The organism is Pseudomaricurvus albidus (genome assembly GCF_018863235.1).
Taxonomy (GTDB): Bacteria; Pseudomonadota; Gammaproteobacteria; order Pseudomonadales; family Cellvibrionaceae; genus Pseudomaricurvus; species Pseudomaricurvus albidus.
In genome coordinates, this window is record NZ_JAHKRS010000001.1 from 288356 (window position 1) to 346026 (window position 57671).

Sequence of the window (57671 nt, forward strand, 5' to 3'; positions counted from 1 at the left end):
CCACACTGTCCTTTGCGGGGGCGCCTCGCACCCTCTTCCTCATAGCCGGCATCACAACTCTAAGCCGCTGAGGTTTGGCTGTCTGACTTCGTTGTCGTCTTTTTTGCCCGAGTGGTGGTTTTCTTCTCCTGCAGCTGACTGGACAGTTCGGTAATCGAATCCGCCATATCCTTCATCAGCATGGTCATTTGATCCATATCCTTACGGCTGGGAACACCAATAAAGTGCAGGGATTTATTAACGCCTTTATCGATGATTTGCTCAACGTCTTCTATTTTCTCCTGAGCCTTGGACTTGATGTCCTCACCTGCAGAAGTAATCTTGGTTTTGCGAACATCGAACTTCTTGGTGATTTTGGTTTTCGCTTTCAGCTCAACCTTCTCACCTTTGGCAGCCATTTTTTTGCCGAATTCGGAGACATTCTCTTCCAGAGTCAGCGCCGAACCCAGCGCGGTATACCACGCATACTTGTAAAAATTACCAACACGGGAAATAACTTTCCCAGCGTTAGCCTTGCCTGTAGTCAAAAGTCCCATCGGAATTTTTTCAGTCAACTCGGAATCCATGTTTTTTTGTGCAGTCATAATTAACCTCATAAATTTGCAGAAGCCCACAATGAGCAGTAACCAGAACGATCTTTAGAGAAAGTGGAAGCGGCAGTCCATGCCCAACAACTCCAGAACAACAGCGGTCGACAATGCGTCCAAATTCATTAGGTACACGTCAAAAGTATGTTCATACCGGAGCACTGTCAATGAACATACGGTGAAAAAATGATTAAAATTTTAAGGCTCAAAAAACTGCATTACAGGTGTGCAACAAAGGTGTCACGATGCTGCAACATGGCGCACAAAAGAGTAATTAATGCGCCATTATTTTTGCGGGCTAAAATAATTGTAACAACCTCTTGATAAATGATTAGCCACTGACATACTGATCCCCTAGGGCAAAAGGCGACAAGGAATCTTGGGTTTGGAAATAGAAGAATGCTTTGTTGAAGTCATGGGACTTCAAATCCATGTAGCCAGGAAGCCAGATTCCAGCGAACGCCCGCTGTTATTGTTTAACGGCATCGGAGCAAACCTGGAAATTTTGATTCCGCTTATGCAAGCATTGAAAGGCATTGAATGCATTACTTTTGATATGCCCGGTATCGGCTTGTCTGAAGTACCAGCTCTGCCGATGCGCTTTAAAGGGCTGGCCAAAATGTCCGCTCAGATTCTGGATCACTTTGGTTATGGTCAGGCGGACGCACTCGGTGTTTCCTGGGGTGGAGCCATGGCTCAGGAATTTGCTCACCGCTTTCCCAAGCGCTGCCAGAATTTGATTCTTGCAGCCACCAGCGCAGGGGCAATTATGGTTCCGGGTAAACCCTCAGTTTTCATGAAACTGACAAACCCGAAACGCTATTTTGACAAAAACTATCTCAAGGATATTGCCCAGCATATTTACGGCGGAGAACTGCGCAAAGACCCGGAACTGATGAACGAGTACACTGATCGCGTTCGCCCTCCCAAGTCCAGCCAGGGCTACTTGTATCAACTCTATGCCGGTGCCTACTGGACCAGCATTCACTGGCTTCACAAATTACCCCAGCAAACGCTGATTTTGGCCGGTACCGATGACCCTTTGGTTCCGGTAGTTAACGCCCGGATTCTGCACAGCAGAATTCCAAACAGCCAGCTGATTGAAATTGATTGCGGCCACTTGTTACTGATGACAAAAATGGCGGAAGTGGCACCAATGATCACTGACTTTTTGACATACTCTGACCCAGCCGTCCAGCTGTCCGTCGTACATTGAACTGCATAATTCCGATACTCGCTTTAACCGCGCCTCCCGGTTCGAACAGGGTATACGGCATAAACTGAAGAGCAGAAATTAAAGAGGACTTATGGCAATGCTGCTACCCACGATTTTATTCCTCGCTTTTACCTTGTGGGCTCTGTACCACTGGCAATCGCTACCTGTTCTCCTTAAGAACGAAACCGAAGAAGAGCACTGGCCGCTGAGCATCCACCACACTGCCACCCCGATACGGATGGTGATTATTACCCTGCTGTATACCGCCTTTGCCTTTTGCCTTCTGTTCACGGTGACCCGCTTTTTAGGTATGTTTTTGAGCCCGACACTCGCCCCCTGGGTGGCTCTGGTCATTTTGCTGGCAGCACACTTTACTCCCTACCTTTCGCAATTGAGCGGTTACGTTCGCTACTTCTTCCAGCGGCATTTGTTTTTCCCGGCACTGCCCAGTCATCAGGAAGACTCCATCATTCGCACCCTGATGGCACAAGCCCCGAAAAACAAAGATCTCGCCGATGAAATTGTGTATTTACACGGATTGCTCAGGAAAGAGTTCAAAGGCACCGTACAGGTCATCAATCTGGTGGGTTTGAAAAACGAAGGCAGACTGGTCAAGTTTGAATTCAAGAAGATGCAGCATCAGGGATTGCTGGAGAACAAAAACCCTACCGAAGACGAACAGCAACAGATGCGTTTTCACCTCTATTCCTGCTACCGGTTGCTAACCCGCATGACGTTGGCGCGCTATTGGGCCGGTCGCGATCGACGCAAAGCGTTTCGTCGACTGGGCTATACCATCAATACCGGCGATGGCGAGCTGTACGCCAAGTGTCGTCGGGTGAAGCATTCCTTCACCCATCACCTGTTACATCGTGATCACGGGGTCAAGGCCAAACAACGCTGATCACTGACGTGGGGCTTTACAGCCCCATAGCCTGTTTCACAACCGCATTTTTCAGCATGGGCAGACTATTAAGCTGACGCATGCCTTCATTGCGAAGCCAGCGCACCTGCAAATGATCGGCACCAAAGAGTCGCTTAAACCCTTCCATCACCCCCATCATGCCAAGGTTGTGTGACTTGCGCGCACGTTGATAACGCTTGAGGATGGAAGTGTCGTGCAACGGCAATTCCCGCTGACACGCCCGCAGAATTTCATCGCGCATCGCACAGACATCCAGAAACCCCAGATTGACGCCCTGTCCCGCCAGCGGATGGACAGTGTGTGCCGCATCGCCCAGCAAGGCGATGTTGTCCTGGATGTAATCCACCGCGTGACGCTGACGCAGGGGAAAGGTAAAACGCTTGGCGACCTCAGTCACCCTGCCCAGGCGATGCTCGAACGCACGGCCCAGTTCGCGCATAAAGTCGTCATCGCTTAAAGCCATTAAATCGGATCCCAGCTCACTTTTTACCGACCAGACAATGGAGCTGTAGTGGGTATCCAGACAAGTTGCTGTTTCCGTTTGCAACGGCAGGAAAGCCAGCGGGCCGGACGGCAAAAAACGCTGCCAGGCGGTAAACTGGTGGGGCTCTTCGGTACGCACCGTAGTGACGATGGCATCGTGGCCATAACTCCACTCGCGGGTTGCCATGTTGGCCAGCTCCCGCACTTTGGAATTGGCGCCATCAGCGGCCAACAGCAGGGAGGCGGTTAGCTTGTTGGTGGGTAACTGGTCGCTGTCTTCCAGTAAAATCTGAATCTGACCCGCAGCTTCAGGTCTCAGTATGTGCTTGACCCGGGCCGGGCGCAGAAGCGTGATCTGTGGATAGGCCTCCAGACGCTGCAACAGGGCCTTCGTAATCACGCTGTTCTCGACAATATGCCCCAGACAGGGCTGCTGCACTTCACGACAATCAAAGTGGATATTGCCGGTACCTTCCGCATCCCACACTTCCATATCGGTGTAAGGGCAGGCGCGGTGTTGCTGGATCAATGGCCAGGCACCGACACTGTCCAGTAACTCCTGAGACGCGTGAGTCAGCGCCACCACCCTGGGGTCAAATTCAACCCCCTGATACGTCCGGGGCTCACCGCCCGCCTCCACCACAGCAATACGCAGCGACTCGCCTTTCTTGTCCGCAGCCAGTGCGCAGGCCATGGCACTGCCCACCAGACCCGCACCCACAATCACCACATCGTAGTGCTGTGCCAGCCCCACACCGGGAACGTCCGGGTTTTTCCCCTGCATTGTTTCATCAGTCATACGCGTGCTCGTCACGTTCGTGCCGTTTTGATTACAGCACCACCTGTCGGTTGGCCTTGCCCATTGTCTGCAGGGTCAGCCATTGCTTGGCGGGCGGCAGACACTCCAATCCCACAAATCCCAGACCGCGCAGCGCAGCCTGTGGTAATTTACTGCTGGTAAACAGTTTCGTCAGTTGATCGCTGAAATGAATGGTCGCCTGCTGATCCAGCGCTTGTTGAGACCAATAGGCCTGCAGCAGCGACAAGCTGCCCAGTGGCCGATCCCCGGCCTGCGCCAATGTCGCCGCCAGTGCCGCGCAATCGCGAACCGCCAGATTGAACCCCTGTCCCGCTACCGGGTGCAGGAAGTGCGCCGCATTACCCATCACCACCACCGACGAGCGAATCTGCTCTTTTGCGATTGAAAGCGTCAGCGGATAACTGTCGCGCTTGCCGACACTGATCAACGGCCCCAGGCGAAAACCAAAACGCTGCTGCAAGCGGCTGAGAAATTCTTCATCCGACAGGGCCAGTACCGCCTCGGCCTGATCACTGGGTTGCGTCCACACCAGAGCACAGCTGCGCCCCTGTACCGAGCCCCCCAAAGGCAGCATCGCCATGGGGCCCTCATCGGTAAAGCGCTCGTAGGCAATCCCCTGATGGGGTTGCTCCAGACCAATATTGGCAATGATGGCGGTCTGGCGGTAATCCTGTTCATCCACATCAATACCGAGGCTGGCTCGCAAACGGGACTGGGCGCCATCGGCAATCACCGCCAGCTGGGCGGGGACATCAGACACACGGCCCTCAGCCTCGACCTGCAACAGAGCCCCGCCGGCGACCGGTGTCAGCTGCTTCACCTGCGCAGGGGACACCAGCGTGACATTACCCTGAGCGCGCAAATGACTGATCAGTACCCGACCGATCCAGGCATTGGGCACCACATAGCCCAGAGCGTCCACGCCCACCTTGTGCCGGTCAATGACCGCGCCACCGATGTGCCCCTTGTCAGAGACATGCACCTGCTCAATGGGCGTGGCGTGTTGCGACAACTGCTCCCAGACTCCGACCTGTGACAACAGGGCGACACTGCCATGAGCAATCGCCGTGGAGCGGTCGTCATAACTGGGCTGGTAGACCGGCGCATCGTCCGCGGGAAGAGGGAAAGCCTCAATCAGAGTGATCGACCAGCGGGGATTGGCGCAGGCAAAGAGCGCCGCCAGTGCTGCACCCACCATACCGCCGCCAATAATAGCGATATCTGTCTCCGGACTATCCGGCACCGCTTGCTCGTGTTGTTGACTCATCGGCTGGCTGCCATCAAGGCCTCAATCTCGTCTACGGTTTTCGGCGCGTTGCCCGTCAAAATTTCGCAGCCGTCTTTGGTAATCAATACATCATCCTCAATGCGAATGCCGATCCCCCGCCATTTGGCGTCGACGCCGGCATTATCGGGGGCCACATAAATACCGGGCTCAACAGTCATGCACATGCCGGGTTCAAGCACTCGCCATTCGCCCCCCACGCGATAATCCCCCACATCGTGGACATCGATACCCAACCAGTGGGCCACGCGGTGCATGTAGAATTCTTTATAGGCTTCATCTTCAATGAGCTTGTCCACATCGCCCAGCAGCAACCCCAACTCAACCAACCCCTCGGTAATGACCCGCACGGAAGCTTCGTGGGGGGCATTCCAGTGATTGCCCGGCTTGATCTCGGCAATGGTGGCTTCCTGGGCTTTCAGGGTCAGCTCATACAGCGCCTTCTGTTCCTTGCTGAACTTGCCGTTCACCGGGAAGGTACGGGTGATGTCTGCGGCGTAGTACTCGTACTCGCAACCGGCATCAATCAGCACCAGATCGCCATCCTTCAGCTGGTCGCAATTGTCCACGTAGTGAAGAATGCAGCCGTTATCGCCGCCACCCACAATGGTGTTATAGGCGGGAAAGCGCGCGCCGTTCATGGCGAATTCGTGCTGAATCTCGGCCTCCAGCTGATATTCGTACATCCCGGGCTTGCAGGATCTCATTGCCCGCGCGTGGGCATTGCCGGAAATCTCACCGGCGCGCTTCATCACCCGCACTTCCGCGGCGCTCTTGTAGAGACGCATGTCGTGCAGGAAGTGATCCAGATCCAGAAACTCGCCCGGCGGGATTGCTCCGGTGCGAACCTGAGCGCGAATGGCGTTGACCCACACCATCACCTGATGATCAAAGTCCGCATCCTTGCCCATAGCGTAGTAAACCCGCTCGCGGCCCTCAATCAACCCCGGCAAGATGTCGTCAATATCATCGATCGGAAAGGCATCGTCGGCACCAAATCGCTCGCAGGCACCTTCCGGCCCGGCGCGGTAACCGTTCCAGGTTTCCTTTTCACGATCCCGTTCGCGGCAAAAGAGAACAAATTCACCATGGTCACGCCCCGGTATCAGTACCAGTACGGACTCGGGCTCGACAAAGCCGGTCAGGTAATAAAAGTCGCTGTCCTGACGGAAGTTGTATTCCGTATCCCTGGAGCGGACCTTTTCCGGGGCCGCCGGCAAAATGGCAATACTGTTGGGCTCCATCATCGCCATCAGCTGCTTGCGACGACGAGCAAATTCTTGTCTGCTAATGCTCATACAACTCCATATCAAACCATGCCTGTAGAAACGCTTCTGCCGCAGCGGCTTCGCCGCCGGAAGCTGCTGCCAGTATCAACAAAGGAAATCAGATCGACATGCATTCACCGGAAACCGGACGTCATCGGCGAAGCACGATGCCCCCACAATGCGACCCGGGTTATGAATGTTTCGCGGCTCGTCAGTGCAAGACCGGCTGCTCGTCCTTTTTCTGACCAAAGTCGGCAAACAGGGTCAGCACCGCCATACGCACATACTCGACGATTTCTGCAAAGTCCGCCTCGGCATCTTCTTCATCGGCGCCTTCGCCAATGCTGACAATGGCCGCCAGATCCCGCAGGGCCTCTGCCGCATCCGGAGAGAAGGTCGTGTCGGCCGCCAGACCGGCACTGCCAAACCCCGACAGAAACCCGTGACACCACTCACCCAGTGCCGCGGTGCGACGCTCCAGTTCGGCAGTGTCATCCGGCAGCATCACTTCAAAACCGTAATTACTGTCTTCCATTTGCCCCAGAGTCGTGTGGTAAAGACGGGCAATGGCCGCCTGCCCCCGCCCCTCGACATCGCCAACGACCCCCTCCTCCTCATTGGTAATCACATCGAGGAAAGTCAGGGCCTCTTCAGCCCACTCTTCGGTGCTCAGGCGCAGGCCACCACTCAATTTGCCACACAACATGCCGTGCAGCTCGGATGGGCTGTTTAACGCACCCAGTGGCACCAGCAGGTGGTTCAGTTCTTCAAAGGAAATTAACGCTTCGGTATTACTCATAATGTATCCATAGGTTCACTGGAGAGAATCCTATCACGAAAGCGGCAACAGTCCGAAAACAAGATGCTCTGCAATCGACACTCACCACACCCCTGGTTTCCGGTCTTTCAGGGGTTAGATTGAGCCGCTCCAAAAGCCGTTTGGCGCATTAATTTCTCTATATATAACAGTGCGATAGAACACATTTCGCAGTGCATTTCTAGAAACCTGACTCTGCCTTATTGACCCCTCACGGGTGGCACAATATAGTAGTTTGCGTTATTGAAAGGCGCAGCGAGTAGGCTGGCACGGTATCGGGGCTATTTTTCCCGCTGTTTATTCCGGTCACGCTGGCGCCAATACATGAAGAAGTCATTCGAAACAGTCGCTCTACCACTGACCACAGGCTCACACCAGCATGACAGACCAACTGCTTCTTGCACTTGAAGACAAACTCGACCAATTGATTCAGTTGTGTGGGCGCCTGAACGAAGAAAATGATCAGCTTCGGCAGGAGGTCAACAGCTTCAAGGTGCGGGAATCCGAATGGCAGGTAGAGCGCGCCAGGCTGGTAGAGAAAAATGAACTGGCGCGAAGCCGGGTAGAAGCCATGATTTCACGCCTGAAAAGTCTCGAGGAACAAGCCTGAGGGCGCCGACTTTTTAACATCAACTATCGTCAAGACTGTTTACTGCAGACCGTTTTCAAAGACGGCCGCCAAGGATCAAAGCTATGAGCAGCGAAACTGTTTTCGTCAAGATTCTCGATAAAGAGTATCAAGTAGCCTGCCCAGCCGGGGAAAAAGAAGCCCTGCTGCAAGCTGCTCACAATCTGGATGAACGCATGCGTGAAATCCGCTCCAGCGGCTCGGTGATCGGGCTCGAGCGTATCGCTGTCATGGCCGCCCTCAACCTCAGCCACGAACTGCTGGAGACCAGCGGCCATACCGGTGGCCCGGCGATTAACAATGACATTCTTGAACGTCTCTCATCCAAAGTCGACCAGGCTCTGAGCAAGCTGTAACCCGGTTGATCACTGTCCCATACGCCTAAATCCGGCAAACTTCAATATTTAGACTGTATCGCTTCTGCGCTATAATGGCTCCACCCTGAAGTGTTGGCCAGTTGACGAGTCCTCGAGCCGATAATCTATACCCCGGGGGTAACTCGCCAATGCCAGTGTGCATGTCCGCTTGACGGAAAGCCTGAGGCATTGCAGGGACCTCCACCTTGAACCTTACGGTTCAAGGCCAAGTCGACAGCCGCACATTCGGGGCTTTATTTCTGGCTGCACGCTGAGCACTATGGAAAACCGTCAATCCGGTCGCAACACACTTCGCAAAACGCTCCGCGCCCGTCGCCGTTCGCTCTCTCCCCTACAGCAGTCAAAAGCTGCCAACCGCTTGCTGCAACAACTCAAGCGACAACCACTCTTCTTACGCAGCCAGCGCATTGCCTTTTATTTGCCCAGCGATGGCGAAATCGATCCTCGCCCTTTGATTCAGGAAGCCTGGCGACGAGGCAAACAGTGCTATCTGCCGGTACTGGCACCGGGAAAGGAAAACCGCCTCTGGTTTGTTCGCCACACCCCCACGACCCCGCTGATCAAAAATCGTTTTGGCATTCCCGAACCCCGCGCCCTGTTTCGACAACGCTTTGTCGCCCGACAACTGGATGTGGTGTTTTTGCCACTGGTGGGGTTTGATCGCCAGGGAGGCCGCATGGGAATGGGCGGTGGCTTTTACGATCGCAGTTTTGCCTTCAAGCGTAATACTTCATCGCACAAACCCTATCTTGTAGGGCTTGCGCATCAGTGTCAGCAGGTCGAGCAATTACAGTTGGCCCACTGGGACATTCCCCTGTGCGCGGTCGCCACAGATCAGGAAATAATTGTTGCCAACCAGAGCCGGTTGGGGCGAGATTTTTATGGTTTAATCGGCTAACGCTGTCACTGTTTCACTGAGCCGCCGGATAAATTGGTTATACTCGGGGTTCATGAGAACGGCATAAAGAATAACGAGACAATGACTGTCCACCCTGGCGACTTTCCTGGCAACGACATGAACCCAAACCACCCGAACACTGACACTCTCCATCGTCGCACTGGCGGCTTTACCCTGATTGAAATGCTGGTGGTGGTGGCGATTATCGCCATTCTGGCGGTGATCGCGATACCCTCCAAAGGCTATCGACACATTCAGGTACAGGTGGTCGAGACCCTCGATCTGGCGGAGCCGGTCACAACAAAGATCACCGAGTATTACGCCCTCAATGGCAGTTTTCCGGAAAATAACGCAGCGCTTGGTTTGCCTGAACCAGACAAGTACAAAGGCAATTACCTGAGTGCCTTGAAAATTGAGAAGGGTGCAATTCAATTAACTCTGGGGCAGAAAAGCCCGGAGATGCTGCAGGGAAAAACACTGACCCTGCAGCCGGTTTACGTGAAAAACTCGCCTCAGGTGCCCGCATCCTGGATTTGTGGCTATGATCCGGCGCCCTCCGGGATGAGTGCTGCCGGCGATAACCGAACGGACATTGCGTTCAAATATCTGCCACTGCGCTGCCGTCAATAACGTCCTCTCAGCTACCGAGTGGACTGAATATTGCGGGAAGCATGGCTGAGTTCGCGCTCAACACTGCGCATGTCGGACAAGTACTCCCCGGCACATGTGCGCCATTCTTTTCGCTGATGCTTGAGAGCCGGATCGCTGGGATCATAGATTGGCTCAGCCCCACAACTGTTCTGCAGGGCTCGCTGTAGATTACTGTGCACCTGCTGTAAGCGTTTTACTTCCGCCGCATTATTGGCCGCCAGCGTTTTCATGTTGCTTTGTTGTTCCGCCGCCCAGTCCATCGCGCAACGCAACTCCCTGAGCGATTTCAGGTTGGCATCCTTGCGCTTTTGGAATTCCAGATTGCGCTGATTTCGATAACTGGAATTGCTGCTGTAATAGCGGTTGCGATTCTGTTCGAACTGACGCAGGTTGTCGTGCTCGACCTGAGTTTCAAGACGCTCAAGATTCTTTTGCCAATATTTTTGCTGACGGGCCACCTCCTGCAGAAAACGGGCTTGCCCGTTGCTGCCCACGCGCGCCACCGGCAGACTGATGTCGCCGCAATACTGGGTATTGCCAATGGTTGTGACGGGAGTTTTCACGTCACCGCCGGCTTCCACCTTGACGCTCTTAACTTCATGGTTTTCGGTTTTTTCAGCCGGGGGGAACTGACTGAACGTGATGTTGCCATCAGCATCCACCACTTTATAGAGCTTGGCGGCCAATGCGGGTGTTGCTGCACACAAGCTGAGTATGACCGAGACCAGTCCTGTGGATGCCCAGCGACACCATAAGCGGGTATTCATTGCCTAATCCTTTTGTCCTCTTTTTATCTTCTACCTGCCGGCTGTACTTACTGAAGCGCATCTCTCGAGTACAATACTTTTTATGATTGCAGGCATTCCTTTAGCGTTGGCAGAGTTTACCGCAATATATCCGGCCGGCCTATTCAGGCGCCCGATCAGATAATTCAAAGACACCAATCACCGGAAAATGATCGGACACATCCAGTGTATCCTGCTGACGGACATAGGCATGACGCAGCCGCCACTGATCGCTGTAAAACAGATAATCCAGTGTTCGATCCGGACCGGTTACCGAGGGATCGTTGGGGAAGTGGGTGTATCCCTTTTCGGGATTCGGGCTCGTCAGTACCTCAATCGAAGGAATCTGGCGAAAGCGATCCGATACCGCGGCCAGGGCAGTCTGCTCATCAAATCCCTGACCATGCGCTTTTGTTAGCAGCTCCCATTGACGATTGCCATCATCCGGCAGCAGGTTTAAATCTCCCCCCAACACCCAGGGAATCTGCTGACGCTCAAGAGCATCAATCACCGACAAGGTAGTTTCAACCTGTTGCTGCATCAGACCGGAGCCTTCACCCCAGGCATCAAAATGCGTATTCAAAAAAGCGATTGGCTCGCCTGACTCGGTCGCCATCCAGGACTCTAACACCGCACGCTGAAAGTAAAACCGGGTGGTCAACGGGTCGTGATCCATCAATGGCAGCTGGTGGCGTCGCGCCTGGGTCATGGGATAGCGGGACAGCGTCACCAGCTTCATGCTCACAGCCCCCAGCACATTGGGGTGCAACACCAGTCCCGCCTGCCAGTAATGGGCACTCACCTGACAGGGATAGGCCTGCGCTCCCAAGCGTTGCTGAAGCGCGGCGACCTGGTCAACAAAATACGTTCTGCTGTCGTGTTCATCGTTGATTTCCTGCAACATCACCACATCCGGATTTTCATCAGCGATGAGCTCAGCCACACGATCCAGGGTAATCTCCGTATCCGCTTTGCCGGGCTTGCTGTCGGGACCACCCTCGACATCGTAGAAGAACACATAGTTCTTACCCGCCATATACTGCACATTGAAACTCATCACTTTCAGAGCACGGGGATCCGATGTCTTGCCATCAAGGGCATCACCAGACCGTAGCTCTCCGTCAATGGGCAGGGCATCTGACTCACGCAAGGGTGACACCCTGGCGGCACTGACATCAGGCCAGGGCGCGACCGGATGATCACAGGACGGCGTGACATCCACCACCGGTGGATACCAGACAACCGTTTGCCAGGCCCAGCCGATCACCAACACTGCGCCAAGCGCCAACACCCCCATGGCGTAAGCCAGATATTTCATGGTCGTTACTTTTTTAAGGACGGATTATGTCAAAGCGCGGCAAGGATGGTTTCTGCACTGCTCTTATCGATGCTGCCGGCATCCACATTCAGCAGTTCAACGACACCGTCATTGACGATCATGGCATAGCGCTGGCTGCGCACTGCACCCAAGCCAAAATCACTGGCATCCATGGTCAGTCCCAGTGCGGTTGCCAGATCGCCATTGCCATCAGCCAGCATGGTGATGTGCTCGGCGTTTTGATCCTTGCCCCAGGCGGCCATCACAAAGGCATCGTTGACCGAAGTACAAATCACTTCGTCGACACCTTTGGCTTTAATTTCATCCACTTTAACCACGTAACCTGGCAGGTGAGTCATCGAACAACCCGGGGTAAACGCACCCGGCACGGCCATCATGACCACTTTTTTACCGCTGAACAGCTCGTCAGTGGTTACTTTTTCCGGACCTTTTTCGCCCATAACCTGCAAGGTTACGGATGGGATTTTGTCACCGACTTGAATTGTCATTGCGTCTCTACTCCTGAAAACCAATTTAACAAAGGCTAGAGTCTGCGCCATCCAGAAGCCCAGCACAAGCTCACAGAGAACCTTATCACGGGCATAAGCTGTGAAGACGCACACAACGAGAGAAAGTCACTGCAAGTCCGTAAGCGGTTGCTTATACTGCACGCTGCACGCAGTCTCACAAAAGATGACTGCGTCTCGACTACTTGCCCCTCTTACCGTTAAGGACTTCCGATGCGCACGGGTATTTTTCTTGTGATGACCACCACCGCGTTTGGCGCGCTCGCAGAAACTCAACAGGAATGCCGAATGATCAAGAAGGACACAGCCCGTCTGGCATGTTACGACCAGCTTTTTGGCGAGCCTGAAGCGGTGATAAAAGAGTCAGCCGCAACACAATCTACGGCCTATGGCACAGCAGAAACGGGGTCCGCTGTTCAGGAAGTTTCGGATATTGAGGTCCGGCTAAAAAGCGAAGATCAGCTGGCCGATAATCGCTTTGTCATTCTGCCTCATCGCCAGACTTATATTCTGCCTTACACTTACCTTGATGACCCCAACGGCGAACCTTACCGCGGTAACACGGTATTGGCAGAGGAGTCAGTGGACAATGAGGAAATCAAATTCCAGATCAGCCTCAAGGTGCCCATCGCCAGAGATTTTCTGGTCGACCAGAGCACCCTGTGGATGGGTTATACACAGGTGTCACTCTGGCAGGCCTATAACGGTGAAGCGTCGGCGCCTTTCCGGGAAACCAATTACGAACCGGAAATCTACTGGTCGTTTCCCACTGGGCTGAACGCATTCGGTATCGCCATGGAAGAGGCCTCCATCGGTTTTGTGCACCAGTCCAACGGTCGCGGTGAACCCCTGTCACGCAGCTGGAACCGCATCTTTGCCAACTTTGTTTTCGCCAAAGATCAGTGGGGCTTCGCCGTTAAACCCTGGTACCGGATCAAAGAAGACGAAAAAGACGACGACAATCCCGACATTGAATCCTATCTGGGCTACGCTGATTTTATCGCCACCTACAAGTGGGACGATGAATATGTGCTCTCGGCACTGGTGCGCAATAATTTCCGCAGTTCCGATAACCACACCTCCACCACGCTCAGCCTGAGTTTTCCCCTGCCGGGTCGCTTGAATGGCTACATTGAATATGTGGACGGCTACGGTGAAACCCTGATCGACTACGACCACCGCAATCAGCGCATTGGCATTGGCTTTATTCTCAACGACTGGTTTTAACTCTATTTATGGAATCCGCCTCCCCACAACGACAAGCGCTGATTGATCAGCTGCAACTGGAACCCCATGTGGAGGGCGGGTATTTCCGACGCACCTACCAATCCGACAACCGTCCGTCTCTGGACACCGAATACGGCTCCCGCCTGCGTCTGACCTCAATTTACTATCTGCTGACCGATGATTCGCCCATCGGTCACTGGCACCTGAACCGCTCTGATATTTTGCACTTCTTCCACCTCGGGCGCCCCATCACCTACTACCTGCTCGATGCCTCCGGCAACCTGAGCACACAGGTGATGGGCCCCGACCCGAGCCTTGGCCATCAACTGCAACTGCTGGTCCCCGGCGGCACCTGGAAAGCTTCGTGCCTGACCTCGAGTGAAGACAAGGCCGAGGCCGATTACGGACTGATCAGCGAAGCGGTGTGTCCCGGGTTTGAGTTTGACGACATGACGCTTGGTACCGAGACACAACTGCTGCAACGCTTTCCCCAACACGCCGAGATGATCCGGCGTTTCACCCAATAGTCCTGCGCACCGCAAGGCGAGCACCAGAAGACACTTGGCAAGAGCGCCACACCGGCTATATACTGTTTTTATATACAGTAATTACACAGTATCCGCTATTTGAGGCTGGCCATGAATCTTGCTGAACTTGCCCCCGCTGTTATTCACTCACAAATCACACTGCCTCTGTACCTGCACAGCAGCAGCGCCGGATTTGAAAGCCCGGTTGAAGACGACGAGCCCGGCCTGGATCTTAATGAACACCTGATCCGCCGCCCTGCCAGTACCTTCTATGCCCGCGCAAAAGGCGATGCCATGCGCGATAAGGGAATCTTCGACGGGGACCTGCTGATCGTTGACCGCAGTCTGCATCCCGGCCAGGGTGATCTGGTGGCCGTGGCTCTCGATGGAGACCTGCTGTGCCGCGAACTGGATTTACGCAACAGCCAACTGCTGGCTGCCGATGAGGAGTCGCCCGCACTGTCACTGTCCGACAGTGCCGATTTGCGGATTGAAGGCGTGGTGGTGAGTGCGATTAAAGAGTTCCGGTAAGGCCCGATTACACCATCACCGCCGGTTCCAGTAACTTCAGCGTACCTTCATTGGCATCCATCCTGACCAAACCGCCCACGGGCCAGGTCTGGTTGTGACGGATATGGCCAATCTGGGCGCCCATATAGCAAGGGATACCCAGCGGCTTCACGTACTGTTCGACAATATTGGCGAGGGTGAAGGAGCCCACCATGATCTCGCGATCTTTGCTGCCTTTGGGCTTCCTGAAATACCCGAAAATCAGACCGGAGATTCTGTCGAGTGTACCGTTGAGCTTTAACGTCGACAGGTAACGATCTATGCGGTAAACCGACTCGTTGACGTCTTCAAAGAACAGGATTTTGCCGTCCACATCCGGCAAATAATCGGTACCGGACAGCGACAACCAAACGCTCATATTGCCACCCACCAGCCGCCCCTCAGCGACCCCCGCATTGATGGTGCGGATTTGGTTATCTCCGGTCACAACCAGCGGTCCACTGCGGTCTTCATTCACGAACTTCACATTTTGACCCTGAAAAATCAGGCGGTTGATGTAGTCAAAACGGTAGGGATTCCAGTGGGTAAACCCCACAGGGCCATGGAAGGTCACCAGGCCGGCTTTGTGATAAAAAGCATTCAGCAACGTCGTGATGTCACTAAAGCCCATGAAGATTTTGGGATTCTCTTTGATCAGATCGAAGTCCAGATACGGCAGCGTGCGGTTACTGCCCCAACCGCCGCGCAAGGCAAAAATGGCTTTCACTTCGGGGTCGGCAAAGGCTTCATTGATGTCTTTCGCGCGATTCTGATCGGTTCCGGCCAGGTAACCGTTTTGATCCAGAATGTGCTTGCCCAGCTTGACCTTTAGTCCACCGGCTTCGAGGGATTCTCTCGCCATATCCACCAGACTGCGTTCAAAAATAGCGGTGGCCGGAGAGACACAACAAATGGTATCGCCTCGCTTCAGCGCGGGAGGATAATTGATCATTTCCGAGGTATCGGGTAGCTGTACCGGTCTCGCTTCCGCCTCTTGCGGAGGATCGACAGCTTCAGGTTCTGCGGCGGGTTCCAGCGTCTGAAAAGTACTGATCGGACCAGGGTTACTGGTGCACCCCGCGACAGAAATCCCTGTCAGCAGTCCCAATTTGACCAGATCTCTGCGTTTCACTGTTCCTCCTCAGCGTAAGAACTTCTTGTCACCTACGATAAAGAGTAGCCCAGAATCTGCCAATTGGTACGCCGGCGCGCGCACTCCAGAGGAGAAGACATGGCGCGTGTTTCCAGCATGCGGGCAACCAACCCGAAGACCTGAAATTCACTCTGGACATTCCCCCAGCAGGAAGGTCTATAAAGACCCTGTGAACACACTCATCGACTATCTCATACTGTTTCAGAGGCATGAAAAGATGGACCATCACTTTCTTCATTTCAGCAAGCGTATAGCCCCTTTTGTTGAGACCGAGCTGCAACAGGCCCAGATCAAAATGGACAATGGCGCCTCTCACGAGGCTTTTAAACACCTGGAGAACGCTCATGTTCTTGGACAGGCATCCACCTACTGGCACGTAAAAACCCATTACCGGATGTTGCTGTGGGGATGGAAAGAAAAGAAGGCGGGCGAAGTCTGGGGGCAGCTGATCAGAATAGCGGGAGCCGCCAGCAAAACAGCTTTAGGACTGATCCCGACGGGCAATACCGGAGGGGCAAATGTCAGCCCCTTTAAACCCATGCCCATTGACGCGCCCCTGGCGGCAATCATCAGGGACGCAAAGCGTTAACGTTTTACATCGACGTTTAAAGCTGAGGACACTCCGGTTTCAGCATGGCTTTGATTTCCAGAAACTCATGCACACCGGCGGCCGAAAATTCCCGCCCGTTACCGGACTGCTTGTAGCCGCCAAAGGGAGCATGGTAATTGAAGACCGCGCCATTCATCAGGCACTGTCCGGCGCGGATACGGCGGGCAATCTTGACCGCCCCCTCTTCACTGCCGGCATACACCGCTGACGCCAAACCATAAGGCGTATCATTGGCGATCTCTACCGCCTCGTCAATGTCCTGATAGGGAATCATGCACAGCACCGGCCCGAAGATTTCCTCGCGGGCAATCCGCATTTGATTGTTGACGTTGGCAAAGATGGTCGGCTCAACGTAGTAACCCGTAGAATGAGCGTCTGAGGTCTTTCCGCCACACACTAGGGTGGCACCTTCAGCGATACCGATCTGAATATAATCCAGCACTTTTTGTTGCTGAGCCTGAGAGGAGATGGGCCCCAGAAATGCCTCCTCGTGCATCCCTACCGTCATGCCCCCGGCAATCTCCTTGGCGATGGCAACCGCTTCATCGTACCGTGACGCCGGCACCAGCATGCGCGTCAGTGCGACACAGGTCTGCCCGCTGTTGAGCATGACATCTTCCACACCGTATTGGACTGCAGCCTGCAGATCGGCATCGTCGGTGATAATCAGTGGCGACTTGCCACCCAGCTCCTGAGTCACGCGTTTCACCGTAGATGCAGCAGCTTTGGCCACTTCAATGCCGGCTCGGGTCGAACCGGTAAACGACACAACATCCACCTCGGGATGGGTACACAGCGCTTCACCCACATCAATTCCGGTTCCCGGTACCAGATTAAACACACCGGCGGGAATTCCGGCGTCGTGAAGAATTTCTGCCATGATAAAATCCTGCAGCGGTGTTTGCTCCGCAGGCTTGACCACCATGGTACAACCGGCCGCCAAAGCGGCGCCCACCTTGCCGACAAACTGATGCAGCGGGTAGTTCCAGGGATTGATAAACGCACAGACACCTGCGGATTCGCGAACCACCAGAGCACCTTCAACGGTTTCGATTTCCTCAGTCAAGGATGTGTGTTCTGCAAACAAGCGCATGGCTTCAATGGGGCCATCCACCTGCAACCAACCGGCAATGTGTTCCGGACAGCCCATGGTGACAGAGATCGCTGCGGTTAAATCCTGCTTTCTCGCTTCCATGCCATCGGCAATCGCCAACAGCAGTCGCTTGCGCTCCGCGGCCGAAGTTTGCGACCACTGGGCAAACGCCTTACGTGCAGCATTTACCGCACGATCTACATCTTCAGCATTCGCCAGAGGCACTTCAGCAGCCAGGGCTTCTGTTGCAGGATTGATCACGGTCAGTGTCTGGTTCGAGCTCGCATTCAACCACTGGCCCTCAAGATACAGTTGCGTGTAAGTCATCATGAATTCTTCCTCGTTATGTCGCTACTGTCGTTGATCAGACAAGCGTTAAGTTGATCGGTCAGTGCCTGTGCATCCAGCGGTGTCCAGCTGATCAACACCAGTTGCGTCGAGCGCTCATGCTCGCTGTTTTCAATGTGATCCGGAACGGGACTCACCTCGAGTCGACTGCCCACCAACTGAATTTGGCACCAGGATTTAGGCATGCCATGAAGTTTTAAAATCCCCTTGGCGCGATACACACAAGTGGGCAGTGCTTTGAACCACTGGCGAACATCGGGCAAGGACAGCTCACCGTCAGTTTGCCAACTGAAGGTGAAAAACTGATCGCTGTGATCCCGGTGTTGCTGACAGGTCTTTTCGGTGGCCGCTACCTCCGGATCTTCACCCAAAGACACGGCTGAAGAAAAGCCATCCGCACAGGGCTCCATCAAGAGGGAGCGGGGTACATTGGCAAAGGCGGTTTCATACACTCGCGCACCCGGAAACAACCAATCGCGGTGCAACCGGGCAATTTGGGCGTTGCTCACCAAATCCACCTTATTCAGCACAATCACATCGGCCACAGACACCTGATTCATGGCCAGATGCTTCATTTCAGAGGTCAGTTCGGAAAAGTTTGCCGCATCCATCAGGGACACCACGGTTTCCACTCGCAGCTGATCACGAAACTGGGGGTACTTTAACGTACTGATCACCTTACCCGGTTCGGAGACGCCACTGGTTTCAATCAGGATCACATCGGGCGCTGCCGGGGTGTCCGTCAACAAGCGCTGTAATTGCTGAATCAAATCACTTTCAATGGTGCAGCAGATACAACCGTTACTGAGATCGATACGATTCTGTTCCGCACTGCTGACCAACTGGCTATCGATATTAATACTGCCGAAATCGTTAACCATCACCGCCATTCGTTGACCCTGCGGATTATTCAGCAAACGATTGAGCAACGTGGTTTTTCCCGAGCCGAGAAATCCCGCAACCACCACTACCGGAACCCGTGCATCTCTCAGATCGTGCTGCAGTGAGCCGTTCATCTCAATGCATCACCGGCATTTTGCTTCGAATAAAAATCCGGTGGGCAATCTGACCAGTGCGGGCTCAATATATCAGCCAACTCCGCTTCGCGATCCCACATCAGGCGTCCCTCCAAAAAGGTCAGATCCACCTGAGTGTTGTGAATATTGCCACGGGCCTCGACCTCAAACACATTGCGATCCAGCACAATCACGTCTGCGGACTTACCCACTTCCAGACTGCCCGCCTGTTCCTCCAGCCCCATGCTGACGGCACCATTGAGCGTCATCACCCGAATGGCTTCCTCAACCGACAGCGGCTCACCGTGAAAAGTGTCTTCGTTTTCAAACCACGGATTTTGACGGGTAATCATGGCCTCAAAACCCACCCACGGATTGATGTTTGATACTGGCCAGTCCGTTCCCATAACGGCAATGCCACCGTGATCCAGAACACCTTTAAAGTTGTACATGCGATCAAATCGCTCGCGCCCCATGACTTCTCGCGCACGGGCATAGGGTTCTGGCAACCACCCTACCGGAGAGAATTCGGCGATGACATTGAGTTCGGCAAAACGCGGCAGGTTTTCATCCAGCAACACGGTGGAGTGAGCGCACTGGTGTTTCACACTGATGCCATCGCGATAACCATTGCGACGACGTGCTTCGGCTACGGCATCCAGGAAAATATCGGAAGCCCCGTCACCGACACAGTGGGCAATCACCCGAATACCGCGCCGATCCAGATCCACCACCATGTCGGTGATGTGCTCCGGGGTCATGTTGAGAGCGCCACGCCATTGAGATTCACCCGGCCAGGGCGTCGACAGGTAGGAGGAGCGCGAACCGTGGGTACCATCGAAGTGGAACTTCACGGCATTGGCGTTCAGCCTTGCACTGCGATAATAATGACGCTCACCAGCCAGTAACTGCCAACGGCGTTTCACCGGAAAAATATCATCCTGCCAGCTGATCGCAGCTTCGACACGCATTGTCATGTCACCGGCATCATCGATGGTCTTCAACGCATTCAGACGATGCTCACAGACATGGACATATTTACTGCCCACCACTCCGCAACTGGTTTGATAGTGAATAGCCTCTCGGTAGGCACGCTGTAACGCATGAGCAGGGACTGGCGGCATGGCCGCGTGTATCAGTGCATAAGCACCATCCACCAGAATGCCGGTCGGTTCTCCGGTGAGGCTGTCCCTTTCGATATAACCATTACCCGGATCCGGTGTGTCTGCAGAAATACCGGCGAGTTCCAGAGCCTTGCTGTTCACCAGAATGCAGCCCCATGAGCGATCATGGATCGCCACCGGGCGATCAGGCACAAGACGGTCGAGCCAGTGTCGGTCCGGTTCAATACCTGCACGTTTAAAGTGGAAGTGAACAAAGTACTGTCCAAAAATCCACTCTTTATCAGGGTGAGTTTCGGCGTAGTCCAGCACCGCGTCAGCAATCTGTTGCGGCGTCGGATCTTCGATGCCAACGTCCAGATAACCTGCGTAAGACGGTGCCAATGCCAGATCCGGATGGGTGTGCATGTCGTACAAACCCGGCATTGCAAAACGGCTTTTCAGATCCACTTGCCGAGTCTGACTGTCCACATAAACGTCCATATCCGCATTAGAACCCAACGCCAGAATGCGGCCGTCTTTTATCGCCAGCGCTTCCACCCAGGGCTGTTTCGGATTGACGGTATAACAACGGCCATTGCGCAGAATCACATCCGCTTTGTCGCTGTTCGACAAATTCTGCCCAATATGACTGGAACGGTAATTCATCGCAATCTGTGACATAGCAGTGCCTGAATATCAGCCGGAAAAATGACCTTCGTCACGCAATTCAGCGATGGTGTTTTCAATCGCCTGTCGTAACGTGCTGACCACAAAATCCACTTCACTTTTATCCATCGTCAGCGGAGGTGACATGACATTCAGGTGCACAATCGCACGGGTGATCAACCCCAGCTCATCGGCGTGATTGGAAATGCGTTTGCCGATATCCAGTTCTTCCGGGAACAGAGCCTTGGTCTTCTTGTCTGCAACGTATTCCACGCAGACCATAAATTTACGGCCGCGAACCTGCCCCACAATAGGCAGATCTTCCAGGGTTTTTAATTGCTGCTCAAAGTACGGACCAACGTCTTTGACATTCTCAAGCAGTTTCTCGCGTTCCAGAATCTCGATATTTTTCAACGCCGCCGCACAGGCAACCGGATGGCCTGAATAGGTAAATCCGTGAGCAAAACAACGACCGGAATTTTCTGCATTCAATACATCCCAGATCTCATCACTGAATAACAGGGCACCCAGCGGCTGATAACCGGAGGTCAGACCTTTGGCCGACGTAATCATGTCGGGGACAATACCGAACTCATCTTCCGACGCGAACCAATGCCCCAGTCGACCAAAAGCGGTTACCACTTCATCGGAAACATAAAGGATGTCGTTGGCCTTACAGATGTCGTACATGCGTTTCAGGTAGCCATCCGGAGCGACAATCACACCACCGGCACCCATAATCGGTTCGGCAAAAAACGCAGCAACCTTATCGGCACCGCCCAGCTCTTCGATCTTGTCTTCAAATTCACGGATTAACGTATCGACAAATTCCGATTCACTCATGCCCTCGCCCGCACAGCGGTAATAGTTAGGGTATGAAAGGTGATGGATGGTATCACTGATAAAATCAAACTCCGGCGGATGATCACCAGGTTTACCACCAATCGACATCGCCGCGTAAGTGGTTCCGTGATAGGAATTGATACGGGAGATGATGTGCTTTTTGTCGTGTTTGCCGCGGCAGTTTTGATAGTAATGGATCATCCGAAATGCAGTATCCACCGCCGTCGAGCCACCACAGGTGAAGAACACGTGATTCAGTGGTCCAGGAGCCAGCTCAGCAAGCTTTGCCGCCAGTTCAGCGGCCGGGACATTGGTCAGGTCGACAAAAGGACTGGCGTAAGACATGGTGTACGCCTGCTCGGCAATGGCTTCTGCCATTTCTTTGCGCCCCAAACCAATGTTGTTACACCACAGACCACCCACCGCATCAAAATACTTGCGGCCTTCACTGTCAAAAATATAGCTGCCCTCGCCTTTGACGATGGGCATGGCACCTTCATCACGAAAGACATCGAAAACCTGCCAGGGATGTAAGTGGTGGGCCTTGTCTTTGGCAATGATCGCTTTTGTATCGTATTGAGTAGTGTCTAAGTCGCTCATACTAACCATCCTGTAAACGGCTTTGGGTTGGGTACGTTATGGCACTAGACTAAGTGGACAGCGAATTTGTCACCATACCCTTTGGGGGGTAGTTGGTGTTTTTGAAGAACGATAAAAGTTAAGAAGGTAATTGGAAGGTGCGAAAATCAATCCGCCGGCGGAGAGAAATACGCGCTTAACGGATCCACGCCCGGTGCACGTCCCGCCATAGAAATAGAAGACAAAAACAGCGAAAACAACTCCGACTGCGAGGAAATATCCAGTTTGTTGTACAGGTTACGGCGGTGTACCTTGATGGTTTCCATGGAAATTTTCAGTTTGGCCGCCATGGATTTTGACGAGTGTCCATGCAATAACAATCTCGCAACTTCGCACTCACGATCCGTCAGTAACGAGCTGCCAAAGTTGCGCAGAGCTTCTGTCAGCTGCTTGTGCAGCGAGACTTGCTGCTGAGGCTTATTCGATAAGACGCCCTGCCATTGCTGCTCCAAAACAGCCAGCAACCACGGGGTCAATTGACGCAGGTTCTCGACCTCCGGCTCCTGAAAATGCTCTATCCGGGCTAATGACAAGTGCAAATAACCGGCGTTTTTAATGGCCAGCAGGAATCCGACTTCGTCAGTCAGATTCGAGTAACGGTAGTAAAGCCGAAAGTACTCACTGGAGTGAAAATCATCCGCAGCCACTTCACCCAGGCGATACAGCCCTGAGGGGATAAACTCCTGGGCAGCCTCATAGAACGGATCCAACAGATAAGCACCGCCGATGTAATTATCCAGATCACCCTTTTTTTCCGGCTCAACGTTGCGCTGGGTAATGTCCGACAACAGAATCGGCAGGGAATCCGACGGAAATCCCACTGCCGCGAAGCTGTCCACAGGGGTCACCAGTGTGATCACCTCCAGCAAAGCCTGAGAAAAAGCATCCGTATGCAAGGCGCGAGTGGCCTGAGCCATGGCCGCAATCAAGGGCGGGTTAAGCACCAACGCATCAGAGCTGGACATCAATTATCACCTCAATCAAACAGGGCTCAGGCGCACACCGGAGCGCTTATGAATCACGGAAATTATCATACAGCCTGGAAGGCGGCCTGGCACACCGAATCCCCTGATTTCAGAATAGCAGAAGCCTGCACTCGATCGCACCATATAAGTGCGCCTTATAACACCATAGGGTTATGGCTGCTGGCGGGGCTTATCTTTAGCCTTAGCTTGGGCCTGAAAGTTACGTCTGTGCATGGCAAGGCCACAATACCATAACAAGAGACGCAGGTGTCCTGATGACCAGCAGTTCCGAACAAGCCCTACCCCTGACTTCCGCCCCGACCCGAACCCAGCCTGGCAGCTTTGACACCCCGGCAGCAATTATTGCGGCCATTGTAATCAGCTTTGTCGGCAATGCGGTGGTTCTGGGAATGCCCATGTTGGTCGGCGCTCTGGCTGATAATCTCGACTTCAATGAACAACAGGTAGGATGGCTGGCATCGGCAGATCTGGGAGGCATGTTTCTGGCCTCGATACTGACCTCCATGGCCATTACCCGCGTCAACCGACGTATGCTGGCCATTGCCGGCATCCTGATCGCACTGGTCGCCAATCTGCTGTCTTCACAATTTCACGATTTTAATACGCTCTTGTACACTCGCGTGATTGCCGGTATCGGCGGCGGGATTTGTTACTCTTTGGGCGTTGGCTGCCTTGCCGGCACACACCATACTGCACGCAACTTCAGTATTCTGATGTTCGCCCTGGTTGCCATTAATGCCATTGAGCTTTACAGCTTCCCCATTCTTTCCGACACCTGGGGCGTGAACGGTATTTACTACGCCTTCAGTGGTGCCTTTGTCTTGTGTTTTCTTGCAGTTCCACATCTGCCAGAATTTGCCGCTGAAGCCACTGCTGTCACCGAAACCAAAGACGGCCACACACTGGTGCTGCCAGGTTATCTGCCGAAACTGTGCCTGCTGGCGGTTTCCAGCTTTTACATTACCATTGGTTCGTTTTGGGCTTACATTGAACGCGCAGGCGTTGACGCCGGTTTATCGGACAGCTTTATTACCAACACCCTGACCATCGGAACACTCTTCACCCTGCTGGGTTGTTTTGTTGCCACCTGGCTCAGCAACCGTGCGGGACAATCCAAACCTTTACTGGCCGCGCTGATCACCATGTCTGGCGCCATGATCCTGCTGTCCTTTGGTATCAATCCCATTATCTTTATCCTCGGCAATTTCATGTTCAATGTGATGTGGTTATTCACCGACATTTATCAGCTGGGAACAATCAGTAATGTGGATCACAGTGGACGTTATGCCGCATTAATTCCCGGCGCTCAGGGTTTGGCTCAAACCGTGGCACCGGCCGCAGCCGGATTCCTGCTGTCGCAGAATCTCGGTTATGGTTCAGTAATGCTGTTAGGCGCAGGGGGGTCTTTGGGAGCCCTGTTGATTTACGCCTTTGTTTATCGAAAACTTCGCCAACTGGCACCTGAACTGGCTGACGCCAGCTGACACTAAAATTTCTCTGGAAACTCAAACGAGATACACCTTCACGAAAGCTTAGCCACTCGAATTTCTACACCTGGAGTGGCTTTGCGTAAAGACTGTCACTGCGTCAAATCAACAAACAATGTTCTTGTATAAATAATAAAAACGCTATTAACGCAATCCTGTAAAATCCTTAATGTTCTATCAATTTTTAACTCCCGCCCCTCTTCCCACGAACACAATCTGACTATTGTTTTTTTTCAAAAACAGAAAATGTCACCCACTTCATTTACAACTTTTTATTTCAGTGAACACAGTAACATTTATAACAAAAACAACGACAATCTCTGTGTTAAAACGTAGCGAATACGATCGCGACTGCTACGCTTTGGGGGAAAAGATTAAGGTCTTTTCACTGAGCAAGTAACTTTTCGTAGTTTCTCATAATTGATGATTAAACCTTCCTCGTTGAAAACAAAAATGTCTAACCGGGGAGAAATCAAGTAAGGAGTCAACATGAAAACGTTCACTAAACACCTTTTAGCCATCAGCGTTCTGGCAACCACTTTACCGGCGGCAACTTTTGCCCAGGACAGCATTGGTCCCAGCAGTGGAGATCGGGAATTCACACTTTCAGGAACCGGCACCAGCGACAAGGATTTCGATAACAGCAGTATGGGCCTTTCCGCCGATCTGGGCTGGTACACATCCTCGCACATGGTTTGGGGCATACGACAAAGTGTGAACTATGCCGACATTGAAGGTCAGGACGCTGACGATGATTTCTGGAATGGCAGCACACGAGGTTATTTTGACTACCACTTCCTGAGTGGCGCCGCGAGACCTTTTATCGGTGCCAGTCTGGGTGCGATTTACGGTGACGGTGTAGAGGACGGCGGCTTCGCTGGACTGGAGTTCGGGCTGAAATATTACGTACTGGAAAGCACCTTTATTTTAGGTCGGGCTGAGTATCAGTTCTTTTTTGACGACGGAGATGAAGCGGAAGACAATTTCGATGATGGCGCTTTTGCCTATGTCATTGGTATCGGCTATCACTTCTGATTGTTTACCGGTTATTGATGACATAAAAAAACCGGACACATTTCTGTGTCCGGTCAAACGAGAGGTAGAACAATTCGAAACGGTTACAGATTTACATGAAGTTATAACGGAAGGTCACACCGTAACTGGCCGGTTGCTGACGATAAACAACACGTCCGGCAAAACCACTGAACGCATAGGTTTCTGCATCATTATTCTCGAGGTTTTTACCCCAAAGAGTGACGTTCCATTTGCCTGCGGCATCCTCCAGTGATAGCTGTGCATCAAGACTGCTGACAGGTCCATAACCGGTATTCGGGTCACCCAGAGCGGCGAACTGATCATCAACCCAACTGGCACTGGTTTGTGCTCTGGCAATCAGGTTATCGCCCAGAGACCATTCGTAAGCAATCATGCCGTTGTAACTCCATTCCGGAGATTGCGCCAACACCTGCCCCGCACCAATGGTGTTGGCGATATGATCAACCGTATTTGGCGAGTTGGGATCATCGGAAATACCACGCATGTCCGCAGTGGTTGGTGCCTTGGTGACTTTACTGTTCAGATACGCCACACCCAGCCTCAGTTCCAGACCTTCTGCTGGCAACCAGTGAACATCCAGCTCACCGCCTTCGGTTTGGGATTCAGGAATTCCGATCATGGTGGTGTCGTACACATCCAGCCCCAGGAAGGTACTGAAATCATCTTCGAGATAGGTAATCAGCGACTGACGATTTTTGTAATCGAGCATAAACAAGGCGCCGTTAATTTGCAGACTGCTGTCCAGCAAAGTCGCCTTGAAGCCTAACTCGTAACTGGTCACTTCTTCGGGATCCACATAAGACCAGGCCACTCCGGGATCCGGATCCAGTACTGGCGCACCGTAGTAAAGACCGCTCTTGTAACTGGTCGCCACATTGCCGTAGAACAACCAGTTATCCAGCGGCATCCAATCCAGTCCGATCTTGCCAGTCACATCGTTTTCTTTGTGAGTCTCGTCAAAATCGATCAACACATCGTAAAACGAATTGTCGGCATCGGTATTAACGTCAGTGCCTTCAAAAGAGCGCTTGTCTTCAGAGTAGCGCATACCCACGGTCAGGTTCAGCGTATCGCTCAATTCGGTTTCGGTGTGCAGATAAACACCGTAGGAATCGGTGGTCTGCTTATAATCTGCCACCAACAGATCTGTCCCTACATCACCAAAGTTTTCGTAAGCCACAAACGAGTCATCAAAAATTCCCAGGGCATCCACAACTTCGTGGGAATAGTTAACACCGACGATCCAGCTGAACGGTCCGCTGGTGTTTCCGGTAAAGCGAAACTCCTGAGACATTTGTTCGATTTCATTGTCCTGGAAAAAATCGGTAATACGCTCACTGGTACCGCCGTAGTTATCCACCACAACCTGATCGTAGCTGTCCCAGGCGGTAATCGACGTGAGGGTAAAATATTCAAAGTCTGAGGTCAGATTCAGAGAAAGGCCTTGCCCTTCTTCATCACGACTGACGTCCAGATTCCCCACAGTCACTTTTGACGGATCTTGCGGGCTGTTCAGTTCCGGGTATCCCCACAACTCGTGTTGTTCGGCATCCGGCGACAGAGGCACGGACTTGTCACGGGTGTAATAAGCTTTGACCAACGCGGTGGTGCTGTCACCGAGATCAAAGTCCAGCATACCGCGAATCGCTTGACTGTCGGCTTTGCCGTATTCCTTGCCGGTATTCACATCTTTTTGCCAGCCTTCACCCTGATCCACATAATTCATGGCCAGACGACCACGCACACGATCGCTGAGCGCCCCGCTGACGGCACCGGTCATTTCCACGGTATCCCAGCGACTGTAATCGGCTTCGACATAAGCCTCGAACTCGTCGGTGGGCTTGTTGCTAATAAAGTTGATCGCACCGCCGGTGGTATTTTTTCCGTATAAGGTGCCCTGTGGGCCCTTGAGCACCTCCACCCTTTCGATATCAAATAACTGGCCACTCAACAAAGCCGGAGCACTGGCAAACACCTCGTCGGTGTAAATGCCCACCCCGCTATTGTTATTGGGACTGAAATCATCGAGACCAATACCGCGGATGGCAAAGATCGGCGTACCACCGGAGGTCGCATTGGCTGTTGCCAGTCCCGGCGTCTGGGCGCCCAGATCCACGGCGCTTTCCATCTTCAACTTCTTGAGATCGTCCCCGCCAAAGGCACTGGCCGAAATGCCAATATCATTGACGCTCTGGGCGCGTTTCTGTGCGGTAACAACCACTTCTTCAATTTGCGCAGCCTGAGCTGCGGTTGATACCAGTGTGGTTGCAGCGGCACTGGCAGCAATGGCACTGGCGAGCAGTCTTTGTTTATTACGGCTATTTCTCATGGGGTCGGTCTCCTGGGAGTTGGTGATCTCTCTTTTTATGTTCTGCTGTTCACACAGCTCAGCAGCTCGCTGAACGCTGCTATAAATTTTTATATGACTGCAGGGTATGCCCCTGAACCAACAGGATTAATAACCTCTTAGGGGTATTCAGCGGCCAGCTACCCCAACAGTGGTAGATCACCCCTGAGAAAGAGCCGCTCCACGACTCCCGACGCCTCATTATGCGGCGTTAATCAGGGCGGCCTGATTCGATCGCGCACCAAAACAGGGCGATCGTTAAGAAAGTATATGGCTCCACCTACCCGCCAAAGAACGTCGATGTAACCCCGACACACAACCAATCTATATCAAAATTTTTTGATATAGATGAGCTCCCCTGCTAGACTGCTTCGCATGTCTCAATTGTTATCCAGCGTAAATATCGCTGAAAGCCCCGTAACCAGTGACCTGGCAGCCACCCTGAAGGCCGCCGGCGACCCTTTGCGACTGGAGATTTTGCGGCTGCTGGCACGCGATTCATTCGGGGTAATGGAACTGAGCCGCATTTTTGTGATTAAGCAATCGGGCATGAGCCACCATCTGAAAGTGCTGGCAAACGCCGGACTGGTGGCCACACGACGGGAAGGCAACTCGATCTTCTACCGCCGGGCTCTGCCAGGGGCTGAGTCTCCTTTCCGTCAGTTGCTGGACAGCCTGTTTCACACGCTGGACCAAAACCCGCTGGCGGATGAATTCCATGAGCAGCTCAAGATCATCCAGCAGGAACGGGCTGCCGCCTCGCAGGCTTTTTTTACGGATAACGCGGCCAAGTTCCGGGCGCAGCAGGATTTGATTGCCAGCCACGAAGTCTATGCAGAGGCTGTCACCGAAATGCTGGCCAACACCCCTCTGCCGCAGCGCCACACGGCACTGGAAGTGGGCCCCGGCGAAGGGGAGTTTTTGTCCGTACTGGCATCGCGCTTTGCGCAGGTAATTGCGCTGGACAACTCGGAATCGATGCTGGAGAAGGCCCGAGGTTTTGCCGCGGATCAGCAACTCGCCAATGTCGAGTTTATTCACGGGGACACTGAGAAAGCGGTACGGCAAACATTGAACGCCGATTGTGTGGTCATGAATATGGTGCTTCATCACGTACCGTCACCGGCACACCTGTTTGACGACATCAGCCAACTGCTTAACCCGCAGGGCTGCTTACTGGTCGCCGACCTGTGCCACCACGACCAGCAATGGGCGCGGGACGCCTGCGGTGACGTTTGGCTGGGCTTTGAACCCGATGATTTTTCCCGCTGGGCGCAACACGCCGGGCTGAAAGAAGGGCAAAGCCAGTATATGGCCTTGCGCAACGGTTTTCAGATTCAGGTGCGGCAGTTTTTCAAGCCCTGAATTGTTTAACGAGTTATTGGTAATTCGAAATTTAATAAGCCTTGAGCTTTAGATACTGGCAGCCTTAACACAAAGGCGACCATATTAATGAAAGGAGCATGTCATTCATGTCTGAGTATTCCGTATTTACTTCTGAGTCTGTATCGGAAGGCCATCCCGATAAAATGGCAGACCAAATTTCCGATGCCGTTCTGGATGCCATTATTGCCCGGGACAAATACGCTCGCGTTGCTGTAGAGACTCTGGTCAAAACCGGCATGGCCATTGTCGCCGGCGAGCTGACCACCTCCTGCTACGTTGACCTCGAAGACATCATCCGCGATGTCATTACCGGCATTGGCTACAACAGCTCCGATGTCGGTTACGATGGCGCCACCTGTGCCGTGTTGAACGCCATCGGCAAACAGTCTGTGGACATCAACCAAGGTGTTGATCGCGCCCGTCCGGAAGATCAGGGTGCCGGTGACCAGGGCCTGATGTTTGGCTACGCCACCAACGAAACCGAATCACTGATGCCTGCACCGGTGTACTACTCGCACCGTCTGGTAGAGCGTCAGGCTCAGCTGCGCAAAGAAGGTGTTCTGCCCTGGCTGCGCCCCGATGCGAAAAGCCAGGTCACCATGCGCTACGAAGACGGCAAGCCTGTTGCCATCGACGCCGTAGTCCTGTCGACTCAGCACAACCCTGAAATCAGCCAGGAAGACATTCGCACTGCGGTGATGGAAAACATCATCCAGCACGTTCTGCCTGCCGAACTGCTGCACGCTGACACCCAGTACCACATCAATCCCACCGGCAACTTTGTGATTGGTGGCCCGGTGGGTGACGCGGGTTTAACCGGCCGCAAGATCATTGTCGATACCTACGGCGGTATGGCTCGTCACGGGGGCGGCGCCTTCTCCGGCAAAGATCCCTCCAAAGTGGATCGCTCTGCCGCTTACGCCGGTCGCTACGTGGCGAAAAACGTCGTCGCTGCCGGTCTGGCCGATCGCTGCGAAGTGCAGGTGTCCTACGCCATTGGTGTGGCTGAACCAACGTCCATTTCCATCAATACCTTTGGCACGGGCAAGGTCAGCGATGGCGAACTGATTGCAGCCATCCGCAAGACGTTCGACCTGCGTCCTTACGCCATTACCACCATGCTCGATCTGCTGCACCCCATGTATCAGCTGACGGCAGCCTACGGTCACTTTGGACGCGAGCCGTTTGAGCACACCTACACCTGGACAGAAAACGGTGAGGAGAAATCCGAAACCTTCACCGCCTTTACCTGGGAAAAAACCGACAAGGTTGATGAGCTGAAAGCTGCACTGGCATAAGCCCGAATTACCTGACCCCGAATTGACACACGCCAGCCATGGCTGGCAGAAGAGGATTGATCATGACCACATTTACCGACTACAAAGTAGCAGCCGCCACCGAAACCGAGTTTCAACAACTCGCCGCCTGGGGCCGTAAAGAAATCGACATTGCCGAAGGCGAAATGCCAGCACTGATGGCCCTGCGTCGCAAGTACAAGGAAGCACAGCCTCTGGCCGGTGCCAAAATCATGGGCTGTATTCACATGACCATTCAGACCGCCGTGCTGATCGAAACCCTGGTGGATCTGGGTGCCGAGGTACGCTGGTCATCCTGTAACATCTTCTCCACTCAGGATCACGCTGCCGCGGCCATCGCTGCTGCCGGTATCCCTGTGTTTGCCTGGAAAGGTGAAACCGAGGAAGAGTTCCTGTGGTGTATCGAGCAAACCATTCTGGCCGAGAAAGACGGCAGCGACGTTTGGGATGCCAACATGATTCTCGACGACGGCGGCGACCTGACCGAAATGGTTCACAGCAAATACCCTGCCCTGCTGGAGCGTATTCACGGTATCTCCGAAGAGACCACCACCGGTGTTCACCGTCTGCTGGAAATGCTGGAAAAAGGTGAACTGAAAGTACCGGCAATCAACGTGAACGATGCGGTGACCAAATCCAAAAACGACAACAAATACGGCTGTCGTCATTCCCTGAACGATGCCATCAAGCGCGGTACCGACCACCTGATGGCCGGTAAAAAAGCGCTGGTCATCGGCTACGGTGATGTGGGTAAAGGTTCCGCCGCTTCCCTGCGTCAGGAAGGCATGATTGTAAAAGTGACCGAGATCGATCCTATCTGTGCCATGCAGGCTTGTATGGATGGTTTCGAAGTGGTTTCGGCCTACAACAACGGCATCAACACCGGTGAAGTGGCTGACATCAACACAGCCGTCCTGAGCACCACCGATCTGGTTGTGACCACCACTGGCAACATCAATGTGTGCGATGCCGCCATGCTGCAAACACTGAAAAGCGGTGCAGTGGTCTGTAACATCGGCCACTTTGATAATGAAATCGATACGGCATTCTTGCGTGAAAATTACGAGTGGGATGAAGTGAAACCTCAGGTTCACAAAATCTACCGCGACAAAAGCAGCAACGATCACCTGATCCTGTTGTCTGAAGGCCGTCTGGTTAACCTGGGTAACGCCACCGGTCACCCATCACGCATCATGGATGGCTCGTTTGCCAACCAGGTTCTGGCACAGATCTACCTGTACGAGCGCAAGTTTGCCAACCTGATGGAAGAAGAAAAATCCGCCGAAGTGTACGTAAAAGTACTGCCGAAGAAACTGGACGAAGAAGTGGCCAAAGACATGGTGGAAGGTTTTGGCGGTGTTATCACCCGCATGACCGAGACCCAGGCCAACTACATTCATGTCAATGTCGACGGTCCGTTTAAACCAGAAAGCTACAAGTACTGATCGGCACCCCCGACAGACTATTGCCAGACGTTTGCCATCGGCTAAGCGTCTGGCAACACACTGAGTAAAGATCATGAGCAACAACGAAAATCTGCGTCTCAGCTTTGAGTTCTTCCCGCCCAAGAGCGACGAAGGCCGCACCAAACTGCTGAAAGTACGCGACGAATTAAATACCCTCAATCCGGAATTCTTTTCCGTAACCTACGGTGCCGGCGGCTCCACCCGCGACAACACCAAGGGCATCATCAAGACCTTTAAACAGGATGGTATTTCGGTCGCCCCTCACCTGTCTTTTGGTGGCGATGACGAAACCACCATGAAAGCCCTGTTACAGGAATACAAAGACGCCGGCGTCGACCGTATCGTCGCGCTGCGCGGCGACATGCCTTCCGGCATGGGCGGTGCGTTTCAGATGGTGTATGCCAATCAGCTGGTGGCGTTTATTCGCGAACACTTCGGCGATGCCTTCCAGCTGGAAGTGGCGGCCTATCCGGAAATTCACCCGGAAGCCACCAGCTACGACGACGACATCCGCTACCTGAAGGGTAAGTTTGACGCCGGTGCTGACAGCGCTTTGACCCAGTACTTCTACAGCCCCGATGCCTACTTTTACTTTATGGATCAGTGCGACAAGGCCGGAATCAGCAACCCGATTTACCCGGGTATCATGCCGATCCTGAACTACAAAAACCTGATTCGCTTCAGTGATGGCTGCGGTGCCGATATTCCCCGCTGGTTGCGCAAACGCCTGGAAAGTTTTGGTGACGACACCGCCAGTGTGCAGGCATTCGGTCTGGATCTGGTGACTGAGTTGTGTGAAACCCTGCTGGAAAACGGCGCACCGGGTCTGCACTTCTACACCATGAACCAGGTGGAACCGACGGCAGCGATTGTGAAAAACCTCGGGCTGGACAGTTAAGTCCTCCCGGTTTCAGGTTCAGGTTCTATGCGCATTCCCCGTATTTTTACAGAACAGTCTCTGCAAGCCGGCAGCGATATCGAGCTGGATGAAAACGCCTCCCGACATGTGGGCAAGGTGTTGCGCATGCAGGCCGGGCGCGAGCTGATACTGTTTGATGGCCGCGGCGGTGAATACACCGCCACCATCACGGACGTGGGCAAAAAAGTGGTTCGCGTCGCGATCAGTGAATTTCATGACGTCGAGCGCGAATCACCGCTGGCCATCCACCTGGGTATCGGCATTTCCCGTGGCGAGCGCATGGACTGGGTTTTGCAAAAAGCCACCGAGCTCGGTGTTACCAGGATCACCCCGCTGTTCACCGAACGCACCGAAGTCAAGCTGACCGGGCCGCGGCTGGAAAAGAAACGGCAACACTGGCAACAGATCCTGGTGTCCGCCTGCGAACAATGCCAGCGCAACACCCTGCCCCAGCTGCAGACTGCACAGCGCTTCGATGACTGGTTACCCGATGTGACCGAGACATCCCGCTTTGTGCTTCACCACCGCACTGACGTCTCACTGTCGGCCACCGAGAAACCCGCGTCCGTTGCTCTGGTGATCGGCCCGGAAGGCGGACTGTCGGACGTGGAAATCCAGCGAGCCCAGCAACACCAGTTCCAGCCTCTGGCGCTCGGCCCCCGGGTCTTCCGTACTGAAACCGCGCCCATCGCCGCCATCAGTGTGCTGCAATACCTCTGGGGCGACCTTAGCTAAAGCCTCTGCTGTCCTTCTCTGTTGTCCTTTTCAGCCAGCAATACGCCCCTTTTTACCAGTGTCCTGCTCAGTGCAGGCTGCTAGGATAACGGCAGTCAATCCTGACAGATTCGCCACCCGAGGTAGAAGTTTCCCATGTCTGTGATGCAAAGGTATCAACACAAGGATTTAGTCGGCCTGCGGGTCGGACGGGTCAACCTGGGCATCAACACCTCGTTTATCGTCTACCGTCTGGGGGATACTGTTATCGACACAGGTCCCACCAACCAGTGGAAATACGTTAAACCTTTTATTGAATCCAGCCCCTTTGAGCAACTGTTGCTGACTCACCACCATGAAGATCACAGCGGCAATGCCGGAGCCATCCACCGCTTGACCGGCATCCAGCCAAAAGCGCCGACACTGACCATCGACATTCTGAAACGCGGTTTCAAGATTCCCCCCATGCAGAAGTTCATCTGGGGACGCTGTGGTCTGGCCGATGCGCAGCCTTTACCGGAAGACATCACCATCGGCGGCGAACAGACCCAGGCGTTGTTCACCCCCGGGCACGCCAAAGACATGACCTGTTATCTGATGAAAGAACGAGGATGGTTATTCAGCGCAGATCTGTACATTGCCAATCGTTTGAAACTGCTGCGCAGTGATGAACACCTGCCGACGCTGCTCGACAGCATCCGCTTTACCCTGTCGCACGATTTCGACACCCTGCTGTGCCCGCATCGCGGTGTGGTCGAGAATGGTCACAGCAAGTTACGGGAAAAGTACGACTACCTGATGAACCTTGCAGAGCAGGCTCAGGGATTGAATTCACAGGGTGTGGAATTAAAAGAGATTACCAACCGGCTGTTAGGCAAGGAGGGAGCCATTGGCATTCTCAGTCGCTACAACTTCAGCAAGCGCAATCTGATTGCCTCGTGCCTCGAAGTTGAATTCGACCAACGGTTGCAAAAGGCCTAGCTCGCCACTCCGTTGTGCCAGTCCAGATACACCTGTTCCAGTGCGCTGATGTCCGGGATCAACAGCTCTTCGCCACTAAGCGTCACATGCATCCGCTCAAAGGTTCGGCAGCTACGGCCCTCAAGCATACTGATATCGTCTTCCACGACACGCACCAACTTGGGAATCCCCTGAGTGGGAACCGCGATAAATGGCAAGTCAGGACTCACCCCGGTATTGTTAAAGACCGCAATTCGACTTTTGCTTTGCAGTTCGGGCAGTGTTTCACCGCAGAGAATTTCAAAGGACAACAGCGGTACTTTGACATCCCTCCAGCTGAAGAACCCGAGTAACCAGTCCGGAGCATCGCTGATTGCTTCCGGAGCGTCATAGGAAACCATCTCGGCAACCGAGACCGTTGGCGCCAGCAACGTGCGCCCCGCCATGGGAATCAGCAGGCTGGGCACAACATCCGGTGCAAACTGTTCAATGGTCTTTAATGCGCTCTCCATGATCCGTTACCTGTCATTTTTGCTTGAATAGTTTAGTCGGCGACTGCATAAACTGAGTTAACTGCGACGCCAGCTCTGTCGGTGTCCCGGTGATTGAAACCACGTCAGTTCCGATCACGGATTCCGGCATGGAGGCCACCGTGCAACTTGCCGGTTGCTGCGCCCAGACCTGCCCACCCTGCTGATGAATTAACCGGGCACCGGCGGCACCATCCTCCCCCATGCCGGTAAAGACAATGGCGTTACAGCGCGAGCCAAAACACCGCGCCATATTGGCGAGAACCTGATCAATGGCTGGGCTGTAAATCCCCGGCCAGGGTTCAGATCTGACTGTCACCGTGCCATTACTGAGGAAATCGACCCACCGGGAGCCAGCAACTACTGCAGTTGATCCTGCATAGAGTACATCCCCATCGGCGACACAATAAGCCTGGTAATGGCAGTACCGATTGATCATATCCACCAGCGATTGTTCATATCCACTGTCGATATGCTGGACGTAAACAAAACCTACATCCAGATTGGCTGGCAACGCCTGAAAAAATTCTCTGACGGCTTCCGGGCCACCCGTCGAAGCCGCCAACACCCAAAACGTTTTGGCCACGCCCGCAGGGTGCTGCTCGAGGTTGATGGAACCGTTCAGTTGTTGCAGTTTTTTTAACACTCTGCGACGCCAGGCATCGTAAGCACTGCTACCCGGTTGAGAATCCCCACCATCGTCTATAATGACCGGCAGAGGCAACTGTTCCAGCCAGTCGTCAATGGCAGGCCAGCTGGGGCTTTCCAGAGGCAGAATCACCAGCCAGGCGTCCACCTCACTGATCTTTTGACGACTCATGTCGGCAACAAAGTTTCCTGCCAACAGGCTCACGGCCACCTTGTGCCCGCTCTCACCGACCAGTTGACGCAGCACGTTTTGCTGCGCAGCTGTATCGACAACCAATCCTAACCGCAGCGCTTTGATTGTCACCGACAACACCTCTGCCTGACCAAGGGCTGATACACCTCAGGCGGCTTACTCTTCGAGAGGCGCGTCTGCGCTCTCATTGGCAGTCTCGCTGTCATCGATCTCGCCGGTCACCGCCAGAATATTCCGCAGCAGATTATCTTCCTGATACGGCTTACCCAGATAGCGATTTACCCCCAGTGAAAACGCTCTTTCACGGTGTTTATCACCGGTACGGGAGGTAATCATAATAATTGGGATATGTTTCAGACGGCTGCTGGAGCGAACGTTTTTCGCCACCTCAAAACCGTCCATGCGCGGCATTTCAATATCCAGCAACATCACATCAGGCACATGATCCTGCAACAGCAACAGGGCATCAGCACCGTCTTTGGCGGTGATGACTTCATAGCCTTCACGCTCCAGGAAGCGGCTGGTTACCTTGCGTACCGTCACCGAGTCATCCACAACCATGACGGTTTTGACGCTCTCTTCTGCCACGTCTTCAGTCTGTGACATCAGCACGCTGGTGTCGTGCAGCAAGGCGGCATCCTGACGGATCATTGCGTGCGGATCCAGAATCACTACCACGCTACCATCCCCCATAACGGTTGCGCCCGATACACCCAACACACCGGCAAATTGAGGCCCCAAACTCTTAACCACAACCTCCCGACTGCCCATCAGCATGTCCACCTGCATGGCGACAGCGTGCTGTGCAGTACGCACCAGCACTACCGGCAGGGGCATCGCCTGACCTTCCAGCTTCGGACGGGCGTCACTGTTCAGCAGATTGCCCAGGTAATTCACTTTATACTCTTCACCCGCGTACTCAAAACGGGCTTCGGAATCCTGATAATAATGTTCCAGCTCAAACGGGCTGACACGCACAATACCTTCAATGGTGTTGAGCGGAATCGCGTAGCGGTCATCGCCAATCCGCACCATCAATGCGCGGTTGACCGATACGGTAAACGGCAGCCGAATCGTAAACTCGGTACCTTCTCCCGCACGGGAATTGATCGACATGGCACCGCCCAACTGCTTGATCTCGGAGTGCACCACATCCATGCCCACGCCACGACCTGAAATCTGGGTCACCGATTCCGCGGTACTGAAGCCGGCGTGCAGAATAAATTGCATGATTTCACGATCACTGAGCTTGGCTTCTTCGCTCATGAGGCCACGTTCGATGGCTTTCTCACGAACGCGCTTGAGGTTGATACCGCGACCGTCATCAATCAGACGCAAAATGACATCGCCACCTTCACGCCCCACCGTCAGTACAATACGACCGGCTTCCGATTTGCCCGCAGCAGTACGTTCACGGGAAGTCTCGATACCGTGATCTACTGCGTTGCGAAGCATATGTTCCAGCGGCGCGACCATGCGCTCCAGAACCGTTCTGTCCAATTCACCTTCGACGTTATCAAGCTCGAAATTGACCCGCTTGTCCAACTCGCTGGAGACCTGACGCACGATTCGGCGCAGACGTGGTACCAGACGGGAGAAAGGCACCATGCGTGAACGCATCAGTCCTTCCTGCAAATCGGTGTTAATGCGGGACTGTTGCAACAACAGGGTTTCGGTATCCCGTGTCTTGTCCGACAGGGTGGACTTCAAGTCCATCAAGTCCGACGCCGACTCAATCAATGAGCGGGACAACTGCTGTAACTGGGAATAGCGGTCCATTTCCAGAGGATCGAAGTCGTCCTGTTCAGCCATCTGCTCCTGACGGAACAAAATCTGGGCTTCTGTTTCGATATCCAGACGACGCAGTTGCTCTTGCAGACGGGCAATGGTTGCGTCCATCTCATCGATGGCAAAGCCCAGTTCACTGATCTGCTCTTCCATCCGGCCGCGACTGATTGAAGTCTCACCCGCCAGGTTAACCAGCTCTTCAAGCAAGTCAGCGGAAACCTTCACCACTTCCTGAGGGGCACTGCGCTTGGTCTGCATCGGTGCGGATACGGCACCTTTGCCACTGGCTTCCGGCCGGGAAGGCGGCAGATTAAAGGATTCACCACTGACCACCGGGACATTATCTTTTGGCGTAAACGGCAGCACCGGCGCCAGGTTTTTCTCGGCGGTATCAGGTTCGCCCTGAACCGGCTCCTGCGGCACATTTTCGACCGGGCTTTCTACTGAGGATTCCCCAGTTTCCGGATCCGACTCATGCTCCACAAAAGAGGGCGGCGTCTCATCGGCTTGAGTAGCCGGCTCAATGGCAGGAGCCAGATCCGCATTCAAAGCAGTGGACAAGTTGCCCTCACCGGCCATGCCCGCCTTAACCGCTTCAACACCTTTGAGCAGTTGATCCTGATAGGCGTTCATGCGGACAAAGAAGTCCTGAGACACGTCCGCGTTATCCGACAGGTTGATCACGTCGGTTTCAAAATCGTGAGCCACGTTACCCAGAGCCGTCATGCCTGACAGTCGTGCACCGCCTTTGAGGGTGTGCAGCGCCCGCTTCAACTCTTCTGAACAATCGGTTCTGGACCAGTCTTCCGACCAGTCGTGAATCGCCTGTTCAATGTCTTCAATCAACTCATCGGCTTCTTCCAAAAAGATTTCGATGATTTCAGGATCGATGTCTTCGTCCAGTTCTTCTTCGGACAGATCCATTTCGCCAGTGATTACTGCTGGAGTCTCCTCAACAGGCTCATCGCTGACCACACCGGGTTGATCCACTTCGAAAGTGATGTCCAGTTCAGGTGTCGCTTCAAGGGTATCCGAAGTCTCTGGCGCCTCTTCGAGAGTGATGTTTTCGGAGGCGATATCGTTTTCGGCAACAACATCTTCGGTGACTAACTCACCAACAGCTTCAATAAAGCCTTCCGCAACATCGGAATCCAGCTCAGAGACATCACTGACGTCAATCACTTCAATGGCATCGGCCAGATCCGGATTGCTATCTGGCTCTGGAGTCTGTTCAGCTTCAGCAGGTGATTCAGTGTTATCGATCAGGTTTTGGCTTGTATCGCCAAAATCGATATTTTCTTCAACCTGCAACAAAGTCGGTTCAGGCTCAAACACTGCCTCGTCTGCCGATAACTTCGCCTGCAAGCCTGTCAGCTCCTGATCGAGAGCTTCATCGGTTTCCTGAAGGTTTTGTCCTGCGGCCACGGCATCCACCATATCCAGCAGGTTTTCATGAGCGCGCAGTAATGTTTCGAAATCACTGTCGTCCAGACCACTCAGATTGCCATCTGCGGCCTGATAAACCGCTGCCAGCTGACGACTCACCTGCGACATGGGTAACAGACGTGCGTGCTCTGCACCTTTGGCCAGGGTATTCAGCTCGGCAGTCAGTAAATCGTATTTTTCCGGAGTTTCCGGAGCCTGTCGCCACTGTGCAATCAAGACATCGGCATCCAGCAGAAGGTTCATCTCTTCCGCCATAAAGATCGACAGCAACTTGGGATCGATGACTTTTTCTTCGCGCTGTTCCTGCTGGCGAATCAATGGTGCGACAAACAGATCCCTTAACTCGGCGACCCGTGCCAGGAACTGATTCAGCTTGGCAATGCTGGCGACGCCACCCTCACGGATCTGATTCAGCGCTTCATGGGTATAGGTGACACCATCCTGAATCAGCTGCAGGATGTCATCGTCAATATTCACCTGATAGGTGCGCAACTCCTTGGCAAAACGCTCCAGCGGTGTAGCCAGTTCGGCGATGTCATGAACATCGGCCATATGCGCACTGCCTTTCAGTGTGTGCAGGGCTCGCTGCATGCCTTCGCTCGGCGGCGTGAACAGGGGAGCCGACGCGCGCATTTCTTCAATAAACTGCTCTACCACCTGCAGGTGGGCGATGGCTTCAGTGCCGAAAATCTCCCACAGGATTGCATTGTTTTCACCACTGTCATCGTCGTCAATATCAGCGTTGTCCCGGGAAGAACCCCCAGACTCTCCAGCGGCGAAGTCAGTTACCGGTGATTCAGAAGAGATCTCGGCATCGGATGCTGAACTCTCACCACTTAGCAGGGCTTCCGGTTGCTCGCCGCGGCCAATGGCTTCTGCCCAGGCGGCCAGCTGTTCCGCACGAACCGGATGAGGATTAGGCTGCTTTTGTTCAAAGGCCTGAACAAAGTCAGGCAAGACTGCACGCACCCGGGTAATCAATTCCACCTGCACGGCATGAGGAGCGACAGTGCCATCGAGAACACGGTTCAACATATTTTCGATGGACCAGGCCAGTTCACCCAGGTCATTGGCTCCGACCATACGACCACTGCCCTTCAGGGTATGGAACGCTCGGCGGAATTCCGTCAGTGACGCGGTATCGTTAAAGTCTGCAGCCCATTGCGGGAAAAATTCATCGATGGCTTCGAGTACTTCACCGGCTTCTTCAACAAAGATTTCCAGAATTTCTTCATCGACTTCGTCTTCATCCTCGTCTTCCGTGGACGGCTCCGCGTCAGCCTCGTCAGCGACGCGAGAGGCTTCCCCGACTGTTGCCGATTCAGCGGCCTCATCGGTTAAGGTCAACTCTTCTGAAGTACCGGAATCAACCTCAGCTTCGGAGTCCACCTGAGCGGATTCCGTTAACAACGGCACCTCCGCCGTGTGGTCTTCATCCTCGGCAAGCTCGATGGTTAAAGACGGATCTTCCGCAGATTCTTCATTTGCCGAAAGCTGTTGATTCGCTGAAGGCTCGTTATCGGCTGAAGGCTCGTTATCGGCTGAAGGCTCATCAACGGCTGAAGGCTCATCATCAAGGAGCGGTGCGTTATCGCTGGCCGCCTCTTCAGCGGGCAAGGTATCCACCGAGACCCGTTCAACGTCGGTAAACTTTTCCAATACCGTGGCGGCATCCACCGGTTGCTTTGGTGCAGCGGGAGATTTCGGTGCGACACCTGCAATACCGTACCCGAGAGAGTCGATACTCTCTTCAGCCAGGGTCAGCAGCACATCATCGTCATCATCTCGATCGCCGCTCAGGCGCTCAAGGAAATATTCAACACTGGCAATGGCATCTGCCAGTGTATCCAGTGAGCTCCACTCCGGAGAGGCGTCGCTGCCCAGCAGTTCGGTTTCAATATACCGACTGCAGCCCTGTAAAATGGCAGCCGGACGGGACAGAGGAATCATCGCCAGACCACCGCGAATTTCTTCCAGCTGTTGGGGCACACCATTTAGATGAGAGCGATCCCACTGGGAGGCAATGTATTCAATGATCGAGTCTTTGGCATGCTCCAGTCCATTTCGCGCTTCACGCAGCACAGTTTCCTGCGCCTGGCTGATATGAATCTGCTGGGTCGTTTGCGGCTGCCCGCCCGGTGTGCTGCTGGCAGCCGCCAGTGCTTCCAGGTTCTGCTCCACCGACAGAATTTCATCGGCAACCTGAGTCAGCAGATTATTATCAACACTTCCCTGGCTGATGGCCGCTTCGAGGTTCTCAACCTGCCCGAGAACCTGCTTGCGAAGATCCGCAACTCCAAGTACTGCCAGTGTATCCGCCACTCGCTTCATCACTGGCAGAGCTTCACTCAGAATGGAGGAGTCTTCACCTGACAGGCTTTCATCCAGCGCTTCTTTAATGGTGTTCAGTTCATCATTGAGAGCGCCGACAACCGTGCGCATGGTTTCCGGATCTGGTCCTGAGAACAGGGCACTGCCATCTTCTAGCGGCAGCTGCTCCGGCAAAGCAGAATCCAGAGAGAAGTCCTTACGTAAACGTTCAGTACGCGGGGTATCGGCCTGACTGCGGGCGACGTAATAAAGAAGGTTTTTAATCAATTCATCTCGGGTAAAGCTTTTAAGTGCTTTAACACCATGCTGCTCCAGCAGACGAATCTCTTTATCAAGCTGACGCAACAGCGTTTTCAGTGATACGCTGATTTCTATCTGTTCACTGTTCAGCCCCTCAACCACAGCGAGGGCAATATCCCACAAACACTGACGTCCGGTACCTGCAGTAAGATTGTATAAACGTGTAAAGACTTTCTGCAGGTAATCCAGGTTTTCATCAACTTTAACACCGCGAATCACACCCGCCGCGGCGTATTGATACATCTTTCGCAGTTTTTCAACAATCGCTTTGAATTGTTCGGGATTTGCCTGTGCAGGGTTTCTCTTGCCCTGAACAATTTTGGCAGCAGAAATGTCCGGATTAAAAAACTGACTTTCCGACAACAGGGTCGAACCGCGAGCTGCGCGCAAGTCATTCAGAATCGGCAGCAAGCTGCCCGGATCATCATTACGTTTGAGTTTGACCTGATCGAGATAAATCGGCAGTTGCAGAATAGCGCGCATGAGTACTTCATGGGCTTCTGCGACATTGTTGACTTCACCGTTCATCAACGCCTGCGCAATGGCTTCCATTTCTTCAGCCAACAGCGCCGCGCCAAAAAATTCCACCATTTGCAAACTGCCGTGCACCTGATGGATATGCGTCAGACAGAATCGGATGCGAGTGGAATCCTGAGGATTGTCCACATACGCTTCCAGTGACTGACGAGCCTGCTTCAGGGTTTCATCAATTTCACCAATGACCCACTCTAAAGCAGCAAAATTTCGGTTATCTGCCATTATCAGGCATCCCCTTCGTTTGTTCTTTTTGTCCAGACACGATCGCTTTTTTATCAGACACAAACATATGCCTGTACACGTTCATCCGCGACTCTCTGTAAATTCGGGTGAGTCCAGTCAACCATTTCACCCAGGCCAATCATCAGGATACCGCCGGGCTTCAACCGTGTAGCCAATTCATTCAGAATTTCCCGACGGCGCCAGCGACGGAAATAGATCAACACGTTCTGACAAAAAATAATATCCATCTTGACCTTCGGCATATCGGAAACCTTGAGCACATTGCCGTGCGAGAAACAAACACGGTCTCTCAGCTTGTCGATCACCTGATAGCCTTCACGCTCGCCCGCTAAGGTCTTGAAGTAGCGCGACTGCTCATCCGGGGCGATGGGCTCAAGTTTGCGCTGGCCATAAACCCCGTGGCGAGCGAATTGCAAGGCCGGCTGACTGATATCGGTTGCGGTAATGCCATAATACGGCTCCAAACCTGCCAATTCGAAACAGTCATTGATGACCATAGCCAGAGAGTAAGGTTCTTCGCCGGTGGCACACCCCAGGCTCCATACATCAAAACTGTCGCTCAGATCTTGATTATTGATGCGGTTTTGCAAGAAACGGCGGACAAACTCTATGGAGTCGCGGTGACGAAAAAAACTCGTTTCCTTCACCACCAACCGGTCGACGAGAATCGACCACTCCACCATTCCCTGAACACCTGAGGAGACCTGGCCGTAATACTGGGCGTAGTGTTTGATACCCAGTTCGCGCATGCGACGGGACAGCTGGATCTGCAAAAAGCTGCGTTGATGAGGCGCGACCTGAATACCAGTACGCGCCTCTAGCAGTTTATTCCATTGCTCAAACTGTAAATCAGATAATTCCGGAGCTGTTTGCAGTGACCACGTCATACCTCAACCGTTCTCTTCACATCAAGCCGTGGTCGACTTGGAATTTTGCTCTTCCGTGTCCAGCAGGTCGTCCGGCAACTCGAAGCTTTCGACTTCTTCAGACTCGCTGTCGGACAATTCCAGATCGATACCGTCACCCAGTTCCTGCCCTTCAGAGTCCTGAACATCTTCCAGAACATCATCCGACATAGAGAAATCGACATTGCCGACCGAGTAGTTACTTTGATCAACAGATTCGTTAAAGGCTTCTTCCGGCAGAGTAAAACCGGCAACCGATTCACGCAGATCCAGTGCCATTTCGGCCAGGGTACCAATCGATCCCGCTGTGGCAGCAGTACCGGAGGAGGTTTGAGAAGTAATTTCCTGAATCACGTTCATCGTGTTGGAAATGTGGCCCGCAGACGACGCCTGCTGACGTGCCGCGTTGGAAATGTTTTGAATCAAGTCTGCCAGGCTGGTGGATACGCCTTCAATCTCTTCCAGTGCAACACCCGCATCCTGTGCCAGACGAGCCCCGCGAACAACCTCAGAAGTGGTTTGTTCCATCGAGATAACCGCTTCGTTGGTATCGTTCTGAATCGTTTTAACCAGCGCCTCAATCTGCTTCGTTGCCGCTGCAGAACGTTCCGCAAGACGCTGTACCTCATCCGCAACAACCGCGAAGCCTCGACCGGCATCACCGGCCATCGATGCCTGAATCGCAGCGTTAAGTGCAAGGATGTTGGTTTGGTCAGCAATGTCGTTAATCAGAGATACGATGTCACCAATTTCCTGTGAGGATTCACCCAGACGTTTAATACGTTTTGAGGTGTCCTGAATCTGCTCACGAATAGTATCCATCCCGTGGATGGTGTTCTGTACCACTTTGGAACCGTTGTTTGCGATCGATACCGACCGCTCCGCAACCGCGGCCGATTCGGCGGCGTTGGCAGATACCTGGTCAATGGTCACAGCCATTTCGTTAACCGCCGCAGAAGCACCGGCGATTTCCTGCGCCTGGTGCTCGGAGGCTTCAGCCAGATGCAGTGCAGTTTGCTGGGTATCCTGTGCCGCAGACGATACGTTCACGGCCGTTTCGTTAATTCGGGATACCAGAACACGCAGCTGGTCGATGGTGTAGTTAATGGAGTCAGCAATCGCACCGGTAAAGTCCTCGGTTACGGTTGCGGTGGTGGTCAAGTCACCATCTGCCAGGTCGGCCAGCTCATCCAGCAGTCGCAAAATTGCGCTCTGGTTACGCTCGTTGGTTTCTGCCGTTTCTTCCAGACGGCGGTTGGTGCCGCTATAGATCTGATAGGCCAGTAACAACAGACACAATACAACGATGCCGCCCAGAATCAGGGAGGTGGTGTTGTTCGGCTGACGCTCGCTGGACAGCTGACCAATACCGTCAGACAGTTTACTCAGGGCTTCCAGCAGAACCGGACCATCATCCAGCAAGGAATCCGCGGCACTACGGGCTTTAAACAGTGCGGGAGACGCTTCGAAAATCTCTTTAACCGAGGAGCTTACAAATTCAAACAGATCGCCAATTTCTCCCAGGGACTCAACGGCGTCCGGATCGGTTACCTGGGAGATGCTCATGGCAGCATCGCCGCCCTTCATACCCGCCAGAACCTTACCAAACAAGTTGGCATCGAGGTTGAACTGGTCCGCGGCCTTGTTGGCATCGCCACCACCGCGGAGCATTTTATCGATGTTCCGTCCGATACGCTCAGCACGCCAGGATTGCATCTGAGCCACAGCCACCTGATCCGCAGGTGCGCCGTTTTCCAGCAGGATCTCAACGATGTAGTTGTGCTCTGCCTGCAGTTCGGGAAGCGATTCGTTCAGTGTGGTTGCCACGTCATTCAGGAAGATGATCGTGTCTTTGTTGGAAATAATGGTATCGGCGGACGATTTGACTCGCTGCCAGACACCTTCATAACCGGCAACCTCTTCGGCCAGCGCTGAACGCAACGTGGAATCACTGGAACGCAGTTTGTTCCAGATGCCGTCCATATTGTTCAGTACGCTTTGCAATTCGGTAAACGCGTCTTCGTTGCCCGAGGTGGATTCCCTCGACAGGGATGTAACCCGATAGGACAAGGCCCGAAGTTCTGCGGTTAACTGCAGATATTCCTGATCTCGGTTGGCTTCACGCTGTACCAAAATCACACTGGCGACCGTAGCCACCAATGCCAATAGCAGGGCAACAACCAGAACCGTCATGGTTCTGTTTGCCCTGACGGCAGCGAAAAGGTTTCTGGACTGAATTTTCATGCTACGCGCTCCTGACCGACGTTGCGTTTATTACCTGGAGCCTTGTGACAGAAGAAGAAATCACGAGTATCTGGCCATCCTGAAGCCACTTCGCTGAATCCACCCCTTACCACTGGCTTACCTCTGTGGTTGCTCGTCAATGAGCTCCCTGTTTGTGTAAATTTGTTATGTGTAAACTTGCTATCTGTAACGGTATGACCGTTGGAACTTGCCGTACTTGTTATTTCTCAGGCCGCAGGCCAGACGCTGGATGCTTGCCTCATCGGGCAAGGCTCAAATTTGAGCTGCATTCATAAAGTTCGCATCTGCACTGAGCTTTTCCGGACGGAACACCGTCCACTCGACCCCCTCGTTCAGATAACACCCCTCGCTGAAGGGAGCCGCAGCACGATTCTCATAGCTGAGTTCTGAACGATAAGTATCTACGGGAAAATGTTGCATGCCGAAAACCCGATCCACCAGCAGTCCGGTGTACAGGTCTTCGTTTTCCAGCACCAGGATACGCTGCTGCTTGCGGGCAGAGTGGATTCGATCTCCCAAAAACGTGGCGAGATCACACACAGGCAACAACCGGCCGCGCACATTGGCGACACCTTTCACCCAGTTTTTAACACCGGGTAAACGGGTATAGTAAGGCACCTCGAGCATTTCACTGACTTCCCCCATTGGCGCCACAAAGCGACGCCCCATGAGTTCAAAGCCAATGCCGCTCCAGTGCGGTTTGATATCCACCTGAGCCGGCAGGCCTTTGGCCGAACGCTGACTCTGCATCGCCAGATTGATCAGCGCCTGAAACGCCGCCTGACTTTGTGTGCTGGAAGAATTGTCTGATTCAGTTTGGTTGTCTGACATAACTCCGGACTTTCCGGCTTAAGCCAGAACCTCACCGATAACATCCATCAGGACTTTTTCTTCGATGGGCTTGGTCAAATACGCTTTGGCGCCCTGACGCAAACCCCACACCCGATCGGTCTCCTGATCTTTGGTGGTCACAATAATGACGGGAATATGAGATGTCTCCGATGCCTTGCTCAGCTGACGCGTGGCCTGAAAACCGTTGAGCCCAGGCATCACAATATCCATCAACACCACATCCGGAGTTTCTTTTTTTGCAATCGCCACACCCGCCTCTCCGGCTTCTGCCGTGATAACGGAGTGGCCATTCTTTTCCAGAATACTGGTAAGTTTGTAAGTTTCTGTCGGAGAATCATCAACGATGAGTACTTTTGCCATAAAACCAACCCCCTAAAAATGCTTCGTCAATATCAGCCTTGCGGCTTGTTATTATCGCCCCAACTTAATTTTCACCCCAACGGTGGCCCGACAGGCCGGGGGTCAAATTCACTCGTGACTTCGGTAGTCTGTGTTTGCGCTTGCAGCGCCAACCGCCATCTGTGATGACCGTCCTCAGGACGCCTTTTTCGCAGAAACGTGTGCGTCAATCGCACCCAGCAACTCGCTCTTGCTGAACGGCTTGGTCAGGTACTCATCCGAGCCGACAATACGTCCCTTGGCCTTATCAAACAAGCCATCCTTACTGGACAACATAATTACCGGTGTCGACTTGAATTCACTGTTGTTCTTGATCAGAGCACAGGTCTGATAGCCATCCAGACGCGGCATCATAATGTCAACAAAGATGATATCTGGGCGGGTATCAGCAATTTTGGCCAGGGCATCAAAGCCATCGGTTGCGGTCACTACTGTACAACCGGCTTTTTTCAAAAGAGTTTCGGCTGTCCGGCGGATGGTCTTACTGTCGTCTATCACCATCACCTTCAAGCTTTCGAGATTCACGTCCATACACACTGACCTTCGTCTTTTGTTATTGCTATATAACCTGTTTTTAAAAATTCTTATCACTTTATCTATTGTGCCAATCCCCTGTCGGCGCAATAGCGGACTAACTTTTTAACACACTCTTTCGCCATAATCTATAAGTCACTAATGTAGAGCCTGTTTCTTCTAATCCGTGACGTAAGCGCTTGCATCTGGCGTCAAAGTTTGCGTCTGGACGGACAAGTCTCAAACTTCGACGTTACAGTTGCTTTACGTCCCCGAAGGTCTTACCTTACTGGGCTGAATTTCCCTCCCCCTCCCGCGAGTGAGACTATGACAATCAAGCTTGGGGTCGTTATGGACCCAATCGAACGCATCACTTATATCAAAGACACCACTTTGGGGCTGCTTCTGGCAGCGCAGGAACGCGGGTGCAGTCTCTTTTACATGGAGCAGCAGGATCTGTTTCTCGACAACGGTCATCCGTTCGCCACCATGCGTCCGCTGAAAGTGTTTGCCGACGAGCAACACTGGTACGAACTGGGAGGCTCCAGTACAACGGATCTGGGGGAGCTTGACGTCATTCTGATGCGCAAAGATCCGCCGTTTGACAACGAATTCATTTACAGCACTTATATCCTTGAAGCGGCTGAGCGTCTCGGCACCCTGATAGTTAACCGCCCACAGAGCCTGCGTGACTGCAACGAGAAGATCTTCGCCACCCAGTTCCCCCAGTGCTGTCCGCCGGTGCTGGTCAGTCGCAGCAGCCAGCAACTGCGCGACTTTCACGCGCAGCATCAGGATGTAATCTTCAAACCTCTGGATGGCATGGGCGGCGAAGGCATCTTCCGCTGTAAAGTCGATGACCCCAATATCGGCGTCATTCTGGAAACCTTGACCGGTCGTGGCCAGCACATGATCATGGCGCAAAAGTTCATTCCTGAAATCAAAGCCGGCGACAAGCGCATCCTGGTGATTGACGGCAAAGCCGTGCCCTACGCCCTGGCACGGGTTCCCGCTAAAGGGGAAACCCGCGGCAATCTGGCCGCCGGAGGCTCTGGCGTGCCACAACCCCTGACCGAGCGCGACCAGTGGATCGTTGATCAGGTTTCAGAAAGCCTGGTGGAAAAAGGGCTGATCTTCGTCGGACTGGATGTGATTGGCGACTATCTGACAGAAATCAATGTCACCAGTCCAACCTGTGCCCGGGAAATCGATCGCGCCTATGACACCAATATCGGTGGTTTGCTCATGGATGCTATCGAGAAACGACTGGCAAGCCAGGCCGGAAAATAACTCATACCACAAGCCAGACCGAAGAACAGGCCAGACCGAGATACAGTACCTTGTCCGACTCCAGCACTCCTGTCATCAATGCGCCGCTGAACACCGCAGCGGTGGACACCGGCGATCGCCTGAGCTTTACGGTTTTTTTGGCGCTGGCGCTGCACGCACTGTTGATTCTGGGCATCTCATTCCAGTCTGACATCGGCGGCAAGCCGACCCCCACTCTGGATATCACGCTGGCGACCCACACCAGCAACCAGGCGCCGGACAAGGCGGATTTCCTGGCTCAGGCCAATCAGGAAGCCAGCGGTACCGGCGAAGAAGCCCGGCAGATGACCACTGACCAGCTGGCTCCGATTAACGACACCCGTATTCAGGAGATCAATCCGACCCCCCAGGTGCGAGCGGTGACGCCAACCCAGAAAGACAAGCTCCAGCCGGTGGTCACTCAGAACTCCAGCAGTTTTAAAGTTCAGCAGAAGGAAACCGCGCCAGATCAGGAAGATCAGGAAAAACAGGAAGGCAAAGACGCTCAGGACACCCCGCTCAGCGCTGAAATTGCCAGCCTCAAGGCCAAACTGGATCGCCAGCGTCAGGCCATTGCCAAGCGCCCCCGTATCCGCCGCATCACCTCCGTCGCCACCAAGGCCTCGGCCGACGCCGCCTATCTGAACGACTGGGTGCGCAAGATCGAATTCGTTGGCAACCGCAACTTCCCCGAGGAAGCGGTGCAACAGCGCATTTTCGGTCAGCTGCGACTGGCGACCATTCTGCGCCCCAACGGCACCATTCTGTCGGTGGAGATTCTACAGTCTTCCGGCCATAACATTCTTGACAATGCGGCGCTGCAAATTGTTCATATGGCGGCCCCTTTCGCGCCATTTCCCACCGAAATTCGCAAAAATGCCGACCAACTTGAGATCATTCGCACCTGGCATTTCGAGCTGAACGGCCTCGCCACCAGCTCATCCCGCCAGTAACCCGCGCTAAAAAGCCGTCGTCAGGGGCCCTTATTTACAAAATAAAGCTTGTTTTCCCCGTGACAGGCCCCAATACTGAACCTATGAAACAAACAATCGCACAAGACAAAAGTCAGCAACTTGGCGATTTGCGCAATCACTTCCTGATCGCCATGCCAAGCCTGAACGAATCCATTTTTTCACACACGATCACTTACATCTGTGATCACAGTGAGAGTGGCGCCATGGGGCTGGTGATCAACCAACCGCTGGATCTGGTCATGTCTGATATCTATCAGCAGCTGGAATGCGGTGATGCCCACAGTTACAACCCGATGACTCCGGTACTGAGCGGTGGACCGGTTCAACCCGAGCGCGGCTTCATCCTTCACAGCCCGGAACAGAGCTGGGAATCCAGCCTGAAGGTTTCGAAAGACATTGCACTGACCGCCTCCCGCGACATTATCGAGTCTATCGCCCGCGGCGAGGGGCCAGCGAAATATCTGGTTGCCCTGGGCTACGCTGGCTGGGGCGCAGGGCAACTGGAGGCCGAGATTGCCGACAACGCCTGGCTGACAATCCCCGCCGACAGCAGCATCGTGTTTGATACCCCCATCGAACACCGCTGGAGTGCCGCCTCCAAAAACCTCGGCATAGACCTGAATCTGATTTCCGGTACTGCCGGTCACGCCTGAGCCCAGCAACGGACTCAGGCCAGCCCCACACCGCACCAACCGTTAGGCCCACCATGCCCCAAATATCCCTACTGGCCTTTGACTACGGCACCCAGAACATTGGTGTTGCCAGCGGTCAAACCCTGACTCACTCCTGCACGGAACTTCCTCCGCTCAAGGCCCGCGATGGCGTTCCCAATTGGGAAGAAGTGGAAAAACTGCTGGGAGACTGGAAGCCGGATCTCGTCCTGGTGGGACTGCCCCTGAATATGGACGACAGCGAGAGCGAACTGAGCACCCGCGCCCGCAAATTCGGCAAGCGTGTGCACGGCCGCTTTGGCGTTCAGGTGGAAATGGTGGATGAGCGGCTCAGCACCTTTGCCGCCAAGGAAGAAGCCGCCGAGCGAGGCCATAGAGGCAATTTCGCTCAGGCGCCCATCGACTCCATTGCCGCCCGGCTGATACTGGAAAGCTGGATGCGCCAGCGCAATTCGGATTGATTTGAAGTCCGGCGCTAAGTGGATTTGATCGCCACTATGTTGCGCATGGGCATGCCCATTTCGTCCTCAACCAGCTCCATTCCCACCTGCGACAGGCCTTGCTTGAGGTCAAACTGGTGCCAACTGTTGATAAACGGCTCGTAGACAAAGCCGGCCAACCATTTGAAGTAGATCCCGAACAGCCCGTAGCGTCTGACCATCGGCCACCAGCCCGCATAATACTGCTCTGCTGAGGGCTCCATAATGACCAGCCGACCGCCGGGCTTTAATACCCGGGCAATTTCCTGCAGCGCCTGCTGGATATAGCGGGGCGGCACCTCATGGAAGAGAAAACAGGCGGCAACGCCATCGAACCGCTGATCGCAGAACGGTAAATCCTCCACCACACCCTGAATAAAGCGAACCCCGGGGTGATCGGCCGCCGCATGCTTGAGCAGATAGGGGCTCGGATCCAGCCCCCAGACATCAGTGGCGCCGGACCGGGCTATGGCCGCCGCGGTTTTACCGCCGCCACAGCCTACGTCCAGAAAGCTGTTACCGGCTCCCAAGGAGTTCGCGATCCAGCCTCGGCCCCGCTCAAGATGCCCCAACATGCTGATGTCAAAACCGGTGATGTAGCCGCGACTCAGTCGCAGGGAATAGACCCCGTTGGGCAGGTTGTGAAAATCCTGAAGCGCGTACCTGGGAACACAGTCGGCGCCATACATGCCTTCAGGCAACTTGGCCGGAGGCTTCTTTTTGGAAAAAATACGTCGCCAAAAACGATCAAACCCATCGCGACTGAGCATGTTGACATCATCGAGCCAGGCTTTCGGCAGCGTCACCTCTGGCCAAACGGGCGCACAGGGGTCCGGCAATCCTGCTTTGCTGCTCTCGCTCACTGCCATCGTCCTTGCCATTGCCTCGGTCACTTGTTCGGTTCCTTCATTGTGTTTCCTGACACCTGCCCATGCAGCGTATGTTCATAGGAAGTTGCCACAGAGACCATCACTGTCCCCGGTGTTTTCCGGTGCGGAATAATAAAGGCTGGGAAATTTCTTTCAATCCCCAGCCCCCATGTTTTACCTGTCATTACCAGCACGCGAACCTGTATAATGCCCGGCCTGGGCTCGGATGGCTGCCATTCAATCCGCCGTTCACCACATAACCTACAACCAACACGCCCCCCTATGACACCGCAAATTTTTATTTTCCTGATCGTCAGCTGCCTGCTGGTCATCGTCTGCCGACATCAGCTGCTGAATCCTCGCTGCCACGGCTTTTACCGTTTTTTTGCCTTCCTGGGCATTCTGGCTTTGGCACTGCTTAACATACAGTTCGATGGCCGCGATCTGTTCAGTCCGTTGCGCCTGTTGTCAGGTGCCTTGATGCTCAGCTCGCTGGCGGTGGTTATTATTTCACTGCGACAACTGACTCAAGTCGGACAGAAAGAGCGCCAGGACACACCGGAAAACTTCACGTTTGAAAACACCTTGCAGCTGGTCACCGATGGCGTTTACCGATATGTGCGTCACCCCATGTATACCTCATTGTTACTGCTGTGCTGGGGACTGTTTTTTCAGCAACCCTCGCTGCTGGGCGCCGCCATTGCGCTGGAAGTCAGTCTGTTTCTGATCTGCACCATTCTGGTTGAGGAAAAAGAAAACCGGCAATTTTTCGGTGAAGAGTATCAGCACTATCAACAATCCAACAAAATGCTGATCCCGTTTTTACTGTAATGCCGGATGATGCCAGGGGCGAGTTTGGCAACAGGTGTGGTAAATTTCTCCCCCAAGAGCCATATCCGCAGTGGCAAAACTGCTTGCTTAACCAGGTCTGGACCACGTGATTTCTATTCATCAATTACATTACCAATATCAGGGGGCGACAGCGGCGTCACTCAATCACATAGACCTGGATGTCCCCAAGGGCAGCCTGTTTGGTTTGCTCGGCCCTAACGGTGCCGGTAAAACCACCCTGCTGTCCATTGTCAGCGGTTTGCTTCCCTGCCCCGAAGGAGCGGTCAAGATAAACGGGCACGACATCAGCAAAATCAAGTCGCTGCACAAATCGGATATTGCGCTGGTGCCGCAGGAGTACGCTTTTTATTTTCGCCTGTCCGTTCAGGAAAACCTGACATTCTTCGCCTCGGCGCTGGGACTGAAGAAAAACCAGATCCGACAACGTATCGATGAAATCGCGGCCGTCACCGGCCTCTCGAATCGCCTCAAAGACCGGGCAGAAACCTTGTCCGGTGGCTTGAAGCGACGCCTCAATCTGGCGATTGGTTTGCTAAACCAGCCCAGCCTGTTACTGCTGGACGAACCGACGGTAGGCATTGACCCCCATTCCCGCCACTTCATTCTGGAAGCCATCAATCAACTCAATCAAAACGGCACAACCGTGGTGTACACCTCCCACTACATGGAAGAAATAGAAAACCTGTGTACCGACATCGCCATTATGGATCACGGCAAAGTACTGATACAGGGGCCGTTAACTCAGTTGCTGGAAGCTCAGCGACACAACACCCTGTTTATCGAACTCAGCAAACCGTTAACACTCGAACAGCGCGCAGTGCTGACACCGGCAACGGTTTATGACGAACACAGCCTTGAACTGGTATTACCCTTCTCCCAGGGCGACGATATATACAGCGTTATGACGACACTGCAGCAAGCGTCCGTAGACATTCACCGCCTGCGTTATGGCTCTGACAATCTCGAAGAGCTGTTCCTGAATTTAACCCATCGCGCACTGCGGGACTGACCATGAATCAACTGCTGCATTTTGTTTTAAAAGAATTGCGTCTCTTGAAACGGGATTTGCACGGGCTATTGCTTTTGTTTGCCATGCCGGCGCTGTTTATTCTGATCATGACCTTCGCCCTGCAAAACCAGTACGCAAGCAATCAGAGCATCGACATTGATTACTACCTGCTGAATTACGACACCGGTTCCGCCAGCCAAAAACTTGCCGAGCAGATCGAACAACTGAACAACTTCAATCGCCTGCACAGCGACCAGGGTGAAGCAGAGATTCGCGCGAAGGTGGCCAGTGATCACGCCAAGTTTCTGATTATCATCCCGCCGGGGTTTGATCAGAAGCTGGCGGACAACCGCGAGTCGCTGAACCTGGAAAGCGCCCCAGGCGTCACGCCGGTACTGGCGCAACTGGTGGAGTCACAGTTACAACAAAAGCTCAATGAACTGTTTTTGGCCAACGCCTTGAGCGACTCTTTCGACGACCCGGAACTTGCCGACAACATCAAAAGTGGTGACTTTATTCAAACCCGTTCGCTCTACGGCTCCGGCAATCTGCAACCCTCTTCCGTGCAGCAAAACGTTCCCGCCTGGATGCTGTTCGCCATGTTCTTTATCGCCATCCCGCTGTCGACAACGCTCATCAATGAACGTCAGCAGGGCACTCTCGATCGCTTGCGGACCATGGAATTCCCGCGCCACTTAATGCTGCTCGGCAAGTTGATTCCCTATTTTGGCATCAACCTGTTACAGGTTGTAATTATGCTGTTGATCGGCGTCTATCTGGTACCGGCACTGGGTGGCGATCAACTGCATCTGGGGAACAGTTATTCGGGGCTTGCCCTCATATCCATCTGCGCCAGCCTGGCAGCTGTAGCCTATGCCCTGCTGGTGGCCGAAGTAGCGAACACCATTGAACAGGCCACTATTTTTTCCGGTATTTGCAATATCATTATGGCGGCCATTGGTGGAGTCATGGTGCCTCGTTTTATCATGCCACCGGTCATGCAAACCCTGAGCGAAGCCTCGCCCATGGCGTGGGGTCTGGACGGTTTTTTTGATATTCTGTTGCGCAATGGCACCCTGAATGATGTTCTCCCAGAAGCCGGAGCACTGCTGGGTTTCGCCCTGGCTATGCTGATCGGATCGGCCTGGGTTGCCCGACGCCGGCAAGCCCACTGAACCATTATCTGCCACCACATATTTTACTGATGTTTATCACAGGCCCAGACAATGACGGACAACTCAAATAAAGAACAACTGATGGACGAGCTGAAGCAACTCATTGTCGAGGAGTGCGATGTCGATCTGGAAAGCCACGAAATTGAAAATCACGAGCGCCTGATCGGTGAAGAGAGCCGTCTCGACCTGGACTCTCTGGATGCCCTGAGCATTTCTCTGGAAGTCAAAAGCCGTTACGGCAAGCACATCGACAGCGGTAACGAAACGCGCATGGCGCTCGCCTCGGTTGATGCCCTTGCTGACTTTATTCTTGCCGGATAACAACCATGACAGCCAGAACCAGAATTGCAGGATGCGGTATCGTCAGCACTCTCGGTGCTGGTCTGGCGACGAATCTCGACGCGTTAACAACCGGCAAGGGAAACTTTTCACTGCGCACACTGGAAGGTTTTAATGAGCCGGTAGACGCCGCTTTTTTGGCTACAGACAGCTCAGCTGGTGAAGACGCCACTGAACGTTTTAAAGCACTGATAGACCAAACGCTCGAAGAGACATTGGCCGGCATTGAGCTGATGCCGGAACAGCGGCGAAGCCTGCCCATTTTTATCGGCTCATCGTCTTATGGTATCGGCATCGGTGAAGACCTGTACCGACAGGCACTTGGCCGGGAAGAACACTCCGGCACCCCCGCGCAACCGCTGCCACTGGATGGCTTTACTCTTATCGCCAGACACCTGCGTCGGCAACACGGTCTTAACGGTCCCGATTACACATTCAACACGGCGTGCACTGCCGGCGCCAACGCTCTGCTTAGTGCGGCCAACAGCATCGCCCAGGGCCACCATGAATACGCTCTGGTCCTCGGCCTGGAAACCTTTAACGCCACCACACTGTCCGGTTTTTTCGGCATGCAACTGCTCAGTGGTGAGGCCATGAAGCCCTTTGATCAAAACCGCAGCGGGCTGGTCCTTGGCGAAGGCTGTGCCTGTATTTTGCTGAAGGCTACTTCAGCGGGAGAAACAGGCATTCTGTTCAAGGGCGGCGCCAGTGGTTGCGACAGCCACTCCATTTCAGCCTCCAACCCGGACGGTTCTTCCATTGCCGCCGTGATGCAGGAAGCATTGGAAGCCTGTGGACTAAAACCGGCGGACATTGCCGCGGTCAAAGCACACGGCACCGCCAGCCCCCTGAATGACGACGGGGAAGCCGCCGGTATGCGAAGAGTGTTTGACTCTGTGCCGCCGTTTTTTTCCCTCAAGTCCTACATCGGTCATACCCTGGGCAGCTGTGGTGTACTGGAAACAGTACTGATGGCCGGCTGTCTTGAGCGGGGCCAGTTGCCAATCAGTGCCGGCTTCACAGACAGAGATCCAACACTGGGGGTCACGCCTCTGCAACACACCGAAGATGCTTTGCCCGGCCATTATATGCTGAACTTCTTTGGCTTTGGCGGGAACAATTGCAGTTTGATTTTACAGTCGGGGGCAGAACACTGATGCTGGACATTGTTGCCGTCGGCGATTATTACGCTCCCGTAGACGACACCACCGAGGCCGCTGACTTAAAACAGGAAGTGAAACAAGCCTGCCGACAGCGCTTTCGCCGTATTGATCGCTTCACTCAACTCTGCCTGATCGGATCGAGCCGATGTGTCGAAGGTATCTCCCTCGCGCCAGAGACCGGTCTTTATATTGGATCGCGCTTTGCCGCCATTAGCAACACCATCAATGTCCAGACACAGATGATAAAGCACGGGCAAATCCCCAAACCCGCTCACTTTATCAATACGCTCAGTAATTCTGCGGGTTACTACGTGGGCAGAAATCTGGCTTTGGAAGGGAAAAACCTGTTTATTTCGCGTGCGGACGCCTCGACCGAAGCCGTCCTGCAAATGGCTCAACTGGATCTGCAATGTCAGACAGCCGATCAGATTCTGGTGGGGATTGTTGACGAAATGCCCTCCCCCCTGTCCGATCATCGTCAACGACTCGGTGTTGATTCATCGACACCGCTGGCCGAAGCCAGCCACTGGCTTTTGCTGCGTCGCTCTACAGAGAGCAACAAGAAATCAGAAAAAACAAATTGCCTGTCGGTGATTGAAGAGGTGAAAACGCTCGGCAGTGAACGCGACTTGATCGACTGGCTGACGGCCATACCGGAAGACATTCGCAGAAACGGCTTTATCCATTATTCATCGGCCACAGCCAGCAACACGCCAGACACATTGATAACCGCCTGGCCATCGTATTTGACCGCAATGAATCTCGATATGCGTTATTCACCGGCGCTGACTGCGGGTGTCCTTTCGCACTTTGTTCAGAACCCGTCACCGGGAACAGCGACACCGGCCACATTGATAACGGTACATCGCGATGAAGATCAGCGCTT

Annotated in this window: 52 protein-coding genes and 1 other RNA gene (1 of these 53 cut by a window edge); 29 read left to right on the forward strand and 24 right to left on the reverse strand. The window is 53.6% G+C overall.

Going from position 1 to position 57671, the window contains the following annotated elements:
* Positions 1-59 precede the first annotated feature (59 nt).
* On the reverse strand, positions 60-584 hold the full coding sequence (locus tag KOI40_RS01290; RefSeq protein ID WP_216095624.1) for a phasin family protein: 525 nt from the start codon (positions 582-584) through the stop codon (positions 60-62).
* A 388-nt stretch (positions 585-972) separates the two neighbouring features.
* Between KOI40_RS01290 and phaZ the strand changes: the two genes are divergently transcribed.
* Positions 973-1803 carry a poly(3-hydroxyalkanoate) depolymerase gene (gene phaZ / locus KOI40_RS01295; protein ID WP_216095626.1) on the forward strand — a complete coding sequence of 277 codons (831 nt, stop codon included), beginning with the start codon at positions 973-975 and terminating at the stop codon, positions 1801-1803.
* A 91-nt stretch (positions 1804-1894) separates the two neighbouring features.
* Positions 1895-2707 (forward strand): DUF1129 domain-containing protein, encoded by an 813-nt coding sequence (locus tag KOI40_RS01300; protein ID WP_216095628.1) that lies wholly within the window; start codon positions 1895-1897, stop codon positions 2705-2707.
* Between the two features lie 16 nt (positions 2708-2723).
* On the opposite strand, the gene KOI40_RS01305 is transcribed toward KOI40_RS01300, so the two are convergent.
* The 4 genes from KOI40_RS01305 to KOI40_RS01320 all read right to left on the reverse strand — a co-directional run bounded on the left by KOI40_RS01305 (position 2724) and on the right by KOI40_RS01320 (position 7383).
* Positions 2724-4010 (reverse strand): UbiH/UbiF/VisC/COQ6 family ubiquinone biosynthesis hydroxylase, encoded by a 1287-nt coding sequence (locus KOI40_RS01305; protein WP_233709866.1) that lies wholly within the window; start codon positions 4008-4010, stop codon positions 2724-2726.
* A 31-nt stretch (positions 4011-4041) separates the two neighbouring features.
* Positions 4042-5298 carry a 2-octaprenyl-6-methoxyphenyl hydroxylase gene (gene ubiH / locus KOI40_RS01310; protein ID WP_216095629.1) on the reverse strand — a complete coding sequence of 419 codons (1257 nt, stop codon included), beginning with the start codon at positions 5296-5298 and terminating at the stop codon, positions 4042-4044.
* The gene (pepP, locus tag KOI40_RS01315) at positions 5295-6614 is read right to left on the reverse strand and encodes a Xaa-Pro aminopeptidase (RefSeq protein ID WP_216095631.1); all 1320 of its coding nucleotides are present in this window, start codon (positions 6612-6614) and stop codon (positions 5295-5297) included. Before pepP ends, ubiH begins: the two co-directional genes overlap by 4 nt.
* Before the next feature lie 181 nt (positions 6615-6795).
* On the reverse strand, positions 6796-7383 hold the full coding sequence (locus KOI40_RS01320; protein WP_216095633.1) for a UPF0149 family protein: 588 nt from the start codon (positions 7381-7383) through the stop codon (positions 6796-6798).
* A gap of 397 nt (positions 7384-7780) precedes the next feature.
* Here KOI40_RS01320 and KOI40_RS01325 point away from each other — a divergent pair, with 397 nt between their 5' ends.
* The 5 genes from KOI40_RS01325 (at position 7781) to KOI40_RS01345 (ending at position 9934) form a co-directional block, all read left to right on the forward strand.
* The gene (locus KOI40_RS01325) at positions 7781-8011 is read left to right on the forward strand and encodes a TIGR02449 family protein (RefSeq protein ID WP_216095634.1); all 231 of its coding nucleotides are present in this window, start codon (positions 7781-7783) and stop codon (positions 8009-8011) included.
* Between the two features lie 83 nt (positions 8012-8094).
* Positions 8095-8385: a cell division protein ZapA gene (locus tag KOI40_RS01330; RefSeq protein ID WP_216095635.1), complete on the forward strand. Its 291-nt coding sequence runs from the start codon at positions 8095-8097 to the stop codon at positions 8383-8385.
* 79 nt (positions 8386-8464) lie between these two features.
* Positions 8465-8642, forward strand: a non-coding RNA gene (gene ssrS / locus KOI40_RS01335) — 6S RNA.
* A 23-nt stretch (positions 8643-8665) separates the two neighbouring features.
* Positions 8666-9304 carry a 5-formyltetrahydrofolate cyclo-ligase gene (locus tag KOI40_RS01340; protein WP_216095636.1) on the forward strand — a complete coding sequence of 213 codons (639 nt, stop codon included), beginning with the start codon at positions 8666-8668 and terminating at the stop codon, positions 9302-9304.
* 81 nt (positions 9305-9385) lie between these two features.
* Positions 9386-9934 carry a pilin gene (locus KOI40_RS01345; protein ID WP_216095637.1) on the forward strand — a complete coding sequence of 183 codons (549 nt, stop codon included), beginning with the start codon at positions 9386-9388 and terminating at the stop codon, positions 9932-9934.
* A gap of 11 nt (positions 9935-9945) precedes the next feature.
* Here the strand turns inward: KOI40_RS01345 and KOI40_RS01350 are convergent, their stop codons facing one another.
* The 3 genes from KOI40_RS01350 to KOI40_RS01360 form a co-directional block, all read right to left on the reverse strand.
* Positions 9946-10722 carry a DUF4124 domain-containing protein gene (locus KOI40_RS01350; protein ID WP_216095638.1) on the reverse strand — a complete coding sequence of 259 codons (777 nt, stop codon included), beginning with the start codon at positions 10720-10722 and terminating at the stop codon, positions 9946-9948.
* Between the two features lie 139 nt (positions 10723-10861).
* On the reverse strand, positions 10862-12058 hold the full coding sequence (locus KOI40_RS01355; RefSeq protein WP_216095639.1) for an endonuclease/exonuclease/phosphatase family protein: 1197 nt from the start codon (positions 12056-12058) through the stop codon (positions 10862-10864).
* 29 nt (positions 12059-12087) lie between these two features.
* Entirely contained in the window at positions 12088-12567 is a 480-nt protein-coding gene (locus tag KOI40_RS01360; protein ID WP_216095640.1) for a peroxiredoxin, read from the reverse strand.
* Between the two features lie 231 nt (positions 12568-12798).
* Here KOI40_RS01360 and KOI40_RS01365 point away from each other — a divergent pair, with 231 nt between their 5' ends.
* From KOI40_RS01365 to KOI40_RS01375, 3 genes are all read left to right on the forward strand, one after another.
* Complete coding sequence (locus KOI40_RS01365) at positions 12799-13812, forward strand: phospholipase A (RefSeq protein ID WP_216095641.1); 1014 nt, start codon at positions 12799-12801, stop codon at positions 13810-13812.
* 8 nt (positions 13813-13820) lie between these two features.
* On the forward strand, positions 13821-14339 hold the full coding sequence (locus tag KOI40_RS01370) for a cupin domain-containing protein (protein WP_216095642.1): 519 nt from the start codon (positions 13821-13823) through the stop codon (positions 14337-14339).
* Between the two features lie 111 nt (positions 14340-14450).
* Positions 14451-14870 (forward strand): LexA family protein, encoded by a 420-nt coding sequence (locus KOI40_RS01375; RefSeq protein WP_216095643.1) that lies wholly within the window; start codon positions 14451-14453, stop codon positions 14868-14870.
* 7 nt (positions 14871-14877) lie between these two features.
* On the opposite strand, the gene KOI40_RS01380 is transcribed toward KOI40_RS01375, so the two are convergent.
* Positions 14878-16020, reverse strand: a complete 1143-nt coding sequence (locus KOI40_RS01380; RefSeq protein WP_216095644.1) for an LD-carboxypeptidase — start codon at positions 16018-16020, stop codon at positions 14878-14880.
* A gap of 238 nt (positions 16021-16258) precedes the next feature.
* On the opposite strand from KOI40_RS01380, the gene KOI40_RS01385 reads away from it, so the two are divergent.
* Positions 16259-16630, forward strand: a complete 372-nt coding sequence (locus KOI40_RS01385) for a DUF3703 domain-containing protein (RefSeq protein ID WP_216095645.1) — start codon at positions 16259-16261, stop codon at positions 16628-16630.
* A 16-nt stretch (positions 16631-16646) separates the two neighbouring features.
* Here KOI40_RS01385 and KOI40_RS01390 read toward each other — a convergent pair whose 3' ends face one another.
* From KOI40_RS01390 to KOI40_RS01410, 5 genes are all read right to left on the reverse strand, one after another.
* Positions 16647-18074, reverse strand: coding sequence for an aldehyde dehydrogenase family protein (locus KOI40_RS01390; RefSeq protein WP_216095646.1), 1428 nt, complete (start codon positions 18072-18074; stop codon positions 16647-16649).
* Positions 18071-19108: a CobW family GTP-binding protein gene (locus KOI40_RS01395; protein WP_216095647.1), complete on the reverse strand. Its 1038-nt coding sequence runs from the start codon at positions 19106-19108 to the stop codon at positions 18071-18073. Before KOI40_RS01395 ends, KOI40_RS01390 begins: the two co-directional genes overlap by 4 nt.
* Positions 19105-20892 carry an amidohydrolase gene (locus tag KOI40_RS01400; RefSeq protein ID WP_216095648.1) on the reverse strand — a complete coding sequence of 596 codons (1788 nt, stop codon included), beginning with the start codon at positions 20890-20892 and terminating at the stop codon, positions 19105-19107. Before KOI40_RS01400 ends, KOI40_RS01395 begins: the two co-directional genes overlap by 4 nt.
* A gap of 15 nt (positions 20893-20907) precedes the next feature.
* The gene (locus KOI40_RS01405) at positions 20908-22320 is read right to left on the reverse strand and encodes an aminotransferase (protein WP_216095649.1); all 1413 of its coding nucleotides are present in this window, start codon (positions 22318-22320) and stop codon (positions 20908-20910) included.
* Positions 22321-22466: 146 nt separating this feature from the next.
* Positions 22467-23324 (reverse strand): helix-turn-helix domain-containing protein, encoded by an 858-nt coding sequence (locus tag KOI40_RS01410; protein WP_216095650.1) that lies wholly within the window; start codon positions 23322-23324, stop codon positions 22467-22469.
* A 275-nt stretch (positions 23325-23599) separates the two neighbouring features.
* Here KOI40_RS01410 and KOI40_RS01415 point away from each other — a divergent pair, with 275 nt between their 5' ends.
* Together KOI40_RS01415 and KOI40_RS01420 are read left to right on the forward strand one after the other, a co-directional pair.
* Entirely contained in the window at positions 23600-24829 is a 1230-nt protein-coding gene (locus KOI40_RS01415) for an MFS transporter (protein WP_216095651.1), read from the forward strand.
* Positions 24830-25321: 492 nt separating this feature from the next.
* Positions 25322-25867, forward strand: a complete 546-nt coding sequence (locus tag KOI40_RS01420) for a hypothetical protein (RefSeq protein ID WP_216095652.1) — start codon at positions 25322-25324, stop codon at positions 25865-25867.
* Between the two features lie 91 nt (positions 25868-25958).
* On the opposite strand, the gene KOI40_RS01425 is transcribed toward KOI40_RS01420, so the two are convergent.
* On the reverse strand, positions 25959-28217 hold the full coding sequence (locus KOI40_RS01425) for a TonB-dependent receptor (protein ID WP_216095653.1): 2259 nt from the start codon (positions 28215-28217) through the stop codon (positions 25959-25961).
* A gap of 393 nt (positions 28218-28610) precedes the next feature.
* Here KOI40_RS01425 and KOI40_RS01430 point away from each other — a divergent pair, with 393 nt between their 5' ends.
* From KOI40_RS01430 to KOI40_RS01455, 6 genes are all read left to right on the forward strand, one after another.
* Positions 28611-29600, forward strand: a complete 990-nt coding sequence (locus KOI40_RS01430; RefSeq protein WP_216095654.1) for a metalloregulator ArsR/SmtB family transcription factor — start codon at positions 28611-28613, stop codon at positions 29598-29600.
* A 107-nt stretch (positions 29601-29707) separates the two neighbouring features.
* Complete coding sequence (metK, locus tag KOI40_RS01435; RefSeq protein ID WP_216095655.1) at positions 29708-30919, forward strand: methionine adenosyltransferase; 1212 nt, start codon at positions 29708-29710, stop codon at positions 30917-30919.
* A 62-nt stretch (positions 30920-30981) separates the two neighbouring features.
* On the forward strand, positions 30982-32382 hold the full coding sequence (gene ahcY, locus KOI40_RS01440) for an adenosylhomocysteinase (RefSeq protein WP_216095656.1): 1401 nt from the start codon (positions 30982-30984) through the stop codon (positions 32380-32382).
* Between the two features lie 73 nt (positions 32383-32455).
* Positions 32456-33301, forward strand: coding sequence for a methylenetetrahydrofolate reductase [NAD(P)H] (gene metF, locus KOI40_RS01445; protein WP_216095657.1), 846 nt, complete (start codon positions 32456-32458; stop codon positions 33299-33301).
* 27 nt (positions 33302-33328) lie between these two features.
* Complete coding sequence (locus tag KOI40_RS01450; protein WP_216095658.1) at positions 33329-34057, forward strand: 16S rRNA (uracil(1498)-N(3))-methyltransferase; 729 nt, start codon at positions 33329-33331, stop codon at positions 34055-34057.
* Between the two features lie 135 nt (positions 34058-34192).
* Positions 34193-35017 carry an MBL fold metallo-hydrolase gene (locus tag KOI40_RS01455; RefSeq protein WP_216095659.1) on the forward strand — a complete coding sequence of 275 codons (825 nt, stop codon included), beginning with the start codon at positions 34193-34195 and terminating at the stop codon, positions 35015-35017.
* On the opposite strand, the gene KOI40_RS01460 is transcribed toward KOI40_RS01455, so the two are convergent.
* The 8 genes from KOI40_RS01460 to pilG all read right to left on the reverse strand — a co-directional run bounded on the left by KOI40_RS01460 (position 35014) and on the right by pilG (position 47964).
* Positions 35014-35508 (reverse strand): chemotaxis protein CheW, encoded by a 495-nt coding sequence (locus tag KOI40_RS01460; protein WP_216095660.1) that lies wholly within the window; start codon positions 35506-35508, stop codon positions 35014-35016. The two genes, KOI40_RS01455 and KOI40_RS01460, sit on opposite strands and share 4 nt — an antisense overlap.
* A gap of 13 nt (positions 35509-35521) precedes the next feature.
* Complete coding sequence (locus KOI40_RS01465) at positions 35522-36478, reverse strand: chemotaxis protein CheB (protein ID WP_216095661.1); 957 nt, start codon at positions 36476-36478, stop codon at positions 35522-35524.
* 45 nt (positions 36479-36523) lie between these two features.
* Entirely contained in the window at positions 36524-42991 is a 6468-nt protein-coding gene (locus KOI40_RS01470; protein ID WP_216095662.1) for a hybrid sensor histidine kinase/response regulator, read from the reverse strand.
* Positions 42992-43044: 53 nt separating this feature from the next.
* Positions 43045-43899 carry a CheR family methyltransferase gene (locus KOI40_RS01475; protein WP_216095663.1) on the reverse strand — a complete coding sequence of 285 codons (855 nt, stop codon included), beginning with the start codon at positions 43897-43899 and terminating at the stop codon, positions 43045-43047.
* 21 nt (positions 43900-43920) lie between these two features.
* Complete coding sequence (locus tag KOI40_RS01480; protein WP_216095664.1) at positions 43921-46161, reverse strand: methyl-accepting chemotaxis protein; 2241 nt, start codon at positions 46159-46161, stop codon at positions 43921-43923.
* A gap of 273 nt (positions 46162-46434) precedes the next feature.
* Entirely contained in the window at positions 46435-47013 is a 579-nt protein-coding gene (locus KOI40_RS01485; RefSeq protein WP_216095665.1) for a chemotaxis protein CheW, read from the reverse strand.
* An 18-nt stretch (positions 47014-47031) separates the two neighbouring features.
* Positions 47032-47394: a twitching motility response regulator PilH gene (gene pilH / locus KOI40_RS01490; RefSeq protein WP_216095666.1), complete on the reverse strand. Its 363-nt coding sequence runs from the start codon at positions 47392-47394 to the stop codon at positions 47032-47034.
* A 174-nt stretch (positions 47395-47568) separates the two neighbouring features.
* Positions 47569-47964: a twitching motility response regulator PilG gene (gene pilG / locus KOI40_RS01495; protein WP_216095667.1), complete on the reverse strand. Its 396-nt coding sequence runs from the start codon at positions 47962-47964 to the stop codon at positions 47569-47571.
* A 309-nt stretch (positions 47965-48273) separates the two neighbouring features.
* On the opposite strand from pilG, the gene gshB reads away from it, so the two are divergent.
* The 4 genes from gshB (at position 48274) to ruvX (ending at position 51360) form a co-directional block, all read left to right on the forward strand.
* Positions 48274-49236 (forward strand): glutathione synthase, encoded by a 963-nt coding sequence (gene gshB / locus KOI40_RS01500; protein ID WP_216095668.1) that lies wholly within the window; start codon positions 48274-48276, stop codon positions 49234-49236.
* A 50-nt stretch (positions 49237-49286) separates the two neighbouring features.
* Complete coding sequence (locus KOI40_RS01505; protein WP_216095669.1) at positions 49287-50207, forward strand: energy transducer TonB; 921 nt, start codon at positions 49287-49289, stop codon at positions 50205-50207.
* 83 nt (positions 50208-50290) lie between these two features.
* Entirely contained in the window at positions 50291-50881 is a 591-nt protein-coding gene (locus KOI40_RS01510) for a YqgE/AlgH family protein (RefSeq protein WP_216095670.1), read from the forward strand.
* Between the two features lie 53 nt (positions 50882-50934).
* Positions 50935-51360, forward strand: a complete 426-nt coding sequence (gene ruvX, locus KOI40_RS01515) for a Holliday junction resolvase RuvX (RefSeq protein ID WP_216095671.1) — start codon at positions 50935-50937, stop codon at positions 51358-51360.
* Between the two features lie 14 nt (positions 51361-51374).
* On the opposite strand, the gene KOI40_RS01520 is transcribed toward ruvX, so the two are convergent.
* Positions 51375-52241, reverse strand: coding sequence for a class I SAM-dependent methyltransferase (locus KOI40_RS01520; RefSeq protein WP_216095672.1), 867 nt, complete (start codon positions 52239-52241; stop codon positions 51375-51377).
* A gap of 288 nt (positions 52242-52529) precedes the next feature.
* Here KOI40_RS01520 and KOI40_RS01525 point away from each other — a divergent pair, with 288 nt between their 5' ends.
* The 6 genes from KOI40_RS01525 to KOI40_RS01550 all read left to right on the forward strand — a co-directional run.
* The gene (locus tag KOI40_RS01525) at positions 52530-53078 is read left to right on the forward strand and encodes a methyltransferase family protein (protein ID WP_216095673.1); all 549 of its coding nucleotides are present in this window, start codon (positions 52530-52532) and stop codon (positions 53076-53078) included.
* 106 nt (positions 53079-53184) lie between these two features.
* Positions 53185-54108, forward strand: a complete 924-nt coding sequence (locus KOI40_RS01530; protein ID WP_216095674.1) for an ABC transporter ATP-binding protein — start codon at positions 53185-53187, stop codon at positions 54106-54108.
* 2 nt (positions 54109-54110) lie between these two features.
* Entirely contained in the window at positions 54111-55283 is a 1173-nt protein-coding gene (locus KOI40_RS01535) for an ABC transporter permease (RefSeq protein WP_216095676.1), read from the forward strand.
* A gap of 51 nt (positions 55284-55334) precedes the next feature.
* Positions 55335-55604 carry an acyl carrier protein gene (locus KOI40_RS01540; protein WP_216095677.1) on the forward strand — a complete coding sequence of 90 codons (270 nt, stop codon included), beginning with the start codon at positions 55335-55337 and terminating at the stop codon, positions 55602-55604.
* A 5-nt stretch (positions 55605-55609) separates the two neighbouring features.
* Positions 55610-56779, forward strand: coding sequence for a beta-ketoacyl synthase N-terminal-like domain-containing protein (locus KOI40_RS01545; protein WP_216095678.1), 1170 nt, complete (start codon positions 55610-55612; stop codon positions 56777-56779).
* Positions 56779-57671, forward strand: partial view of a beta-ketoacyl synthase N-terminal-like domain-containing protein gene (locus KOI40_RS01550; protein WP_216095679.1) — the 5' portion only. It continues 28 nt past the right edge of the window; 893 of the gene's 921 nt are visible here — the first part of the coding sequence; the start codon lies at positions 56779-56781; its stop codon lies beyond the right edge, outside the window. The genes KOI40_RS01545 and KOI40_RS01550 overlap by 1 nt, the downstream gene beginning before the upstream one ends.

Bases quoted from the DNA above. Each gene is read 5' to 3' on its own strand.
- KOI40_RS01375 (WP_216095643.1), top strand. From the start codon at position 14,451: ATGAATCTTGCTGAACTTGCCCCCGCTGTTATTCACTCACAAATCACA.
- KOI40_RS01330 (WP_216095635.1), top strand. From the start codon at position 8,095: ATGAGCAGCGAAACTGTTTTCGTCAAGATTCTCGATAAAGAGTATCAA.
- KOI40_RS01510 (WP_216095670.1), top strand. From the start codon at position 50,291: ATGAAACAAACAATCGCACAAGACAAAAGTCAGCAACTTGGCGATTTG.
- metK (WP_216095655.1), top strand. From the start codon at position 29,708: ATGTCTGAGTATTCCGTATTTACTTCTGAGTCTGTATCGGAAGGCCAT.
- KOI40_RS01410 (WP_216095650.1), bottom strand. From the start codon at position 23,324: ATGTCCAGCTCTGATGCGTTGGTGCTTAACCCGCCCTTGATTGCGGCC.
- KOI40_RS01405 (WP_216095649.1), bottom strand. From the start codon at position 22,320: ATGAGCGACTTAGACACTACTCAATACGATACAAAAGCGATCATTGCC.
- KOI40_RS01325 (WP_216095634.1), top strand. From the start codon at position 7,781: ATGACAGACCAACTGCTTCTTGCACTTGAAGACAAACTCGACCAATTG.
- pilH (WP_216095666.1), bottom strand. From the start codon at position 47,394: ATGGCAAAAGTACTCATCGTTGATGATTCTCCGACAGAAACTTACAAA.
- KOI40_RS01290 (WP_216095624.1), bottom strand. From the start codon at position 584: ATGACTGCACAAAAAAACATGGATTCCGAGTTGACTGAAAAAATTCCG.
- ruvX (WP_216095671.1), top strand. From the start codon at position 50,935: ATGCCCCAAATATCCCTACTGGCCTTTGACTACGGCACCCAGAACATT.
- KOI40_RS01355 (WP_216095639.1), bottom strand. From the start codon at position 12,058: ATGAAATATCTGGCTTACGCCATGGGGGTGTTGGCGCTTGGCGCAGTG.
- KOI40_RS01385 (WP_216095645.1), top strand. From the start codon at position 16,259: ATGGACCATCACTTTCTTCATTTCAGCAAGCGTATAGCCCCTTTTGTT.
- KOI40_RS01395 (WP_216095647.1), bottom strand. From the start codon at position 19,108: ATGAACGGCTCACTGCAGCACGATCTGAGAGATGCACGGGTTCCGGTA.
- KOI40_RS01415 (WP_216095651.1), top strand. From the start codon at position 23,600: ATGACCAGCAGTTCCGAACAAGCCCTACCCCTGACTTCCGCCCCGACC.
- KOI40_RS01485 (WP_216095665.1), bottom strand. From the start codon at position 47,013: ATGTCAGACAACCAAACTGAATCAGACAATTCTTCCAGCACACAAAGT.
- KOI40_RS01390 (WP_216095646.1), bottom strand. From the start codon at position 18,074: ATGATGACTTACACGCAACTGTATCTTGAGGGCCAGTGGTTGAATGCG.
- KOI40_RS01545 (WP_216095678.1), top strand. From the start codon at position 55,610: ATGACAGCCAGAACCAGAATTGCAGGATGCGGTATCGTCAGCACTCTC.
- KOI40_RS01535 (WP_216095676.1), top strand. From the start codon at position 54,111: ATGAATCAACTGCTGCATTTTGTTTTAAAAGAATTGCGTCTCTTGAAA.
- KOI40_RS01345 (WP_216095637.1), top strand. From the start codon at position 9,386: ATGACTGTCCACCCTGGCGACTTTCCTGGCAACGACATGAACCCAAAC.
- KOI40_RS01455 (WP_216095659.1), top strand. From the start codon at position 34,193: ATGTCTGTGATGCAAAGGTATCAACACAAGGATTTAGTCGGCCTGCGG.
- KOI40_RS01420 (WP_216095652.1), top strand. From the start codon at position 25,322: ATGAAAACGTTCACTAAACACCTTTTAGCCATCAGCGTTCTGGCAACC.
- KOI40_RS01430 (WP_216095654.1), top strand. From the start codon at position 28,611: ATGTCTCAATTGTTATCCAGCGTAAATATCGCTGAAAGCCCCGTAACC.
- KOI40_RS01305 (WP_233709866.1), bottom strand. From the start codon at position 4,010: ATGACTGATGAAACAATGCAGGGGAAAAACCCGGACGTTCCCGGTGTG.
- ubiH (WP_216095629.1), bottom strand. From the start codon at position 5,298: ATGAGTCAACAACACGAGCAAGCGGTGCCGGATAGTCCGGAGACAGAT.
- KOI40_RS01400 (WP_216095648.1), bottom strand. From the start codon at position 20,892: ATGTCACAGATTGCGATGAATTACCGTTCCAGTCATATTGGGCAGAAT.
- KOI40_RS01480 (WP_216095664.1), bottom strand. From the start codon at position 46,161: ATGAAAATTCAGTCCAGAAACCTTTTCGCTGCCGTCAGGGCAAACAGA.
- KOI40_RS01470 (WP_216095662.1), bottom strand. From the start codon at position 42,991: ATGGCAGATAACCGAAATTTTGCTGCTTTAGAGTGGGTCATTGGTGAA.
- KOI40_RS01475 (WP_216095663.1), bottom strand. From the start codon at position 43,899: ATGACGTGGTCACTGCAAACAGCTCCGGAATTATCTGATTTACAGTTT.
- KOI40_RS01370 (WP_216095642.1), top strand. From the start codon at position 13,821: ATGGAATCCGCCTCCCCACAACGACAAGCGCTGATTGATCAGCTGCAA.
- KOI40_RS01350 (WP_216095638.1), bottom strand. From the start codon at position 10,722: ATGAATACCCGCTTATGGTGTCGCTGGGCATCCACAGGACTGGTCTCG.
- pilG (WP_216095667.1), bottom strand. From the start codon at position 47,964: ATGGACGTGAATCTCGAAAGCTTGAAGGTGATGGTGATAGACGACAGT.
- KOI40_RS01320 (WP_216095633.1), bottom strand. From the start codon at position 7,383: ATGAGTAATACCGAAGCGTTAATTTCCTTTGAAGAACTGAACCACCTG.
- KOI40_RS01300 (WP_216095628.1), top strand. From the start codon at position 1,895: ATGGCAATGCTGCTACCCACGATTTTATTCCTCGCTTTTACCTTGTGG.
- gshB (WP_216095668.1), top strand. From the start codon at position 48,274: ATGACAATCAAGCTTGGGGTCGTTATGGACCCAATCGAACGCATCACT.
- pepP (WP_216095631.1), bottom strand. From the start codon at position 6,614: ATGAGCATTAGCAGACAAGAATTTGCTCGTCGTCGCAAGCAGCTGATG.
- KOI40_RS01360 (WP_216095640.1), bottom strand. From the start codon at position 12,567: ATGACAATTCAAGTCGGTGACAAAATCCCATCCGTAACCTTGCAGGTT.
- ahcY (WP_216095656.1), top strand. From the start codon at position 30,982: ATGACCACATTTACCGACTACAAAGTAGCAGCCGCCACCGAAACCGAG.
- metF (WP_216095657.1), top strand. From the start codon at position 32,456: ATGAGCAACAACGAAAATCTGCGTCTCAGCTTTGAGTTCTTCCCGCCC.
- KOI40_RS01525 (WP_216095673.1), top strand. From the start codon at position 52,530: ATGACACCGCAAATTTTTATTTTCCTGATCGTCAGCTGCCTGCTGGTC.
- KOI40_RS01425 (WP_216095653.1), bottom strand. From the start codon at position 28,217: ATGAGAAATAGCCGTAATAAACAAAGACTGCTCGCCAGTGCCATTGCT.
- KOI40_RS01540 (WP_216095677.1), top strand. From the start codon at position 55,335: ATGACGGACAACTCAAATAAAGAACAACTGATGGACGAGCTGAAGCAA.
- KOI40_RS01460 (WP_216095660.1), bottom strand. From the start codon at position 35,508: ATGGAGAGCGCATTAAAGACCATTGAACAGTTTGCACCGGATGTTGTG.
- KOI40_RS01450 (WP_216095658.1), top strand. From the start codon at position 33,329: ATGCGCATTCCCCGTATTTTTACAGAACAGTCTCTGCAAGCCGGCAGC.
- KOI40_RS01340 (WP_216095636.1), top strand. From the start codon at position 8,666: ATGGAAAACCGTCAATCCGGTCGCAACACACTTCGCAAAACGCTCCGC.
- KOI40_RS01365 (WP_216095641.1), top strand. From the start codon at position 12,799: ATGCGCACGGGTATTTTTCTTGTGATGACCACCACCGCGTTTGGCGCG.